Genomic DNA, 55,578 nt, shown 5'->3' on the forward strand with positions numbered 1-55,578 from the left:
AGGAGCCTTGGGCGACGGAAGGGTGAGGGGAGTGAGGCTTGGGACTTGCATTCCAACTCCCCCTCATCCGACGCTGCCGTGCCACCTTCTCCCCTAGGGGAGAAGGATAGGGTTACGCCGCGACCAGTTCCTCGGCGTTCGCATCCGCCAAGCTGGTCCCATCCAGAATCCGCGCAGTCTCGTCCCGCACCCGCATCATTGCGAACCGGATCGCGCAGTCGGCCTCACTCTTGCAGTCGAGGCACGGCCGGTACGCGGTCCGGCTCACGCACGGCACCAGCGCCAGCGGCCCCTCGATGATCCGGATGATCTCGCCGAGCGAAATCAGATGGCTCGGCCGCGAGAGGCGATAGCCGCCCATCTTGCCGCGATGGCTGTGCAACAGGCCGGACTCGCGCAGGTCGGCGAGGATCAGCTCGAGGAATTTGCGTGGCACGTTCGCCTCGGCGGCGATCCGCGTCATCGGGATGGGAGGGCCACCGACGGGGGCGCCGCCAAGGAAGATCATCGCGCGGAGCGCGTAGCGGGAGCGCTGCGTCAACATAATGCAGGTTGCTATGCACGCGCTTTGTGGCGAGCGGAAGGCGGTTTGGCACGCTGTGTGCTAACCCGTTGGAGATTTATCCGGGAGGGTGCTGCCATCGCGCCAGTCTTTTCATTTGGCCGGGCTTTTCAGATCGATGCGGCCACCCTATATCGGTGATGCCGTCGGGGGAATCTTCTCTTGGCGGCTATGGCGATAAACCGTGGCGTGTCATAGACACAGCGGACCCGGGGGCAGTACCCGGCGACTCCACCACCGCCCTCTTCGCAAGAGGGGGACGATGACGGGGTCGAACTAGGATCGACGTGTGTTCAACGACGCTATGTTTCGCTCGGAATGGGACCACCGCAACGGCCCATACACAAGTGCCAACGATAACGAAGCACTCGCAATTGCCGCATAACTGACGGTCTAACGACCTAAGTTATACGGACGAAAGCGCGGTACGGGCCACACCGGGCAACAGAAGTGGACACCGGCGGTACGGGGGGCACCGAGCAACAGAAGCTCCCCACTAACCTGACATTTGGCTCCGATCACGCGGCCCCAATCACGCGGCAAGGCGCTCGACCAGCCGCAGCACCGGCGGGCTGAAGCCGAGCGGACCGACCAGAACGTTGGTTACGACCAGCACGCCGCCGCCCCAGTAATAGGCCGGATGTATCTTCCCGCGCAGGCGCAGGTCGAAGATCATTCCTGCGATGACGAACACCGCCATCGACGCGAACACCGCGAGCGGCGCGAATTTTCCCAGTAGCGGCATCGGCAGGATCCGCCCGAGCGCGGGGGACATGACCAGGATCGTCCCGCACAGCATCAGCCGCTTGTGCCACGCCGCCTGCTTGCGAAGCGCAATCGCCCAAGCGGTCAGGATGCCGAACCCGATCACCCCCAGGACGTCGAGCACGAGGAAAATGCCCGGTGGAAAGAACGGCGGTACGCGGTGCTGCTGGATCGCTGCGACTGTGGTGACGATGCCCAGTACGACCATCGACGCTGCGATAACGGCGCCGAGCACGCCGAGTTGTCGATGCCAAGTGATCGATCCCCGAACGACCAGCCAGTTCTGCACGACGTAGAGAATGATCCACGCCAGGAAGGCGGCGGCATGCAGATGAACTTGCAAGGGCAGTTCGAGAAAAGTCCAATTCATCCGCGCGGCATTCAGTGTGAACCCGAAGATCACCGTGACGGCGATCGCTATCGCCATGCCGAGGAAGAAGCGACGCTCGCTCGCGACGACATTCCGTTGCGCAGGCCGTACACCATTTAACGATGCCATTGGACCGCCCCCGCGAGTCGATGCTCAAGCGATGGACGATGGCCCTAATACTGATAACGGGCAATACTCATGACGAATGAGGACTGCCTAGACTAGTAGATGTAAGATTCTGAATACTCTTCCGGTCCGTTAACTACTCAAAGCTGCAAAAAGCTTGCTGAGTTGTGCGCCGGTATAGGGCTTCTGCACGAACCGCGCGGCCTTGGGCAACGCGTCGGTCGTACCGTTGTCGGCACCCGACGTGACCAGGATCGCGATATCGGGGCGTTGCGCGTGCACGGCATTGGCGAGGTCGATGCCGTTCAGGTCTCCGGGCATGCGGACATCGGTGAAGAGTGCAGCGATATCTGGCCGCTCTTCGAGCTTTACCAAGGCGTCGGCCGCGTTGCTGGCTTCGACGACTTCGTAGCCGGCATCCTCCAGCGCGAGGTTGGAATGGACCCGGACGAGGGCATCGTCATCGACGACGAGAATAACGGACTTCGCAATGGCATTCATACCGGTTCGAACATCCGGCATGCCGCTCCGTTCCAATATAAGTCATGTTCTCAAGGCATAACGGGGCAAAGCGAGCCTGACATGAGAAAGGGGCCCGGTTTCCCGAGCCCCTCCATCACTGCCGTTAGGCCGTAAAGGCTTAGTCGCGATCGCCGGTCAGGAACGCCGGCGCGAACTCGGGGGCCTTGTCGCCCTCGGTGCGTGCAGCACGCTCGCCACCACCGTTGCCACCGCCGTCACGACGCGGGCCACGGCCACCGCCGTTGCCGCCTGCGTCACGGCCGCCATCGCCGTCGCGACGCGGGCCACGCGAGCCGCGGTCACCGCCGCCGCCTTCGCCGCGTGGACCACGACCGCCGCCGCCGTTGCCGGCATCACGACCGCCATCGCCATCACGACGCGGACCGCGCGGACCACGATCGCCGCCTTCGCGCGGCTCACGTGCGGGACGCGTGTCCTCCAGCTCTTCGCCGGTCGTCTGGTCGACGACACGCATCGACAGGCGCACCTTGCCGCGCGGATCGATCTCGAGAACCTTGACCTTGACCTCCTGGCCTTCGGTCAGGGCGTCAGACACCTTCTCGACGCGCTCGTTCTTGATTTCGGACACGTGGACGAGACCGTCCTTGCCACCCATGAAGTTCACGAACGCCCCGAAATCGACCAGGTTGACGACCTTGCCGTCATAGACCTTGCCGACTTCGGCTTCCTCGACGAGGCCCTTGATCCACTTGATCGCGGCTTCGATCTGCGCGGGGTCGGACGACGACACCTTGATCACGCCCTCGTCGTCGATGTCGACCTTGGCGCCGGTCTGCGCGACGATCTCGCGGATCACCTTGCCGCCGGTGCCGATGACTTCGCGGATCTTCGACTTGTCGATCTGGAAGCTCTCGATGCGCGGTGCATGCGCCGACAATTCCTCACGGGTGTGGTCGAGCGCCTTGGCCATCTCGCCCAGGATGTGCGCGCGGCCTTCCTTGGCCTGCGCCAGCGCCTTGCCCATGATCTCCTCGGTGATGCCGGCGATCTTGATGTCCATCTGCATCGTGGTGATGCCCTCGGACGTGCCCGCAACCTTGAAGTCCATGTCGCCGAGATGATCCTCGTCGCCGAGGATGTCGCTGAGAACCGCAAAGTTCTTGCCCTCGAGGATCAGGCCCATCGCGATGCCCGACACCGGACGCTTCAGCGGAACGCCCGCGTCCATCATGCTCAGCGAACCGCCGCAGACCGTCGCCATCGACGACGAGCCATTGCTCTCGGTGATGTCCGACAGAACGCGGATCGTGTACGGGAACTCTTCCTTGGTCGGCAGCACGGGGTGCAGCGCGCGCCATGCGAGCTTGCCGTGACCGACTTCGCGACGACCCGGCGCACCGAAGCGACCGACTTCACCGACCGAGTATGGCGGGAAGTTGTAGTGCAGCATGAAGTTTTCGTAGCTGAGGCCGTTGAGGCCGTCGATCATCTGCTCCGCATCGCGCGTACCGAGCGTGGTGGTGCAGATCGACTGCGTCTCGCCGCGCGTGAACAGGGCCGAGCCATGCGTACGCGGGAGGAAGTGGACCATCGCCTCGATCGGACGGATCTGCGTGGTGGTGCGGCCGTCGATGCGGGTGCCGTCCTTGAGGATGGCGCCGCGGACGATTTCCGCCTCCAGCTTCTTCATCAGCTTGCCGGCTGCCATCTGGTCCTGCGGCGACGCGTCCGCAAATGCGGTCTTGCCCTTCGCGCGGGCCGCATTCAGCAGGTCCGAACGCTTGGACTTGTCGGTCACCTTGTAGGCGGCCGCGATGTCCTTGCCGATCAGCTTCTTCAGCTTGTCCTTGGCGGTCGACAGGTCGGCCTGCTCGGCCATTTCCCAAGGATCCTTGGCAGCCATCTCGGCCAGATCGATGATCAGGTTCGCGGCTTCGCGGCAGGCCTTGTGGGCGAACTGCACGGCACCGAGCATGATCTCTTCCGAAAGCTCCTTGGCTTCCGATTCGACCATCATCACGGCCTGGCCGGTGGCGGCGACGACGAGGTCGAGATCGCCAGCCTTGGCTTCTTCCAGCGTCGGGTTGAGGATGTACGCGCCATCGACGTAACCGACGCGGGCTGCGCCGATCGGGCCCATGAACGGCACGCCCGAGATCGTCAGCGCAGCGGAGGCCGCGACCATCGCGAGGACGTCCGGCTCGTTCTCGCCGTCATACGACAGAACCTGGCAGATCACGTTGATCTCGTTGTAGAAACCCTCTGGGAAGAGGGGACGGATCGGGCGATCGATGAGACGGCTGGTCAGCGTCTCCTTTTCGGTCGCGCCGCGCTCACGCTTGAAGAAGCCGCCGGGAATGCGGCCGCTCGCGGAGAACTTCTCCTGGTAATGGACGGTGAGCGGGAAGAAATCCTGCCCTTCCTTGACGGTCCGAGCCGCCGTCACGGCGCACAGAACGACGGTCTCGCCGAGGGTGGCGAGGACTGCGCCGTTGGCCTGGCGCGCAACGCGGCCGGTCTCGAGCGTCAGCGTCTTGCCGCCCCACTGGGCGCTTACGGTCTTGGTATCGAACATTCTTTTTCCTTCACTCCAAACGCCAGATGCGTTTGGGGCCTATGTGCGGGCTTAGCCGGCCCGCGGCGGTGTGGAGCGAGTTGTCGCTCCTTGCCATTGCGCCGAATTGCGCTCTGGCGTTTGCCTCCGCGCGAAATGCGCGGAATCAAAACCCTATATACGAAAACGGCCCCCCGAGGGGAGCCGTTCGTGTTACTTGCGGAGACCGAGCTTCGCGATCAGATCCAGATAGCGCTGGCCGTCCTTGTGACGGAGATAATCCAGCAGCGTCCGGCGCTTGTTGACCATCATGAGAAGACCACGACGCGAGTGGTTGTCCTTCTTGTGGCCCTTGAAATGCTCGGTCAGGTTCTTGATGCGCTCGGTCAGGATCGCGACCTGGACTTCCGGCGAACCGGTGTCACCCTCGGCGCGCGAATGCTCCTTGACGAGCTCGGTCTTGCGTTCAGCGGTAATCGTCATGAATTCATGTCCTCGACATCACAGATTGAAACCGCGAACGACCCGGACGTCTCCGTCCTCGACCTCGACCAGCGCGACCGGGACAGCGTCCAGTTCGGCAAAGTATTGGCCATCGTCTGCGGCGATCCCGGCCAAGATACGCCCCTGTCGGAGCGCCCCTGCCTGGTCGGGGGTGAGGGAGAGAGCCGGGATGTCGTCCAGCGCCACCCTCAAGGGCAGAAGTACATCTTCAAGCGCGGAGGCCTTAGCGAGTTCGTCCAGTTTGTCCAGCGATATCGCGGCGGTGAGGTCGAACGGACCGGCCTTGGTCCGGCGCAACATGGTGACGTGGCCGACGGTGCCGAGGGCTAGGGCGATGTCGCGCGCGAGACTTCGGATGTAGGTGCCCTTCGACACATGCGCGGTAAGGGTGACCTCCTCCAGGGGGGAGTGGAGCAGGGGCTCGTCCTGCAATTCCTCCCCGGCACGGGGAGGGGGACCGCCGTCCACTTGGACGGGGGTGGAGGGGGGCGCGCCACCCGCGGAACGCTCGCGGAAGCCCCCCTCCACCAGCTGCGCTGGTCCCCCTCCCCGTACCGGGGAGGATAACGAATGGATCGTTACATCCCGGCTCGCGAGCACTACCTCACGCCCAGCCCGCGCCAAATCATAAGCCCGCTCTCCATCCACCTTCAGCGCGGAATACGCCGGCGGCACCTGCGAAATCGGCCCGGTGAACTGCGCGAGAATCGCCTCAACCGCCGCCAAGGTTGGCCGAACATCAGAAGTTGCGATGCTCACGCCTTCAGCATCCAGCGTATCCGTCTGAATCCCGAACATCACCGTAAAATCATAAATCTTGTCGCTATCGAGCATCCGCCCGGCAAGCTTCGTCGCCTCCCCAACGGCGATCGGCAGAACCCCGGTAGCGAGCGGATCGAGCGTCCCCCCATGCCCCACCTTGAACTTCCCATACCCGCCGCTGCGCAAGGCACGCTTCACCGCCGACACCCCCTGCGTCGACCCAAGCCCCAACGGCTTGTCGAGAATGATCCAGCCATGCATGCGAATAAGTCCTAGAATATTGGCCCCCCGTTCGTCCTGAGCGAAGTCGAAGGACATGGAGGCAAAGGTGCTTCGACTTCGCTCAGCACGAACGGGCAGGGGAGTAAGGTTCAGCCCAAAGCCTCGCAAAAATGCCGCCGACACAGCGCGACATACCGGTCGTTCCCGCCAATCTCGGTCTGCTGCCCCTCGGCAATCCCGCGCCCATCTCCATCGACCCGCAGGTTCATCGTCGCCTTGCGCCCACACATGCACACCGACTTGATCTCCACCAAAGAGTCCGCCAGCGCCAGCAACCGCGCCGACCCAGGAAACAGCGCCCCCTGGAAATCGGTCCGCAACCCGTACGCCAGCACAGGTATCCCGACGACGTCACAGATATGCGCAAGCTGATCCACCTGCGCAGACGTCAGAAACTGCGCCTCGTCCACCAGCACGCACGAAATCGCGTCCTCGCCGTGCTGCCGAACCACGCAGGCCCCGATATCCGTCCCCGCATCGAACGCGATCGCCGGCGCCTCCAGCCCGATCCGCGACGTGATAGTCCCGGCTGCGAACCGGTCGTCGATCGCCGCTGTGAACAGCATCGTCCGCATCCCCCGCTCGCGGTAGTTGAAGTCCGCCTGCAACAGGTTCGTCGACTTCCCCGCGTTCATCGAGGCGTAGTAGAAATACAGCTTGGCCATCAGATCAGCGTCTCGACAGGTAGGGGCGATTGCGCGGCATAGGTCGCGATCCCGCGATCGAACGTAACGAAGCCGTCCGCCACGGAACGCGCAGAAATGAGGTGGATCATGTCAGCCCAATCTGCCCCTGATCGGTAGCGCGTGACAGCCCAGGACAGGCCATCGCGATCCGCGGTATGGATAGTTCCCAACTGGAGCAGCGCTTCGATCGCATCGGCCACCATCGCACGACCGAGCGCGGCGCGCTTCGATAGCACCCACCCAAGTTCGAGCCATACGGTAAGGCTCACCCAGACCGGCGCGCCAAGTATTTCAGATGCCATTGCCGACTGATGCTTCTCGTCTGCCAGGATGAAACGCGCGAGAATATTGGTATCGACGGCCTTCACGCGGAAAGACCGTCCTCGTCGAAATCGGGCGACCAACTCAGTTGCTCGATAGGAATGGCCGGCCCCTCGTACCGAACGCGGGCACGCAGATCGGCCATTACCTCGGCGACGCTCTTTCCGGTCGTCCTACCCGTCGGTCGCAGCACGATGTCACCACCCGCTTGCAGGACATCGAACTGCTGGCCAGGGTTCAAGCCGAGCGAGTCGCGCACATCTTTGGGGATGACGACTTGGCCTTTTTCCGACATTTTCGTCTGAGCATTCATCGCGGTAAGATGTGTCTTACCGGGCTCAAAGTCAATCTTCAGCCAGATCCCGCGCAACATGGGGATCGCGCAACAACTGGTCGATATGCGTGCCCTCGTCGAAGCTCTCGTCCGCGAGGAATTTCAGCTTGGCGGCATACCGCATCTGCACCCGGTTCGCGACTTCACGCTGGAGGTAGGCGGTGTTGGTGCGAAGCGCCTTCAGCACCTTTTCCTCGTCCTTGCCGAGCAACGGCTTCACGAAGACAGTGGCATGGCGGAGGTCGGGGGACATGCGGACTTCGGTGATCGTCACGAGGTGCTTTTCGAGCACCGGATCGTGGACGTCGCCGCGCGCGAGGATGTCGGACAGCGCATGACGCGCCTGTTCGCCGACTCGCAACGAGCGGACGGCTTTTGCTTCTGGGGTATCGGTCTTCATAATCTTTAACTCCCCTCCCGCCTGCGGGAGGGGCCGGGGGTGGGCTCCCGGCCTCGGCGTCTTGCACCGTGGATGGCGGGTGCCCACCCCCCGACCCCCTCCCGCATGCGGGAGGGGGAGTTGTCAGATCAAAGCGTACGTTCGCGCATCTCGACTTCGAACGTCTCAAGGACGTCGCCGGCCTTGATGTCGACGAAGTTCGACGTGAACGTCACGCCGCACTCGAGCCCCGCACGGACCTCGGCGACATCATCCTTGAAGCGACGCAGCGATGCGATTTCGCCCTGGTAGATGATGACGTCGTTGCGCGTGATGCGTGCCTTGAGCGCCTTGCGGATGTTGCCCTCGGTGACGAGCAGACCTGCCGCCTTGCCGTGCTTGCCCGCCGAGAAGACCTCGCGGATATCGGCACGACCGACGACCGTCTCGAACGCTTCCGGCCCAAGCTCGCCTGCCATCCCCGCCCGGATCTCGTCGATCAGGTCGTAGATCACGTCATAGTACTTGAACGCGACCTTCTGGCGCTCGGCGATCTCGCGTGCCTTGGCGTTCGGACGAACGTTGAAGCCGATGATCGGAGCCCCCGATGCGGCCGCCAGGGTGACGTCCGACTCGGTGATGCCACCAACGCCCGAGCTCAGCACGCGTGCCTTGATCAGGTCGGTGGAGATCTTGTTGATCGCCCCGACGATCGCCTCGACCGTGCCCTGCGTATCCGCCTTCACGACCAGCGGGTATTCGATCGCCTGCTTTTCCTTCAGCGCCGAGAACATGCTCTCGAGGCTTGCAGGAACCGATGCGGTCCGCTTGTCGGTCTTCACGCTGCGACGATATTCCGCGACTTCACGGGCTCGTGCCTCGTTCTCGACGACCTGGAACGGATCGCCCGCCTGCGGAACACCCGACAGACCGAGGACCTCGACCGGCATCGCCGGACCCGCTTCCTTGATCTGCTTGCCCTTGTCGTCGACCAGCGCACGGACCTTGCCGCTCTCGCCACCGACCACGAAGATGTCGCCGACCCGCAACGTACCGCGGTTAACGAGGATCGTCGCGACCGGGCCACGACCCTTGTCGAGCTTGGCCTCGATCACCGTACCCTCGGCGGCGCGATCCGGATTGGCGCGCAGTTCGAGCAGTTCGGCCTGGAGCTGGATCTTCTCGATCAACGCATCGAGACCGATCTTCTTGGTCGCGGAGACTTCAACGTCCTGGACGTCGCCGCCCATGTCCTCGACCACGATCTCCTCGCTCAGCAGGCGCTCGCGCACCTTCTGGGCATTGGCGCCTTCCTTGTCGATCTTGTTGATCGCGACGATCATCGGCACGCCCGCCGCCTTGGTGTGGGCGATCGCCTCCACCGTCTGCGGCATCAGGCCGTCGTCCGCCGCCACCACGAGAATGACGATATCGGTGACGTCCGCGCCACGCGCACGCATCTGCGTGAACGCCTCATGGCCCGGGGTGTCGAGGAAGGTGATCTTCGACTTGTCCTTCAGCGTGACCTGATACGCGCCGATATGCTGGGTGATGCCACCCGCTTCGCCGCGCACCACGTCGGTGCCGCGCAGGGCATCGAGCAGCGACGTCTTGCCGTGATCGACGTGACCCATGATCGTGACGACCGGGGCACGTGGCTTCAGCGTCTCCTCAGCATCGTCGATCGTGTCGTTGGCCAGATCCTGGTCAACATCGCTAACGCGCGTCAGGTTGTGGCCGAACTCGGTGACGAGCAACTCGGCGGTATCCTGGTCGATCGTCTGCGTCATCGTGACGGGCATGCCCATCTTGAACAGCGCCTTGACGAGGTCGGCACCCTTCTCGGCCATGCGGTTGGCGAGTTCCTGCACCGTGATCGCCTCTGGGACGACGACGTCACGGATCTGCTTGGCCTGCGCCTCGCGCGGACCACCGGTGCCACGACGCTCCTTTTCGCGCGCACGCTTCAGTGCGGCGAGCGAGCGAGCGCGTGCACCATCACCATCGCCGAGCGCGCGGTTGACGGTGAGCTTGCCCGAAGTGCGACGATCGTCACCCTTGCGGTCACGCTGCTGCGGACGCGCTGGCACGGCGTCGCGACGGACGCCACCGGCCGGAGCATTGACGCCGGTCGCGCCGGGGCGCGCCGCGGTCGTTCCGGCATTCGCAGCCGTGGTCGGCGCTGCGGCAGCGGGTGCCGCGACAGGCTTTGGCGGCGGCGGAGGACGCTCGGGACGCGCCACCGGCGAGAACCGGCGCGGTGCCGGGAACGCCGGATCGCGGGTCAGTTCGATAACGGGCGGCGGTGCCGGCGGAGCGACAGGGGCCGGCGCAGGCTTGGGAGCCGGCGCAGGAGCAGCCGCCACCGGAGCGGGCTTAGGTGCGGGCGCAGGTGCTGCTGCAACCGGTGCCGGGGCAGGCGCCGCAGCAACGGGGGCTTCGACCGGAGCCGGCGCAGGCGCTGGCGTCGGTGCCGCGACCGGAGCGGGAGCCGCTTCGACCACAGGTGCCGGCGCAGGCGCGGGGGCCTCGACGGGCTTCGGCGCCTTGGCCTCAGCCTCGGCACGCACACGATCGGCGACGCGATTACGCTCGTCTTCGATCGCCTTGGCGCGCTCGGCCTCCTGGCGACGACGCCCTTCTTCCAGCGTGTTCATCCGCTGCTCTTCGGCCTCGCGGAGCAGCTTGGCCTGGCGCTCCTGCGGCGACAGATTGCTCTGCTGCTGACGCACGGGGGCGGGCGCAGGCTGCGGTGCGCGCGCCTGCGGTGCCGGGGCTGCGGGGGCAGCCGCCGGGGCGGGCGCGGCAACCGGTGCGGCATCCGCGACCTGCACGTCGGGCTCGCCCGGACGGCGCAGGACGCGCGCGCGCTTGGTTTCCACGATCACCGTATTCGATCGGCCGTGGCTGAAGCTCTGCTTCACCTGGCCGGTCTCGACCGTGCGCTTCACACCCAAAGGTGCGCGCATGCCAAGTTTCGGCTTCTCGTTGTCCGTGTCGCTCACTCAAATTCCTCAGTCATGTCCACGGCCGGGCGTGTTCCGGTCGATCCGGACGCCTGTTGTATCGGTGGCGCCCCATTTTGTGGTGACGCCGATGCGCCCTGCGAGGCCGTTTCGCAAGACACGGAAGAAGGTTCGGGGCCGATAAAATGCAGCCAACGGTCGAGCGCTTCGCTCACCCGCTTTGCTGCAGCGCGGTCGGTCAGGCCAATGTGTACCACATTTTCCCGCCCCAGCGCCAACGCCAATATGGTGCGCGATACCGGGAGTGCCAACCCCCGCAAACCCGAGCCCTCGACATCGTTGCCGATGCGCCACGCCTGATCGAGCTTGCGGTTGCCATCCTCGGCCGCATCGGACGCATGATACAGCGCCTTCAGCTTGCCCTGGCGCGCGTTCTGCTCGATCCGGTCGGAGCCGATCAGCACCGTGCCGGAGCGCGATTCGAGCCCGAGCCGGTCGAGCGCGTTACGCTCGAGCGCGGCTTCGATCTTGGCCGGAAGCTCGGGATCGATGGTGAACTCGCCGGTCTTGAACGCGCGTGAGAGAGCGCCCTTGAGCTTGCCCTTCTTGATCGCGGCTTCGAGTTCGACTCGCGTGACACCGATCCACGCGCCGCGGCCGGGAGCCTTGGCACGCACGTCGGGAAGGATCTGGCCATCGGGCGACAGCGCGAGTCGTACGAGGTGGGGCCTGACGTCGCGCTCGCCCGAAAGAATGCACTTGCGAACGGGCATGGCGTCATCCCCCTCCCGCAAGCGGGAGGGGCTAGGGGTGGGCTCGCGCTCACCCCCATTGCCGCCCTTGGCTTTAGCCTTGGACGCGTGAGATTTGGCCGAAGCGTCGCCTTTGGCCGAAGCCGGGCGCCCACCCCTCGGTCCCCTCCCGCTTGCGGGAGGGGAGGAAGGCAGGGTTTCGGTAGCGCCTAGCGCCTCATCGGGAGGGTTCCGCATGTGCGTCCTCCTGCGCTTGAGTCGTGGGGGGAGTCTTCGGAGCGTCGCGGTCGACCAGCAACTGGCCGCCCGCGCCGTAATTCTCGGTCGAGACCTCTTCGATCACGATCTGCACCGCAGCCGGGTTCTTTCCCAGCCGCTGCACGAGCGACTGGGTGACGTCGGCGACGATGCCGGACTTCTGGTCCTTGGTGGCGGACCCCGAGATGCGGATGCTGACGAAGGGCATCAGGCCTTGTCGTCCTCGTTCTTCGAGTCGGTGTCTGCAGCTTCGTCATCAGCCGTAACGTCCTCGACAACAGCGTCGTCAGCCGAAGCTTCTTCTACCGGCGTCTCGTCCGCCTCGACGTCGTCAGCCGAAGCCTCGGGAGCCTCGTCCTCGAACCAGTGCGCGCGCGCGGCCATGATGATCTCGTTGCCCTGCTCATCGCTCAATCCATACTCGGCGAGAATCCCGCCCTTGGGCTCGGGCCGCTTCGGCGCGTCCTCGTTGCGACGGCGTGGCTCGACGCGCTTCTTCTCGACCAGCTCGTCGGTCGCGAGATCGGCGAGGTCATCGAGCGTCTTGATGCCTGCCTTGCCGAGCGTGACCAGCATCGCCTCGTTGAGATACGGCATGCCGGCCAGCGCATCCTCGACGCCGAGCGCGGTACGCTCCTCGCGGCTCGCGGCGTCGCGACGCTCGAGCGCCTCGGTCGCACGGTTCTGCAACTCGCCCGCCAGGTCCTCGTCGAAGCCCTCTATGCCGGCGATCTCCTCGACCTCGACATAGGCGACCTCTTCGAGGTTCGTGAACCCTTCGGCGACCAGCAGCTGTGCCAGCGTCTCGTCAACGTCGAGCTCCTTCTCGAACATCGCCGAGCGCTCGACGAAGTCCTTCTGGCGCTTCTCGGACGCATCGGCCTCGGTGAGGATGTCGATCGCCTTGCCGGTCAGCTGCGACGCGAGCCGCACGTTCTGGCCACGACGGCCGATCGCCAGCGAAAGCTGGTCGTCGGGAACGACCACCTCGATGCGCTCTTCTTCCTCGTCGATCACGACGCGCGACACCGAAGCCGGCTGCAATGCGTTGACGACGAAGGTCGCGATGTCGGGCGACCAGGGGATGATATCGATCTTCTCGCCCTGCATTTCCTGCACGACGGCCTGAACGCGGCTACCCTTCATGCCGACGCATGCGCCGACCGGATCGATGGAGGAGTCATGCGAGATGACGCCGATCTTCGCGCGCGAACCCGGATCGCGGGCCGCGGCCTTGATCTCGATGATGCCGTCGTAAATCTCGGGCACTTCCTGCGCGAACAGCTTCTTCATGAAGTCGGGATGCGCGCGGGACAGGAAGATCTGCGGCCCACGGTTCTCGCGGCGGACGTTGAGGATCAGCGAGCGGATGCGGTCGTTGACGCGCACCACTTCGCGCGGGATCTGCGCGTCGCGACGGATCACGCCCTCGGCACGGCCCAGGTCGACGACGACATGGCCGAACTCGACGCGCTTGACGACGCCGGTGATGATCTCGCCTGCGCGGTCCTTATACTCTTCGAACTGACGCTCGCGCTCGGCGTCGCGGACCTTCTGGAAGATGACCTGCTTGGCAGCCTGCGCGGCGATGCGGCCGAACTCGATCGGGGGCAGCGGATCGACGATGAAGTCGCCCAGCGCCGCGTCCTTCTGGAGCTTCTGCGCGCCCTTGACGTCGACCTGCTTGAAATAATCGTCGACCGCCTCGACAACTTCGACGACGCGCCACAAGCGCAGATCGCCGGTGTTCGGATCGAGCTTCGCGCGGATGTCGTTCTCGGCGCCGTAGCGCGAGCGGGCGGCGCGCTGGATCGCGTCCTCCATCGCCTCGATCACGATCGCCTTGTCGATCATCTTCTCCGACGCGACCGAATTCGCGATCGCGATCAGTTCCGCGCGGTTTGCGGTGACTGCCGTGGCCATCAATGCTGTCCTTCTTCGGTGTCGGCCTCGTGAGCATCGGGCTCATCGGTGGGCGTATCTTGATAGAAAACCTCGTCCGCGCCTTCGGTGGAAAGCGGCGCGGTCGCGGCGATGAGACGGTCGGTCATGACGAGCTTGGCGTCGGCGACCTGCGAAAAGTCGATCGTCATGAGCTTGTGCTTGTTGACGTCGACGGTGATCTTCGTCCCCTCGACGCCCATGAGATTGCCCGAGATCTGCTTGCGATCCTCGAACGGCTCGACGAGGCGGATACGTGCCTCCTGGCCTTCCCAGTCTGCGAAGTCCTGGAGCCGGGTCAGCGGGCGATCGATACCGGGGCTCGATACTTCGAGACGGTACGCGTCCTCGCCGACCGGGTCCTTGCCCTCGGCCTCGAGCGCATCGAACTTGTCGGAGATGCGGCGCGACAGCTCGGCGCAATCGTCGATCAGCAGCTGGCGGGTGTCGGGGCGCTCGGCCATCACCTGCAACGTCGGATCGGACTTGCCGCCCTGCATGCGCACGCGCACGAGGCTGAGGCCGAGCGCGGTCGCCTCGGGTTCGATCAGGTCGGTCAGCAGGGCGATATTCGCCATCGAAATTCCAAACAGGGCCAAAGCACAGGTGATTGCCGCCGCGGAGCAAGCCCCGCAGCCTCTTCATCTGGCGATGTAGAGAAGTGGTGCCTCTATACGCGGGGTGGCGCCCGTCCGCAAGCGGGAGCAACCTTCGTTTAGTACGCTGCGTTAGCGCAGGGATTTCCGGGAGAAGATCATGATTCGCAAAACGCTGTTCGCCACTGGGTTGCTGACAACCACGCTGTTCGCCTCGACCGCCTGTTCCGCGCAACCGGCAGCGGCGGGCAAGCCGTTTAAGGAAACGGTGGTCGCCGATTTTGATTCGCCCTGGGCGATGACGTTCCTGCCCGACAAGCGCATGCTGGTGACGGAAAAGAAGGGCCAGATGCTGCTCGTCTCCGCGGACGGCAAATCGCGCCAGACGGTCGCGACGCTCACCGTCGATTCGGCCGGGCAGGGCGGCCTGATGGACGTCGTCCTCGCGCCCGACTTCGCGACCAGCCAGCGCGTCTATTTCAGCTATTCGAGCGCAGGCGAGGGCGGCAAGGGCGTCGTCCTCGCGCGCGGTCGCCTGCGTCCGAACGGAGGTGGCGGCGACCGTCTCGGCGAGATCGAGGCGCTGTTCAGCGCGCGTCCGTTCGTCGAGGGCAACGGCCATTATTCCGGTCGGATCGCCTTCTCGCCCGACGGCAAATATCTGTTCTTCACTAACGGCGAGCGCCAGAAATTCACGCCTGCGCAAGACCCGAAGATGACGCTCGGCAAGGTGCTACGCCTCACGCTCGACGGCAAGCCCGCCCCCGGCAACCCGCTCGTCGCAAAGGGGTTCGCACCCGAGATCTGGAGCTATGGTCACCGCAACCTGCTCGGCATAGCGTTCGATGCGCAGGGCAATCTCTGGGAGCAGGAGATGGGTCCGAAGGGCGGCGACGAGGTCAACCTGATCAAGCCCGGCCTCAACTATGGTTGGCCCAACGCCTCGAACGGTAGCAATTACGACGGCACCGACATTCCCGATCACAAGCCCGACGACGGCTATGAGCCGCCCAAGGTGTTCTGGAACCCGGTGATCTCCCCCGGCGGCCTCATGATCTATTCGGGCAGCATGTTCCCGCAGTGGAAGGGCGACGCGTTCATCGGTGGATTGTCCTCGAAGTCCCTCGTCCGCGTAGACCTGAACGGCACCAACGCCGCCAAGGGCGACCAATGGGACATGGGGGCAAGAATCCGCGAAGTCGAACAAGGCCCCGACGGCGCGATCTGGGTCCTCGAAGACGGCGGCGACTCACAAGGCCGCCTGATTAAACTGACCGCGAAGTAACCAAATTTCCCCTCCCGCTTGCGGGAGGGGTTAGGGGAGGGCACGACGTACGTACTGGCGTCCGGTCTGTGAGGCACGCCCCTCCCCCGACCCCTCCCGCAAGCGGAAGGGGAGCAGAAGCGGCTAGTCCCGCACGATCAGATAATTCATCCGCGCCGCGGCAATCGGCTTTTCCCGCTCGTCCTGCCACGCCGTCGCCTCGACATTGGCCACCCGGTTCCCCAACCGCGTCACCACGCCAGCCGCCCGTGTAGGCTTATCCCGCCCACCGCGCATAAAATCGACCGTGACGTTGACCGGCTTGATCCGGGCTTCGGAGCCAGTGGCACCTTCAGCCTCCAGCGCATGCTGCAAAGCCGCAATCGCCGCCATCTCCAGCAACCCCGAAATCGCACCCCCATGCAAAAACCCAGGCCGCCCCAGCACGTCATCCGCAAACGGCATCAGCAGCACCGGTGGCGCGCCGTCCTCCGCCTCGACCGACACACGAAGGATCTCCGCATAGGGCGGCAACCCGATCGTCATGCCTCGGTCCTCCTGTTGAGGCCCATGCCGGCGACATCGCCCACCACCATGAACGTCCCCGCGACATGCGCGAGCGGATCGTTCGGGTCGCCATCATGCGCCTGCCCCCGCACGAACGCGATCGACCGCGTGATCCGGTAGCATTCGCCGCGCCCGATCACCGTCTTCCCCGGCGTCGCCGGACGCAGGTAATCGACGCGCAGGTCGAGCGTCGCATGCGGCACGAACGCATTGCGCTTGATCCAGATCGCCAGACTCGTCGCCATGTCCATCATCGTGATGATCGGCCCCGACGCGATCACGCCGCTTGCCGGATCGCCGATCAGTCGTTCGTCATAGGGCAGCGCAAGCTCCGCCCAGTCGTCGCCATGCGCGTGATAGCGCATCCCCAGCGCGGCGCCGTGCCCGCCGAACCCGCGCGTCGCAAACCATTGTGGATCAAAACCAGCCATTGCCCGCCTCTACACGCCGGGTGGCCGCGCGCAACGTTGCGCGCGGGCGCAGGCGCGGTTAGCGTTCGCGCAAAGATCGAGAGGATCGCCAGAATGAACGACCGGGTCACCATCACCGTCACGGACGGCATCGCCGACGTCCGCCTCGCGCGCGCCGACAAGATGAACGCGATCGACCCCGCGATGTTCGAGGGCATCGCCGCCGCGATCGACCGACTCAAGGGGATGGCCGAAGTCCGCTGCGTCGTCCTCTCGGGCGAGGGCAAGGCGTTCTGCGCCGGCCTTGACATGGCCTCGATGGCGAACGGCGGCTCCGGGTTGGTGCTAGGCGACCGGACCGAAGAGGGTGCCAACCTCGTCCAGCAGGTCGCGTGGGGGTGGCGCACCTTGCCGATGCCCGTGATCGCCGCAGTCCACGGCGTCGCGTTCGGCGGCGGCTTCCAGATCATGTCCGGCGCCGACATCCGCATCGCTCACCCGCAAGCCCGCTTTGCGATCCGTGAGGCGTATTGGGGCTTGGTCCCCGACATGGCCGGCATCGCCCTCTGGCGCACGCTCGCCCGCGACGACGTACTGCGCGAACTCACCTACACCGCCCGCGAGTTCGACGGCGCCGAGGCGTTGCGGCACGGCTTCGTCACGCGCCTGTCCGAAGACCCGCTAGGCGAGGCGATGATGCTCGCGCGCGAGATCGCCGCGAGGAACCCTCACGCGATCCGCGGGTCGAAGGCGCTCTACAACCTCGCGGCGGATGCGGACGCGGCGGCAGTGCTGCACGCGGAAACCGAAGAGCAGCTCAAGGTCATCCGCACGCCGAACCAAGTCGAACAGGTGCGGGCCAACATGGAAAAGCGGGCTGCAGTGTTCGAGGACTGAGCCCTTCCGTCATCCTGACTTTCGTCAGGATGACGGAAGGGGGCGACGTTCCGCCCCACTTCTACCACCCCGGCGCAGGCCGGGGTCCAATTGGAAAGGTCGATGTAACGGGGCGCCGTCCTCAGTCAGCACCGTCCCCCAATTGGGCCCCGGCCTCCGCCGGGGTGGTGCAACAAACGGGGCGGCGCGTTGAGGCGGAACGAGCCTCCTACTTCACCTTGTCATACGGCGTGAAATCTCGAAACCGGCAATAGCCCGACGGAATCGACATACCGACCGACACCGTCCGGAACCGATCGTTCCGGCACAATTGCCCACCATAAACATCGACGATCAGCGTATCGAAGGGCCGCAGCGAAGGACACTCGCCAACCGGCCCCGTCTTCCAGATCCGCTTTCCCGACTGCCGATACAGGATCGTCTGCGAATCGACGATCTCAGGCCCGTTCAACTGCTGAAGGTCGATGCACCGAACCGGCGTCCCAGCAACCCGGCCCTCCAGCGGATCGGACTTGCCCGCGCCGAGCATTCCCACCGTCATCAGCGCCACCGCCGCCAGGACCGCCCCGCGCATCATGGCTTCCGATACGGGACGAAGTCGCCGAAGCTGCAACTCCCGGTCGGAAAGCGCGATGCCTGGTCGAACGTCTGCGCAATGTCGCCGCGGCACAGCTGCCCGCTTGGCGTCCGCGTCACGAGGATATCGCCGCGCGCGATCCCCTCGCACCCGCCGACGGTATCGCTGCGATACACGAGCCCGCTATTCACCCGGTACAGGATCGTCGCGCCGTAGCCCGAACTCTGCTTCTGCGGGAACTGGCTGATGCACGACTCGGGCTTGCCCGGCACGAGCCCAGCGAGTTCCTTAGCCAGCTTCTCCTGCACGCCCGCCTCGCGCACCTGCGCACGCTCGACCTCCGCCTGGGTCTGCGTACACGCGCCTAAAGTCATGGCGGGCAACAAGAGCGCCGGCAGCATCAAGAGTGGCAGGGTCCGCATACGCATCGCAACGCTCCTCAAAATCCCATCGTCCTCATACGCGCTTCACCCGCGAAACGCATCCTTGGCCGCACGATAGCCCGCAAACTGCTCAAGCGACGTCGCCCGCAGGAAAGGATTGGTCGCCCGCTCCCGCCCGATCGTTGTCGGCACGGTAGGCTCGCCCTTCGCGCGCGCCGCATCGACGTCGGCCATCCGCGCGACGATGTCCGCATTGTCCGGCTCGGCAACCAGCGCATAGCGCCCGTTGCTCTGCGTATATTCATGCCCGCAGAACACCTCGGTATCGTCCGGCAGCGTCGCATAACGCTGCATGTTCGCGAACATGTCCGCGGGCGTCCCCTCGAACAGCCGCCCACACCCCATCGCGAACAGCGTGTCCCCAGTGAAGATCGCCGCGTCGTCGGCAAAGTGGAACGCAATATGCCCCTGTGTATGCCCCGGCACCGTCATCACGGTCGCCTCGTGCGCACCAAGGCGCACGACATCGCCTTCGCCGACCTGCTCGTCGAGAGTCGGGATCTTGTCCGCCTCCGCCGCCGGGCCGACTATCGTCGCGCCATAGGCCTTCATCTCGGCATTCCCACCAGTATGATCGGGGTGCCAGTGCGTCGTCCACACCCGGTCGATCCGCCAGTCGCGCTTCTTGGCGGCGGCGATCACCGGCCCCGCCTCGCCCGGATCGACCACCACCGTCTCACCAGAGACGGTGTCGTGGATCAGCCAGGCGTAGTTGTCAGCCAGCACCGGAACGCGGACGATATCAAGCATCAGCGTGTCACCACTTGCCGGTGTTGGGCATCGACGCCCACGGTTCGGCGGGATCGAGCGCGCCATCGGCCTGCAACAACTCGATCGAGATATTGTCCGGCGTCCGCACGAACGCCATGTGGCCGTCGCGCGGCGGCCGGTTGATCGTCACGCCCGAGTCCATCAGCCGCTGGCAGGTGTCGTAGATATTGTCGACGCGGTAGGCGAGGTGCCCAAAGTTTCGACCCTCACCATACTCCTCGGGGTCCCAATTGTGCGTCAGCTCGACTTCTGCGCCCTCGTCGCCGGGGACCGACAGGAAGATCAGCGTGAACCGACCCTTCTCGTTCTCCATCCGGCGGACCTCCTTCAGCCCCAGCGTCTCGAAGAACGCGATCGTCTTCGCCGGGTCGGTCACGCGGATCATCGTGTGGAGATATTTCATGCTTGCTCCGAGGGTTGTTCGGACCAGCAGATAGGGACGGGGGCGGTGGCGTGAAAGGGTTCGAGCCACCGCTCGCGTCCTATTCCTCCGACCGGATCAGCACCGCCTCGCCGATGAAGAAGAACAGCAGGAACGGCGCCCAGGCGGCGAGGAACGGCGGGTAGGCGCCGAGATTGCCCATCGCGAGCGCGAAATTGTCCGCGACGAAGAACGCGAAACCAAGCCCCATGCCGATCACCGCACGCACGAACAGCTTGCCCGATCGCGCGATCCCGAACGCTGCGACCGCGCCCAGCAGCGGCATCAGCACCGACGACAGCGGCCCCGACAGCTTGTGCCACAACGACCCTTCGAGCGCCTTGGTCGGCCGCCCCGCATCGGACAGGTCGGCGATCGCCGCCTTCAACGCGCCGAACGACAGCCCGTCCGCATCGACGCTTGCCAGCGTGAACTGGTCCGGCCGCACGTCCTTCGCGATCACTACCGCGCCCAAGGGGCGGACGGTGCCGCTCTTCACGTCGAACCGGGTCGCAGGGCTTACCTCCCAGCCGCTCGCGACGCGCCTGCCGTGATCCGCGCGCAGGATCGCGACGAGATTGCCGCCGGTGCGATCGTACAGCGTGATCCCACCAAGCCGCGTCGCGTCACCGCGCCCACGGATCTGTGCGACCTCGATCAGGTCGTCGCCGTCGCGCACCCACACGTTCGCGCGGTCGCCGCGATCGATCGGCAGCTTGCCGTAATTCACCTTTTGCCACTGGTTCAGCGTCGCCGTCGCCCGCGCCACCACGCGGTCGTTGAACACGAAGCTGATCACCGCGACACCCAGGCTCGCGACCAGCAACGGTGCGAGCACCTGGTGGGCGGACAGGCCGGAGCCCTTCAGCGCGACGATCTCGCTGTTCTGGTTCATCGTGATCAGCGTCAGGATGGTGCCGAGCAGGACCGAGAACGGCAGGAACCGCGAGACGATCTGCGGCGCACGCAGCGACACGTACTGCCAGATCTGCGCATCGCCATTGCCGGGAAAGGCAAGGATGTCGCCGGAGTTGCTCAGCAGGTCGAGCGCCTGGAGCACCAGCACGAGCGCGGCGAGCACCGCGAACGTCCGCACCAGGAACATCCGTCCCATGTAGATCGCGACCGTCCGCGACGGGAAGAAGCTGACGATGTTCATGCGGCCTTGCTCTTACGGAAGCCCGGGATACGCTTGGTGATCGCCTTGAACGTCTTCGAAAAGACGCGTTCCAGCGCACCGATCGGCTGCCCGCCGGGGACATAGGCGATCGTGTAGTACATCCACAGGATCAGCCCGGCGAAGATCGTGAACGGCACCCACAGCGCGATGATAGGATCGATCCGCCCGAGTTCGCCGACGTCCGCGGCATATTGGTTCACCTTGTGATAGGTGACGATCATCACGATCGACAGAAACACGCCGAGCGCGGACGAGGATCGTTTGGGCGGCACCCCCAGCGCGAGCGCGAGCAGCGGCAACAGGAACATCGTCGCGACTTCGGCGAGGCGGAAGTGGAATTCGGACCGGCTGCCATCGCGCTGCTCCAGCGTCGCGCCGCGCTGGCCCTGCTTGGCGAGTTCGGGCAGCGTATATTCGAGATTACGCCCGCCGCGACTGCGGAAGCTTTCGAACTTGGGCAGGTTGATCGGCAGATCGTGGCTGCTGAAGGTCAACACGCGCGGTGTCTTGAACTCGGGCCGGTTGTGGATCAGCGTGCCGTTCGCAAGGCGGAAGATAATGACGTTGGGATCGTCGGTCGCGAGGAACTTGCCCTTCTCCGCGGTCACCCCCAGCCAGTCGCCATTCTGGCTCGACGCATGAACGAAGATCCCGGACAGCTCGCGGCCCTTGTCCTTGCTCTCCTCGATCCGCAGCGTCATTCGGTCGCCGAGATTGGTGAACTCGCCGACCTTGATCGATGCGCCGAGTGCACCCGTGCGCAGCTCGAACCGCAGGCCTTCGTAATAATAGCGCGCGATCGGCTGGACATAGCCGACGATCGCGAGGTTCAGCAGCGCCAGCGCGATCGTGTACATATACGGCACGCGCAGCAGCCGATTGTAGCTCATCCCGACGCCGCGCAGCACGTCGAGCTCGGACGAGGTCGACAGCCGGCGGAACGCGAGCAGGATGCCGAGCATCAGGCCGATCGGTATGCCCAAGCCCAGATATTCGGGCAGCAGATTGGCGAGCATCCGCCACACGACGCTGATCGGCCCGCCTTGCGTCGCGACGAAATTGAACAGCCCGAGCATGCGATCGAGCACGAACAGCATGACGGCGATCAGCAGCGTCGAAAAGAGCGGCACCGCGATCAGCCGGGCCATGTAGCGGTCGATGGATTTCATGCGCGGGTTGGGCTCGGTATGCTGGGTCGCGCGGGTATAGGGGCGCACACGCTAGGCGTCATCCTCAATCGCAACACGTCAGTGAACGATCATTCCGCGGCGATCGGGTGGCTCGTCGCGCGGCGCTCCGCGGCCATCGCCGTCACGACCGCGCGCTCCAGTCCGTTGAGCGTGAAGGGTTTACGCAACACCTCGTGTCCGCCGAACTGCGCGACGTTCACTTCGCCGGCAAACCCGGTGACGAACAGCACCGCGACGTGCGGATACAGCGGGGAGAGCGCGGCGATCATCTCCGGCCCGGTCTGGCGCGGCATCAGCACGTCGGAAATGATCAGCCCGATCCCGGGGTTCGCCGCCAGCAGCGCGGGCGCCGCAAGCGGATCGTCGCACGCGATCGGGTGATGCCCGATCTCCTCCAGCGCGCCGGTCGTCGCAGCCAGCACACGCGGATCGTCCTCGACCACCAGAATCTGCAACGTCTCGGGCATCGTCGGTGCGATCGGCTCGACCATCGCGATCGGGACGGTCGGCAGGGGCGTTGCGACCAGCTCGGCGGCGCGCGGGAAATACAGCGTGACGGTCGTCCCTTCGCCCGGTGCGGAGACGATGCCGACTTCGCCGTGCAACTGCTGGACCAGCGCGAAGATCTGGCTGAGCCCGAGCCCGGTGCCCTTGCCGACCTCCTTGGTGGTGAAGAACGGCTCGAACACGCGCTCGGCCACATCAGGCGCCATCCCGCAGCCATCGTCGCCGACCATGATCGTGACGTAATCGCCCGCCGCGCACCGCCCGACCTGCTCTGCCGCTAGCGTCGTCGTGCCGGTCGCGACGGTCAGCGTGCCGCGCCCGTTCATCGCGTCGCGCGCGTTGACCGCCAGGTTCAGCACTGCATTCTCCAGCTGGACGCTGTCGGCGCGGACGCACCCGCCTGCCGCGTCGTCGCGGACGATGACGGTGATCGCGTCGCCCAAGGTACGGTCAAGCAGGTCCGACATCCCGGCGACCAGCGCGGCCGCGTCGATCGTCTCGGCCTTCAGCGAATCCTCGCGACTGAAGGCGAGCAGCCGGCGGGTCAGCGCCGCAGCGCGGTTCGCACCCTCGGTCGCGCTGTCGATATGCCGACGGACGCTGGCCGGATCGCTGGCGAGGTTGCGCCGCGCCAGTTCGAGACCGCCCAGCACCACCGCCAGCATGTTGTTGAAGTCGTGTGCGATCCCGCCGGTCAGTTGGCCGACCGCCTCCATCTTCTGGATCTGGCGCAGCTTGGCCTCCTGCACGCGCAGCTCCGCAGTCGCGGCGGCGACCGCGGCAGTCAGATCTTCAGCACGCTCGCGTTCCAGCTCCGCATCCGCCCGCGCGACAGCACGGTCGCCGACTGCGCGGATCGTGAACCAGCCGAGCAGTATCGCGCCAAGGACGATCAGCACGCCGAATATGGCGAGCACGCCCGCGACCCAGCTCGATCGCTCGACCGACCCCATCGCCGCCGCCGTCCGCTCGTCGAGCAGCGCGCGCTCGCCGGCAATCAGCGTGTCCAGCGTCGTATTGATCTCGATGAGCGTGGGTGCTTTCCGCCCCTGATAATAGCGCGCGATCGCCTGGCCATTCTTGCCGTAGCGCGTGTTGAGCGCGGTCAGCGACAGCTCCCGACCGCGCGCGTCATACGCGGCCCGAAGGCGATCGACTCGCGGCTGTTGCTTAGGATTGTCGTTGGTGATCTGGTCGAGCCGGTCGATCTGCGTCCCCGCCAGCAGCCATTCGTCGAAATAGAGCTGCCCCAGCTGCTTGTCGCCGCTGATGACATAGCGCCCGAGCGACGCCTCGGACCGCGCGATCGTCCCCGACAGCGTGCGGGCAAGGATCATCACGTCATAGCTGTGCGCCTGCAACGCCAGCGCCCGATCCCGCTGGCGATTGGCGTGGCCGAGCGTCACGATCAGCGCTACCAGCACCACGGCACCGAGCAGGCCCATCACGACCAGCATGGCTATGCGCCACCTCGTCCCGCCCCTTTGGGCCGCAGTCTCGACCTCGTCTTGCGTCACGGCCGGCATCCTAACGTGTCGTTGCCCACGCGCAATGACTTGGAATGCCGGTACGGCTCCAGCGTTTCACCCGTGTTTCTATCCTCCCCTGCAAGGGGAGGAAACGAGCGTCAGCCGATCACGCCGACGGCACGGCCAGCTGTCTCGAACATCCCGAGGATCGTCGTGATCTGCTCGTCGGTATGCTCCGCGCACAGCGAGCAGCGCAGCAGGAACGTCCCCGCGGGCGTCGCGGGCGGGCGCGCCATGTTGACGTAGAGACCACCCTCGAGCAGCGACTGCCAGATCGCGATCGCCTGTTCCTGGTCGGTCAGGATCACGGCGATGATCGCCGAATCGGACGTCTCGGTGCCGAGCTTGAAGCCCATTGCCTTCAGCCCGCCGTGCAGCCGGCGCGCGTTCTTCCAGAGCTGCGCGCGCTTGTCGTGCGCGGTCATCAGCTTGCGGATCGAGGTCGCGGCGGTCGCTACCACCGACGGCGGCAGCGATGCGGTGAAGATGTACGGGCGGCAGGCGAACCGCACCATCTCGAACTTCGGATGGTTCGACACGACGAACCCGCCGACCGTGCCGACCGACTTCGAGAAGGTGCCGACGACGAAATCGACCTCGTCGGTCAGCCCCATTTCCTCGTACACGCCGCGGCCATTGGGGCCGAAGAACCCCATCGAATGCGCCTCGTCGACCAGCACCATGCAGCCATGCTTCTTGGCGACCGCTACCATCTCCTTCAGCGGCGCGATGTCGCCAAGCATCGAATAGACGCCTTCGAGCACGACCAGCTTGCCCGCTTCCTTCGGCAGGCGACCGAGCCGCTTGTCGAGATCGGTGACGTCATTGTGGCGGAAGCGGACGATCTCGGCATTGCCCTGCTTGCAGCCGTCGTAGATCGACGCGTGGCTGTCGGCGTCGAGGATGACGTATTCGCCCTTGCCGGCGAGCGTCGAGATGATCCCGAGATTGGCCATGTACCCGGTCGAGAACACGATCGCGCCGGTCATGTCGTAGAATTCGCGGAGCGCCTGTTCGACGTCGATATGATCGTGGAACGTGCCGTTGAGCATCCGGCTGCCGTTGGTGCCCGACCCGAACGCGTCGAGCGCGTCCTTGCCCGCCTGGATGACGTCGGGGTCGAACGTCATACCCATGTAATTATACGTGCCGAGCAGGATCGTGTCCTTACCGCGGATTACCGCCTGGGTCGGGCCCTTCACCTCGTCCATCACGATCGCGAACGGATTGCGCACGCCACTGGCGATCAGCGCCTCGCGTTCGGCGATCAGCGCGTCGAATTTCGACATGAGATCGCGTTCGGGAGCGACCTCGGGAGCGTCGACGGGGAGGGCGTGGGCAGTGGTGGCGGCTTCGGTCATCGTCATTCGGCCTTGAAAATTTCCGTTCGTCCTGAGTAGCGGCTGAGCGAAGCCGAAGACGCGTATCGAAGGGCAGGTGGTTCGATACGGGCCTTCGCCACGCTCAGTCCCTACTCACCACGAACGGGATATTTTGAATTAGTCCTGCTTCAACTTCGCGACCGCGTCGACCAGCTGGCCGACCGTCTCGATCTCGGCCTGCATGTTCATCGTGATGATGATGTCGAACTCGTCCTCGATCGCGGCAACGAAATCCATGACGGTCAGGCTGTCCCACTCCAGGTCGCCCTGGAACGTCGTCGCATCGGTCAGCGGCGCGTTCTTCTTGTTGAACGGCTCGATCTGCGCGGTGACGGTGTCGTAGATCTGCTGGCGGTCGCTCATCGTAATCCTTCCGGGTGTCGGCGCAGTCCTGACAGGGAATTGCGGCGGCTTTTCGGCGCTATAGCAGCCCGGCGGCGCGATACCACGCCGCGGTTTGCGCGAGCGCCTGCGGTGTCGGGACCGAGGGTGTCCACAGCGCGGCCGGCGGCGGCTTGTGCGAGACCCAGTCGGGGTGGCAGAAATAGCTGACCCGGTCGCGCGTGAGCTTGGCCTTGCCGCGGCGGACGAGCCGGTCGGCGGCGGACGCCAGTTTCAGGAGCGCGCGCGGTGTCGAGAAGACCCTGACCGGCTTGCCCACGGCCACGCCGATCGCGCGTGCGAAGTCGCGGTTGTCCCAGCCGTTGGACACACCGTCGTCGGGCTCCATGATCGATGGCGCATCGTTACCCTCGGCGAGCGCGAGCAACAGCGCGGTCAGGTCCTCGACGTAGAGCAGCGAGACGCGCGTGCCGGCCGGGGGCATCGGGATGTAGCCGGACCGTGCCGCCTTGAAGACGTCCAGCAGCTCGTGGTCGCGCGGACCAAAGATCGCGGGCGGGCGGACGATCGTCCAGTCCAGCCCAGACGTCTGCACGCGCGTTTCCGCCTCGGCCTTCGACCAGCCATAGTTCGACAGCGTCGGCTCGCGTGCAGCAAGCGAGGAGACGTGGACGAAGCGGCGGATGCCCGCGGCCCGCGTTGCCTGGAGGATGCCCTCTGTACCGGCGACGTTACCCTCGGCAAAGTCCGTACGGTTGGCCGCGTTGACGACACCGGCGACGTGGATCACCACATCCGCCCCTTCGACCAAGGTCGCCAGGCTCTTCGGGCGATCGAGCGCGCCCTCGACCCAGGTCACGCCGATGCGCTTGGCCTGCGGTTTCCGGGCAAGCGCACGGACGGTGTGCCCGGTCTCCAGCGCATGGTCGATCAGGTGGCTGCCGACGAACCCGGTGCCGCCGGTGATGGCCAGGATCATGACGCCGCTCCCGAGGTAGCATAAGAAGTATGTTCACCCGCGAAGGCGGGTGAACATATTGGGCACCCGCCTTCGCGGGTGAACAAGGTGCGGCCCATCATACGAGCGCCAGGTGATTGCGATGCACCAGCGCAGACCGAGGCGCGTAACCGAGGATCGCCGCATGATCGTCGCTGTGACGGCCGAGCAGGCGCGCGGTATCCGCCGCATCATATTCCGCAAGCCCCCGTGCGACAGTCCCGCCCGGCCCCTCGATCGTCACCAGATCACCCCGCGCGAAACCCCCGTCGATCCGCGTCGCGCCAGTCGCCAGCAAACTCCGCCCCTGACCAAGCGCAGCCGCAGCCCCCGCATCGACATGGATCGCACCCTTCGCGGTCAGCCCGCCCGCCAACCAAGCCTTCCGCGCAGACGCAGTCCGCTCGGCGGTGAAGATCGTGTGCCGGGCAGGGGTGGACAGCGGGTGCTCGATCCGGCCCGACGCGATCGCCAAAGGAATACCCGCACCCGTCGCGATCCGCGCCGCGGCGATCTTCGAGGCCATCCCACCCGATCCCATTCCCGAGCCCGACCCGTCGTCCGCCATCCCCGCCACCGAATCGATCCGGCCAACGCTGGCGATATGAGTCGCGGACGGATCGGTATGCGGATTGGCGGTGTAGAGCCCGTCGACGTCGGACAGCAGGATCACGCCCTGCGCTCCAGCAGCTTGCGCGACGCGGGCTGCGAGGCGGTCATTGTCGCCGAACCGGATTTCCTCGGTCGCAACGCTGTCGTTCTCGTTGATGACTGGCACGACTTTGAGGGACAGCAGCCGGTTGAGCGTCGCGGCGGCGTTGAGATAGCGTCGCCGGTCTTCGAGATCGTCCAGCGTGACGAGTATCTGGGCCGCGTTAAGCCCTTGCGCGGCGAGCAGTTCGGCCCAGACCTGGCTAAGCGCGATCTGGCCCGTGGCCGCCGCGGCCTGCGCGTCCTCGAGACTGGCCCGACCGCCCTTGGCAAGACCAAGCCGGCGTGCGCCCAAGGCAATCGCCCCAGACGACACGATCGCGACCTGTTGGCCTTCACCAGTCCGAGCGGCAATGTCGGCGACGAGACCTGTCAGCCACTCCCGCCGAACGCTTCCGTCAGGATCGACCAACAACGCCGACCCGATCTTTACGATCAGCCGCGCACACGAAGACGGTGGAAACATCACGCATTCCCCTCCCGCTTGCGGGAGGGGTTAGGGGAGGGGCGGGCGTAACTTGTCGACAAGAAAGCCCTCCCCCGACCCCTCCCGCAAGCGGGAGGGGAGAAATCTGGAACCAACCCTCTCCCCGCAGGGGAGAGGGCTAAGCAAGACGTCAGAGCGGCGACCATGCGACCGGCACTTCGCCTTCTTCCAGTTCCTTCGCCGCGCCCGGAGCAGGCCCGATCGCCTCGATCAGCTGGTCCAGCACCGCCTCGATGCCAGCGCCGCTCGCCCCCGAAATCGCCATCACCTCGGCACCGCTGGCTTCCGCCAGTTCCGCCGACAGCGCCGCGATCAGCTCAGGATCGAGCATGTCGATCTTGTTCAGCGCGACGATCACCTTCTTGTCGGTGAGCCCCTCGCCGTAATTCTCCAGCTCGTCGCGGACGATCCGGTACGATTCGGCCACGTCGCGGTCGTTCGCATCGACCAGATGCAGCAGCACCCGGCACCGCTCGATATGCCCGAGGAAACGGTCGCCGATCCCCGCACCTTCGGCCGCACCCTGGATCAGTCCTGGAATATCCGCGACCACGAACTCGCGCTGCTTGTGGCGCACCACGCCCAGCTGCGGCCGCGTCGTCGTGAAGGCGTATTCGCCGACCTTGGCCTGCGCGTTCGTCACCTGGTTGATGAAGGTCGACTTGCCCGCATTCGGCAACCCGACGAGGCCGGCATCGGCGAGCAGCTTCAGCCGCAGCCAGACCCACGCCTCGCCGAACGGCCAGCCGGTGCCGTGCTGGCGCGGGGTACGGTTGGTCGACGTCTTGTAGCTCGCGTTACCGCGCCCGCCGTCGCCGCCGCGGAACAGCACTTCGCGCTGGCCGACCTCGGTGAAGTCGATCAGTACCTCTTCCTTGTCCTCCGACAGCACCTGCGTGCCGAGCGGAACGCGGATGACGAGGTCCTTGCCGCCCGCGCCGGTGCGGTTCGAGCCCGATCCGCCCGAGCCGCGGGGCGCGCGGAAATGCTGCGTGTAGCGGAAGTCGATCAGCGTGTTCAGGCCGGCGATGCATTCGAACACGATGTCGCCGCCCTTGCCGCCATTGCCGCCATCGGGGCCGCCATATTCGATATATTTTTCGCGGCGGAAGCTGACGGCACCGGGGCCGCCCTCACCCGAACGTACGTAGATCTTGGCTTGGTCTAGAAAATGCATCGCCGCCCCATAGCGAAATTGGCGAAAATCTCCACCCTCTGCGATTCGCCTCGTGATTCGAGCCCCGAACCGATGCGCTCAGCAGCGGGCAGGGGCGGCGGCGTCCTTGCTGGCGAGCAGTGCGTCGAGCGCGAGTTCGCGGGCTTTGCCGACCGGCAGCCCGAGTGCGCGGGCCATCGGCGCCCCCATCAGCGCATCGCCGAGCGCCATCAGCACCAGCGTCAGCGTCTGTTCCTGGATCGGCTGGTCGCCGGGCATGTCGCCCTCCGCCAGTTCGTCGACGAGGTCGTGAATAGCGGTGAGGATCGGATCGAGCGCATTGGTATTGCCCGACAGGATCATCCAGCTCGCCAGCGCGCCCGCGCCGCCCTTGCCGAACGCGTCGAAGGTCATCTCCACGACCTCGCGCGGGTCGAGCTCGCCCGCCCGCACGCGCAGCACCGCTGCACCTATAGTGCCGACGATGTCCGCCGCCATCCGCGTGATCAGCGCGGTATGCAGCGCCTCCGCCGACCCGAAATGATGGAGCAAATTGGCGTGCGTCCGCCCGACGCGGCCTGCCACGGCTTTGAGCGTGACCGCGCTGGGGCCGCTCTCCACGAGCAGGGCTCGCGCAGCCTCGACGGCGGCTTCACGCGATTCGGTGGGGGAGAGTCGCTTGCGCGGAGTTGACGTCACAGACCGGGAAACCTATTTACATCAATGTAAGTAACGAGTGTTCATTCCTGTTTGGAGGTTTCCGTGGCGAAAGCAACCACGCCTGCCGATCTGACGATCACCCCGCGCGACCGCCGCTTCGGCCGCGGCGCCACGATTCGCCGCTGGTGGCTGAACGATGATCCGATCGCGACGGCGTTCTACAACGCGCTGTCGGTGACGTTTCCGAAGGGCGAGGGCTATTTCGTCGACAGCGTCCGGAAGTTTCGCGAGGGCACGCCGCCGAAACTCCACGCCGAGATCAACGCCTTCATCAAGCAGGAGGTGATCCACACCCGCGAGCACGTCGCGTTCAACCGCCACGTCACCGACCAGGGCTATGACGTCGCGCCGCTGATCGTCGATGTCGATGCGGCACTGGCGCTGACCAAGGGGCGGCCAGAGATCGCGAGCCTCGCCGCCACCACCGCGCTCGAGCATTTCACCGCGATGCTGGCGCAAGAACTGATCGCCAACCCGAAGCACCTCGCCGGCGGTGACCAGCAGGCGGCGGCGCTCTGGCTGTGGCATGCCGCCGAGGAAATCGAGCACAAGGGCGTCGCCTACGACACATGGCTCCACGCAACGCGGGACTGGCCGCGCTTCACGCGCTGGCGGGTGAAGTCGCTGGTGATGCTGATCACGACGTGGCGCTTCTTCACCGGGCGGGCGCGGGGCATGGCGGAACTGCTGCGGCAGGACGGGCTGACCGGGCCGAGGGTGTGGGCGCGGATGGCGTGGTACGCGTTCGGCAACCCGGGGATGGCGCGCAAGATCGCTGGCGTCTGGGCCGCGTATTTCCTGCCGGGGTTCCATCCATGGAAGCACGACGATCGCGCGCTGATCGGCTTGGCGGAGAGCGAGTATGAGGCGGCGGTGCTGCCGGTTGCGAAGCGGGTGGCGGCGGTCGCCTGAGCCCTGGGCTCGAGGCCTCTCCCTCCTTTCCCAGTTCTCCCGCAAAGGCCGGAGCCCAGGATACCAAGCACCACCGCCCGTGATTCCTGGACCCCCGCCTTCGCGGGGGAACAGCTATTGCTGAGGGGCTACCCACATAAACTGAAGCACCACCCCGGCGAAGGCCGGGGCCCAATTGGGGGACGTTGCTAACGGAGGTCAGCGCTCCGTTACTGCGACCTTTCCAATTGGGCCCCGGCCTTCGCCGGGGTGGTGCCGATCCATAATGGTCGCGCGTCTCACGCCGCCAAAGGCATCGGCGCGCATCGATCGTCATCCAGATCCAGCTCGAACATCACCGCAGGCGCCTCGCCACCCCGCCCACGCGACGTCCGCGGTTCAACCCGCCCAGTCGGCCGAAACCCGAGCTTCGCCAGCACGCGCCCAGACGCCGGGTTGTCCACGAAATGAAACGCATCCAGCCGCCGCAAGCCCAGCGCATGCCGCGCCATCGCCACCACGGCCTCTCCCGCCTCGGTCGCATAGCCACGACCCCAGGCCTCCGGCGCTAGCCAATAGCCAAGTTCATGCCCCGCATCCGCCGCGCGGATACCGATCCCGCCGACGAGTCGCGGCGCGCCCGCTTCCATCGTCTCGATCAGGAAATGTGGATCATGCGGCCCGCGCGGCTGCGAGAGAAACGCCTCGGCATCCCCCAGCGCATACGGCCAGGGCGCCCGCGCCAGCTTGGCGACCACCGACTCATGGCCGATCGCCCGCGCCAATGCAGGCGCATCTTCCGGCCAGCCCGGCCGCAACGTCAGTCTCTTGGTGCGCGCGAACACGGCTCTCTCCTTCACGCATCGCGCCTGGCGTCCTGGCATGTCCGGATGACACGGCAGCGACAGGCGAGGGGGAGGGAGCAATAAAAAAGGGAGCCGGGGTGACCCGTCTCCCTTGTTCAGGTTCGCTTTCGCGACCCGGGTCACCCTGGTGGGCAACCCGGATGGTTACCCGATGTTATTCGGCTGCTGCTGCCATGTCGCCAGCATCTTGGCCGACGTCGTTCGCTGCCAGCTCGACCGAGCAGAACTTGCGACCAAGTTTGCCCTGGCTGAACACGACGCGGCCATCGACCAGCGCGAACAGCGTATGGTCCGTACCAATCCCGACGTTCGTGCCCGGGTAGAACTTCGTCCCGCGCTGACGCACGAGAATGTTGCCGGCGACGCACGCCTGGCCACCGAACTTCTTGACGCCGAGGCGACGACCGGCCGAATCGCGACCGTTGCGCGAAGAGCCGCCTGCTTTCTTATGTGCCATCTGAAGCTACTCCTTATGCCTGAGCGGCCGGGGCGGTGTCGCCCTCGTTGCGCGCCGAGTTCGCCTGGGCAGTCTGGCCGCCGACCGACACGATCTTCAGGATCGTGTGCTGCTGGCGATGGCCGTTCTTACGACGATAGTTATGACGGCGACGCTTCTTGAAGACGATGACCTTGTCCGCCTTCGCCTGCGCGATGATCTCTGCAGCGACGACGAAGCCCTCGACGGACCGCAGCTCGGAGCCTTCGCCCGCCAGCAGAACGTCACCCAGCGTCACCGACGCACCTGCATCGCCCTCGATCTTCTCGATGACGATCTTATCTCCGGCGGCGACGCGATACTGCTTGCCGCCCGTGCGCACGACTGCGAACATGGCCCTTGTCACTTTCCAAATACGTGTATCCCACGAACGCAGGGTCCGCCGGAAGAAGCCGGGCAGCTAAGCGAGGGGGGGAGGGTTGTCAACCGCGAAGGGGCGGGAAGGGTGGTTTACCGCGAGGTGCTGCCTACAGGCGAGGCGGAGAATAGCTTCCCCGCGAAGGCGGGGACCCAGTCTGGGCTCCCGCTTTCGCGGGAGAACAAGCTTTTTACAGACTAAGCGATTCGCCCTTAGTGCCGATGAACCTGCCGCAGCGCGTACCGACCATCCGCATAGTCACTGAACAGCCCGTCGATCGCTGGATGGTCGACCGGCTCGTCGCTGTCGTCCGGCACCAGATTCTGCTGGCTGACATACGCGACGTAGCTCGACTCCATGTTCTCCGCGAGCAGATGGTAGAAAGGCTGGTCCTTGCGCGGACGGATGTCCTCGGGGATCGCCGCATACCATTCGTCGCTGTTCGCAAACACCGGGTCGACGTCGAAGATCACGCCGCGGAAATCGAACAGCCGGTGCCGCACGACGTCGCCGATCGAGAAATTCGCGTGCGAAACCGGCGGTGCGACCACCTCGGCGGGCACGATCGGGCGGGTGATGTCGTGAGCGATACTGTCGTGTCGGGGCATATCCGCCAATTTAGGGTTTGTTTTGCGCCGCACAAGGAAAACGCGTCGAGCGGCGCTGGGAGCGCTCAAAACCCTCTTGCATCGCTGGGGCCGTTTCATTAGAGGCCGCGCTTCGACCGATCGGAGGCGCTGTTCGCAGAGCTTCGGATGACCTGCGGAGAGGTGGCAGAGTGGTCGAACGTACCGCACTCGAAATGCGGCGTACCCGCGAGGGTACCGTGGGTTCGAATCCCACCCTCTCCGCCATTTATTCCCTACAGCATCGAATATCCGCCGTCAGGCGCACCGCCATTGCGCGGTCGTGTGTGCATACGGCGATGGCAATGCCCTTCGTCGCGGCCTAGACGATAGGCGGTGCGACCGCCGCCGCGTCGCCAGGAAAGATACCGCGCGTAGCCTATGACCGACCAGACTTTGGCAGACCTTGGCTGGACTGCGCATTTCGCGGACCAGCTGACCGAGGACGAGCGACTCCAATGCCACCCTGTCCGCGTGATGGCGGTGCACCGTGGCAAGATCGCGGTGTCCGGCGCCAAATCGGACGGTTTCGTCTCGCCCTATATCGCCGGTGCGCAGCCCGAGGACGATCACCCGACAGTCGGCGACTGGCTGCTGATCGACGATCGCACGCAGGAGGCGACGCGCGTCCTCCGCCGCCTGAACCTGTTCAAGCGACGCTCACCGGCCGATCCGCGGAAAGATCAGATGATCGCCGCCAATGTCGACACCGTCTTCATCGTCGCATCGTGCAACCAGGATTTCAGCATCGCCCGGCTCGAGCGCTATCTCGTGCTGGCGCGCGAGGTGGGGGTGCCCCCGGTCGTCGTCCTCACCAAGGCCGACCTGACCGACACGCCCGAGGAGTTCGCCGCCGCCGCGTGCGCGATCGAACCGGGATTGCTCGTCGAAACCGTCGACGGGCGCGACCGGGCCGACGTCAAGCGGTTGGCGGCATGGTGCGGGCCCGGCAAGACCGTCGCGTTCCTCGGCTCGTCCGGCGTCGGCAAATCCACGCTCGTCAACGCGTTGCGGGGATCGGACACCATCGGAACGCAGGCGGTGCGGGTCAAGGACGGTACCGGCCGCCACACGACCACGGTGCGCGAGATGCACCGGCTCGACCAGGGCGGCTGGCTGCTCGACCTTCCCGGTATGCGCGAACTGCAATTGTCGGAGGCCGCGACCGGGCTGGCCGAGGTGTTCGACGATATCGCGCTGCTCGCGCAGGAGTGTCGGTTCGCTGATTGTTCGCACGGGGTGGAGCCGGGGTGCGCGATCCAGGCGGCGATCGCGGCGGGGACGCTGGCGCCGGACCGCTTCGAACGCTGGCGCAAGCTCAACGCGGAGGAAAATGGTGCGGCGTCACGGCTGACGAAGCGCCGGACCCGGTAACGCGCGCGCCGCGCTTCGACGTTTCCAAGCGATCGGCCGCGGTAGAGCATCCGGGCGCAGCGTCTTGACTGTATTGCCGAGGCGGCCGCGACAGCAGTTCAAGATCTGCTAGAGTATAGATCGCTGCGGTGAACTATGCCGGACAAGCAAACGCCCGGACCGTTGCCGATCCGGGCGCCTGCGTGACGATCGCTCGTCAGCCCCCATTTTTTTGCTCTCGCATCTCGTCTTGCGACGGAGCGGAAAAGCAGTCCCCGAACCACGGCCGTTGCCTGTGTCTCAGCGAGTTTGTTGCTAGTTATGTCCGTGGATTTTGTCACGGTCTTTGCGCGGGGCGGCTCACGATTGAACTGCGCCTGTGGCGATTACGCAACAGACCAATCTAGACACTTCCGGATCGGGACTAACCGGGCCCTGTACGAGGAGGCGCCGCATGCCGAGCACACCGCCACGCACCGGCCTCAGAACCGGCCCGACAGTTGCCTCGCAACGGGCCGCGTCCTAGAGCCGCTACACTCTATCCCTAACGATCGAACCTGGCCGCCCATGATCCTGTCCCGCTACGAACGGATGATAGCCCGCCGCTATCTGCTGCCGGGCAAGGGCGAGGCGTTCATCTTCCTCGTCGCCTCGATCAGCCTGGTTGCGGTGATGCTCGGCGTCGCCGCGCTGGTGATCGTGATGAGCGTGATGAACGGCTTCCGCGCGGAACTGTTCGACAAGATCGTCGGGCTCAACGGCCATGCGGTCGTGCAGGGCGTCGGCAACCGGCTCCCCGACTGGCGCGAGATCGTCGCACAGGCGCAGAAGACGCCGGGCGTCACCAGCGCGCTGCCGCTGATCGAACAGCCGCTCGCCGCCACCTATAACGGTCGCGCCGAGGCGGTGCTGGTACGCGGCATGCGCGTCGACGACATCCGCCGCAATTCGACGATCAGCAACAAGGTCGTGATGGGGTCGCTCCAGTCGATCACGCAAGGGTCCGGCCGCATCGCGATCGGCTCGCGGCTCGCCGAATCGCTCGGTGCGCAGGTCGGCTCCGAGATTTCGCTGTTCAGCCCGCAAGGCCAGACGACGCCGTTCGGCACCGTCCCGCGGATCGTCAGCTATACGGTCGGCGCGATCTTCGAGATCGGCGTCTATGATTACGACAAGGCGTACATCATCATGCCGATCGAGGATGCGCAGACGCTGCTCCTGATGGGCGACGCGGCCGGCATGGTCGAGCTGAAGACGGTGGACGCGGACCGCGTCGGCGAGATCCTCAAGCCGCTCGCGGACAAGATCGGCGGCAACGCGGTGATCGCCGACTGGCGGACGATGAACGCGCAGCTGTTCGAGGCACTCGCGGTCGAGCGCGTCGCAATGTTCACCGTGCTGTCGATCATCATCCTGGTTGCGGTGTTCAACATCCTGTCGTCGCTGATCATGCTGGTCCGCGCCAAGACGCGCGACATCGCGATCCTGCGGACGATGGGCGCGACGCGTGGCTCGATGATGCGGATCTTCATCGTCGTCGGCACCACGATCGGTGCGCTCGGCACGGTCGCGGGGCTCGTGCTCGGCTTCATCTTCCTGTTCTACCGGCAGGGCGTGGTGAACTTCGTCCAGCTCCTCACCGGCCAGAATTTGTGGGATCCCTCGATCCGCTACCTCACCGAGCTCCCGTCGAAGACCGACCCCGTCGAGATCGTCGTCATCGCGCTGATGGCGCTCGTCTTCAGCTTCCTCGCAACGCTCTATCCGGCCTGGAAAGCGGCGAGTACCGACCCCGTGCAGGTGCTGCGTTATGAATGAAGGCCTCAAAATCGATCGCCAGATCGAGAAGTTCGACGATTATGTCCTCCAGACCAGCGGGCTGACCAAGAGCTTCACGCAGGGCGGCGCGACCATCGACGTGCTGCGTGGTGTCGACCTCGCGATCGCACCGGGCGAGATCGTCGCACTGCTCGGGCCGTCGGGCTCGGGCAAGTCGACGCTGTTGCAGGCCGTGGGCCTGCTCGAGGGCGGATTCCAGGGATCGATCAGGATCGCCGGCACCGAGGCGGCCAAGCTCAACGCGCATGAGCGGACCGTGGTGCGCCGCGACAGCCTCGGCTTCGTCTACCAGTTCCATCACCTGCTGCCGGACTTCAACGCCACCGAGAACGTCGTCCTCCCGCAACTCGTCCACGGCGCGACGCGGGTCGAGGCGGACAGGCGCGCTGCGGAGTTGTTGACCCAGCTCGGTCTCGGCCACCGCCTGACGCACCGCCCAAGCCAGCTCTCCGGCGGCGAGCAGCAGCGCGTCGCGGTCGCCCGCGCGCTCGCCAACAAGCCCGCGCTGGTTCTGGCGGACGAGCCGACCGGCAACCTCGACGAACACACCGCCGACATCGTCTTCGCCGAGTTCATCCGCCTGGTCCGCGAACAGGGCACGGCGGCGGTGGTCGCGACGCACAACGAGCGGCTCGCGGCCCGCATGGACCGCGTATTGCGGCTGCACGAGGGACGGCTGGCGTGACCTGGGGCGAGACGCCGACGCTCACCGGGCGTCACGTCACGCTCCGCCCGCTGGTCGACGACGACATCGACGCGCTCGTCGCGGCCGCGTCGGCGGACAATTTGTGGGACACGTTCTACGCCAACGTCGCGATGATGAAGGCGCCCGACCGCTGGCTCGCCGCGGCGTTGCGCGAACAGGACTTCGGCCGTGCGCGGCTGTTTGCGGTGGTGGCTGGCGGGACCGTCGTCGGCACCACGCGCTTCATGCGGATGAACGAGGGCAACAAGCGGCTCGAGATCGGCGGCACCTTCTACGCCAAGTCCGTACAGCGCACCGGCGTCAACACCGAAGCCAAGCTGATGCTGCTGACCCACGCGTTCAACGCCCTCGGCTGCGAATGCGTCCAGATCCGCACCGATTCGCTCAACAAGCGGTCGCAAGCCGCGATTGAACGCCTCGGCGCCAAGTGCGACGGCGTGTTGCGCGGGCACCAAGTGATGGCCGACGGCCGCTTGCGCGACACCGTCGTCTACAGCATCCTCCGCCACGAATGGCCCGGCGTGCGTCAGAACCTGGCGTATCTGCTCGCGCGAAACGAGGACCGCCCATGACCGCGATCACCGACTTCACCGTAAAAAACGCCGACGGCACAGCGACTTCGCTCGAACTTTACCGCGGCAAGGTGCTGTTGATCGTCAACACCGCCTCGAAATGCGGCTTCACCCCCCAATATTACGGCCTCGAAGCACTCCATCGCGATTATGCCGATCGGGGTTTCGAAGTGCTCGCGTTCCCGTGCAACCAGTTCGGCGGGCAAGAGCCGGGCGACGCAGCGGAGATCGCCAATTTCTGCACGCTGACCTACGACGTGACGTTTCCGGTGTTCGCGAAGATCGACGTCAACGGGGCAGGGGCCGACCCGCTGTTCGAGCGCCTGAAGTCGGATGCGCCGGGGGTGCTCGGGTCGAAGGCGATCAAGTGGAACTTCACCAAGTTCCTCGTCGGTCGCGATGGGGCGGTGGTGGACCGCTACGCCCCGACGACCAAGCCCGAGGACATCCGCAAGGATATCGAGAAGCTGCTCTAACCCACAGGGGCACCACCCCACACCACCACCCCGGCGAAGGCCGGGGCCCAATTGGGGGACGGCGGTGAAGACCGCTGCGCTCCGTTACTGCAACCTCACCAATTGGGCCCCGGCCTTCGCCGGGGTGGCACTTTCTCGCGAGGAGAGGCCAAGCATCCCAACGTAGCGTGTTCCCCCGCGAAGGCGGGGGCCCAGACTGGACTCCCGCCTTCGCGGGAGAACAAGCAGTTCGCGGGGAAAGTCAGGCGGTCACCGAAAACGCCGGTGCGCCCTTCTTGTGCGCGAGGGCCGAAGCAACCGAAGTCACCCCGCCAAACAGGAAGCTGATCCCCAAAACATACCCCGGCAACGTCAACGCCGACCAAGGCAGCGTCGCCAGCACGATCACCGCCAGCAGTATGTTCACCACGCCCAGCGCGATCATCAACCCCTTGCCCCGCCGAAATCGCGCCCCAAGCCCGATCTCCAGCGCCCCACGCAAACCCAGCCAAACCGCAATCAGCAACGTCAGCGAGATAGCCCCCGTCGCAGGCTCGAACGCCATGATCAGCCCGATCACCAGCGACACCAGCCCGAACCCGATCGCATAGCCGCGCCCCTCATGCCCCTTGCCGGCAAACCCCGACACGATCGACACGATCCCGGCCGCAATGAAGAACGCCCCGATTACCAATGTCGCGGCATAAGTCGCGGAAAACGGCGACGCGAACGCGATGATCCCGAGCACCACCGACAACACGCCGTAAGCCAGCATCCACCCCCAACCAGCGCCCGCACGCGGCGCACCCGCAGCCGTGGTTTCGGTATCGGCAAAACGCCCGCGTGGATCGGTCATAAATAAAGCTCCCAGAAGTCCACGCCGCAACGGCTCGTCGTGTCCGCGGTTCCGATCGGACTCATCCCGGCTGGTCGAATCACGCCACAGCGCCTACCTCCTGTCGATGCATTCCGGTTACGTCCCCCTCCGCGTTTTCTCCTGCTACACCATGCTCGACGGCGCCATCGATCCAAAAGCGATCGCCAAGCAGGCGCGCGCGCTGGGCTTCCCCGCCGCCGCGCTGACCGATCGCAACGGGCTCTACGCCGCGATGGCCTATTCGGACGCCGCCAAGAAGGACGGCGTCCAGCCGATCATCGGAGTCATGCTCGGCGTCGGTCGCCCCGACATGCCCGACGGCGTCGCCACGCAGTTCGACTGGCTCGCGCTCTACGCGCAGAACATGACGGGCTACGACAATCTCTGCGCGCTCGTCTCGATGGCGCATCTCGACCGCCCGATCGAGATGCCCGCGCACGTCGATTTCGCCGCGCTAGAACGCCACACCGACGGCCTGATAGCCTTGACCGCAGGCGGCGAGGGCGGTCTCGCCCGGCTGTTCGCGGAAGGCCAGCCAGATCGCGCCCGCGCCTATCTCGACCGTCTCCAAGGCCTGTTCGGCGACCGCCTCTACATCGAACTCTCGCGCCGCAACGACGCAATCGAGACGGCGGCCGAAACCGACCTCATAGACATCGCCTACGAGCGCAACCTGCCGCTGGTCGCGACCAACCCGTGCTGCTTCACCGAAAGCGCGTTCGGCGACGCGCACGACGCCATGCTTTGCATCGCGCACTCGACCTATGTCGAGACCGAGGACCGCATCCGCAGTTGCCCAGAAGCCTGGATGAAGCCCGCGCCGGTGATGCACGAGATGTTCGCCGACCTGCCCGAGGCGATCGCCAACACGCTGGTCGTCGCACAGCGCTGCGCGGTGATGGCGCCGTACCGGAAACCGATCCTCCCCAGCCTCGCCGGCGATATCGAGGGCGAGGCCAAGCTCCTTCGTGACGACGCCGAAGCCGGGCTCGAAGCGCGTCTCGCCCGCATCACCGAACTCCACGGCGAGGGCGAGGACGGCTGGCGCGACGTCTACCGCAAGCGGCTCGCGTTCGAGGTCGACGTGATCGTCCAGATGGGCTTCCCCGGCTATTTCCTGATCGTCGCGGACTTCATCAAATGGGCAAAGGACCACGACATTCCCGTCGGTCCGGGTCGTGGTTCGGGCGCAGGCTCGGTCGTCGCCTGGTCGCTGACGATCACGGATTTGGACCCGATCAAGCTCGGCCTGCTGTTTGAGCGCTTCCTGAACCCGGAACGCGTGTCGATGCCCGATTTCGACATCGATTTCTGCGAAACCCGCCGCGTCGAGGTGATCCGCTACGTCCAGGAGAAATACGGCCGCGATCAGGTCGCGCAGATCATCACCTTCGGGAAGCTGAAGGCGCGCGCGGTGCTTAAGGACACCGGCCGCGTGCTGCAGATGAGTTACGGCCAGATCGATCGTCTCGCCAAGCTGGTCCCGAACCACCCGACCGACCCCTGGACGCTGGAACGCGCGCTGAACGGCGTCGGCGAACTCGCTAAGGAATACGCCAACGACAACGGCGTCCGGAAGCTGCTCGATCTGGCGATGAAGCTGGAAGGCCTGCCGCGTCACTCGTCGACGCACGCCGCCGGCGTGGTGATCGGTGATCGGCCCTTGGCGCAGCTCGTCCCGCTGTATCGCGACCCGCGTTCCGACATGCCCGTCACGCAGTTCGACATGAAATATGTCGAGGGCGCGGGCCTCGTGAAGTTCGATTTTCTCGGGCTCAAGACGCTGTCGGTGCTCCAGAAGGCGGTGCAACTGCTCGCCAAGCGCGGCGTGACGGTCGATCTCGAGGCGCTCGAATGGGACGATGCGGGTGTCTACGCGCTCCTGCAAAAGGGCGACACGGTCGGCGTGTTCCAGCTCGAGTCGGAGGGCATGCGCCGCACGCTGTCCGCGGTGCGCCCGTCCAATTTCGGCGACATCATCGCGCTCGTGTCGCTCTACCGACCGGGCCCGATGGACAACATCCCGTCGTTCGGCCGCCGCAAGAACGGCACCGAGGCGATCGACTATCCGCACCCGCTGCTCGAACCGATCCTTTCCGAGACCTACGGGATCTTCGTCTACCAGGAGCAGGTCATGCAGGCCGCGCAGGTCCTTGCCGGCTTCTCGCTCGGCGGCGCCGATCTGCTGCGTCGCGCGATGGGCAAGAAGGTGAAGGCCGAGATGGACGCGCAGCGCGCGGGGTTCGTCGAGGGGTGTCTCGCCGTCAACGGCATCAAGAAGGCCGAGGCGAACGCGCTGTTCGACTTGATCGACAAGTTCGCCGGCTACGGCTTCAACAAGAGCCACGCCGCCGCGTATGCGCTGCTCGCCTACCAGACCGCGTGGCTCAAGGCGCACCACCCGCACGAATTCTTTGCGGCCTCGATGTGCTACGACCTGCACCAGACCGACAAGCTGGCGATCTTCACCGACGACATGCGCCGTCTCGGGATCGCCGCATTGCCGCCCTGCATCAACGCAAGCCAGGCCGAGTTCGATGTCGAGGTCTTGGCGGATGCTGACGCCCAACCAGCAGAATGTTCACCCGCGAAGGCGGGTGCCCAGTCTGGGTCCCCGCCTTCGCGGGGAAACAATCTGGCGGTTCGTTATGCGCTAGGCGCCCTCAAGAGCGTCGGCGAAGGCGCGATGGAAAAACTGATCGTCGAGCGCGTCCAGAACGGCCCGTTCGCCGGCCTCGACGATCTCGCCAAGCGAGTCGACCCGCGCCTGCTCAACAAGCGCCAGCTCGAGACGCTCGCCGCCGCGGGCGCGTTCGACGGCCTCGACCAGAACCGCGCCGGCATCCACGCCACCGCCGAGACGATCCTCGCGATCGCCGCGCGCACGCACGAACAGAAGACCAGCGGGCAGGGCGGCCTGTTCGGTGACGCCGAACCCGCCGGCGACGCGATCAAGCTCCCGCCGTCGGTCCGCTGGACGCTCAGCCAGCGCATGGATCAGGAGAAGGAGGCGTTCGGCTTCTATTTCTCCGCGCACCCGGTCGATCGCCACCGCCACATCGCGGTCAGCCACGGCGCCCGCGCCTACACCGCGCTGTCCGAGCTCAACATCCCCGACGACGGCAGCCGCGCCGGCGCGACGATGGCGGTGCTGGTCGAGGACGCGCGCTACCGCACGTCCGCACGCGGCAAGCGCTTCATGATGGCGCAATGCTCCGACGCCAGCGGCCAGTTCATGGCGACCTGCTTCGACGACCAGGTCTCGAAGGATCTGGAGGAGGCGGCAAAGGCCGGCGGCTGCGGCCTCATCACCGTCGAGCTCGATCGCAAGCCCGGCGAGGACACGCCGCGCGTCAGCATCAAGCGCATCCAGCCGTTCGAAGGCCTCGCCAACCTCGCGCGCTTCCAGGTGGTCGTGACGATCTCTGACATGACCGCGTTCGCCGCCCTCGCGTCGCTGTTGGCCGAGCATCGCGGCGCGCGCGGCGAGGTTCGCGTGCGTGCGCCAATGCCCGATGGCGAAGTCTGCATCCTGCTCGGCCGCGACTTCCTCCTCGACGGAGAGCTTGTCGAGCACATCGAGTCGTTGCACGGTGTCGCCAAGGTGGAGATGAAGACCTCGGAAACGAGGCTCGCTCTGGTCGGATAACGAGCTTGGGAGAGCGAGAATGCTTGGTGGAATGCAGGATTTCGAGCTTCGTGTTCCCCGCCTGATAGACCACGCCGCGCGCGAACACGGGGCTAGGGAGCTAGTCAGCTACTGGGCCGACGGTCGCGAGACCCGCACCAACTGGGCGGGCGTATCCCGCGACGCCCGTAAACTCGCGCAGGCGCTCGAAAAATTAGGCGTAGCCCCCGGCGACCGGGTTGCGACGCTGGCGATGAACCACGCGCACCACCTCGTCGCCTGGTACGGCGCGATTGGCATGGGCGGCGTGATCCACACGATCAATCCGCGCCTGTTCGACGAGCAGCTCGTCTACATCGCCAACCACGCGGAAGACCGCGTGATGCTCTACGACAAGGCGTTCCAGCCGCTCGTCGATCGCCTGCGCGCGCAATGGACCAGAATCAGCCGCTACATCTGCTTCGACGACCTAGGACCCGACGGTTTCCAGGCGATGCTCGACGCCGAGGACGGCGATTACGAGTGGGTAGAAGGCCCCGAGCGCGAGCCATGCATGCTCTGCTACACCAGCGGCACCACCGGCAATCCGAAGGGTGTGCTCTACACGCACCGCTCGACGATGATCCACGCGATGGCCGAGGTCGCGCCTTGGGTGTTCGATCTCTCCCCCAACGCGGTCGTGCTCCCGGTCGTGCCGATGTTCCACGCCGCCGCCTGGGGGCTGCCGTTCGCCTGCGCGCTGTCGGGCGCGAAAGTCGTCTATTCCGCGGTGAACGATCCCGCCGTGCTGTGCCGGCTGATGAACGACGAGAAGGTCACGCATTCCGCCGGCGTGCCGACCGTCTGGCTGGCCATGTTCGGCCACATGGACGCGTCAGGCGACGCGCCGCGCCACCTGAAGCAGGTGACGATCGGCGGCTCGGCAGCCCCCCGGGCGATGATCGAGCGGATCATGGGCATGGGTGCCACCGTGAAACACCTCTGGGGGATGACCGAAACCTCGCCAATCGGCACCGCCGGCTTCAACCCGGCGCACTGGGATGACATGACGCGCGACGAAAAGCTCGACCTCGTCGGCAAACAGGGCAGCGTCCCCTTCGGCATCGAACTCCGCATCATCGACGACGAGGGCACGGTGCTAGCTCGCGACGGCAAGGTGGCCGGCAGGTTGCAGGTCCGCGGCCCCTGGGTGGTCCAACGCTATTTTGGCGCAGACCAAGACGCGGTGGACAAAGATGGCTGGTTCGATACCGGCGACGTCGCGATGCTGCATTCGGACGGCACGATGCAGATCACCGACCGCTCGAAGGACGTCATCAAGTCCGGCGGTGAATGGATCAGTTCGGTCGACCTGGAGAACGCGGCCGTCGGCTGTCCGGGCGTCGCGGAGGCGGCGGCAATCGGCATCCACCATCCGAAATGGGACGAGCGCCCGCTGCTGCTGGTGGTTCGCAAGCCTGGCAACGACGTCACCGAACAGACGATCCTCGATCACCTGGCCAAGCACGTCGCTAAATGGTGGCTCCCCGACGCGATCGTCTTCGTCGAAGACCTGCCGCACACCGCAACGGGCAAGCTGCTCAAAACCGTGCTCCGCGAACGCTTCAAGGATTTCGCGCTAGCCGCTGCCTGATCAATCGGCTTAGGCCGACTATGGCCGGATAAGGCCGACGCCTCGTGCAATACTATGCCGCGCGGGGCGTCCGCTTGGCTTTCCTGATCCGCGGCTCGACGATCATGTCCGCCGCCGCCTTGATCTCTTGGCGAAGCTCGTCGCGCTTCTCGTGGATCGAGGCGATCACTGGCCCCATCGCCACGCCGAGATCGACCAGCACTGCCTCCGCCAACTGCAATGAACTCTCCAACGTCTCCGGCACGGCATCGGTCACACCCGCACGGTACAGTTCGGCCGCATGCGCCGTATCGCGCGCGCGCGCGACGATCGGCAGGTCCGGCGCCAAAGCCCGTACCCGCCGCGCTAGGCGTACCGTCAGCACTGGGTCGTCCATCGTTAGGATCAACGCCTTGGCGGTATGCAGCTTCAATCGTTCGACCAGTTCGGGGCGGGCGACGTCGCCAAACAATACTGGGTGGCCCAGCATGCGGGCCTCTTCCACCGAATCGATATCCGCCTCGACCGCGACGTATTTCTGTCCGTGGACGGCCAGCATGTCGGCGACCATGCGGCCGACCCGGCCGAAGCCGATGACGACCGTGCCGGGGCCGTCATCATCGATCTCGATATCGCCAGCATCGGCCGTCGAGCGGCTTTCGAGCTGGCGCGAGACCGTGCGGCCGAGCTTGGCCAGCAACGGCGTGATCGTCAGGCCGATCGCCGTAACGGTCTGCCAGAAGGACGCCGTCGAAGGGAGGATCAGCTGCGCCTGCGCGGCCGTTGCAAGCACGATCAGCGTGGTCTCGGAGGGGCTACCCATCAGCAAGCCCGTCTCGGCCGCGACCCCGCGCCGCGAATTGGCGACGCGCAGGAACAGGAACGTGACGATCGCCTTGGTCGCCACCACGCCCGACACCGCGAGTAGGAGCGACGGCCAGTTCTGCGCGATCAGCCGGAGGTCGAGGCTCATGCCCACCGTGATCAGGAACACACCTAGCGCGAGCCCCTTGAACGGCGCGGTGATGACCTCGACCTCGCTGTGATATTCGGTCTCGGCGATCAGCAACCCCGCCAGCAGCGCGCCAACGATAGGCGACAGTCCGGCGGCCGTTGTCGCGACGCTCGCTACGATCACCACCAGCAGCGACGCGGCAAGGAAGAGTTCAGGGCTCTTGGTGCGCGCGGCCTGCCCGAACAGCCGGGGCAGGACGACCCGCCCGCCGATATACATCGCGACGACGGTCAAACCACCGCGCAATGCCACGCCGGCGATGTTCGACCAGCCGTCTGCGCTCGCAGTCGGTGCCAGCGCACCAAGCACGAAGATGATCGGGACGAGCGCCAGATCCTCGAACAGCAGCATCGCGAACGCTCCCCGACCGACCGCACCCGTCGTGCCGACGAGCGGTAGGACTAAAGCTGTCGAGGACAGCGCGAGCGCGAACCCGAGCCCTATCGCGCCTGCCCATTCCTGGCCGATGAAGTGCAGCGCCGTGCCAATGATCAGCGCCGAGCCGATCAGTTCGGCGGCGCCGGTGCCGAACACCAGTCGCTTCATCGACCATAACCGCTTGAACGAGAGTTCGAGGCCGATCGAGAACAACAGCAGGATGATACCGAACTCGGCGAACGGCTCGATCGACTCTGGGTTCGAGATGGTTAGGTAATACAGCCACGGCATAGAGCCGGTGAGCGAGCCCAAGCCGGCGGGGCCGACCAGCAGGCCGACCAGGATGAAACCGATGACCGGGCTAACCCGGAACCGCGCGAACGCGGGAATGACGAGGCCCGCCGCGCCCAGAATGACGAGCGTGTCGCTGAAACCTTGATTGTCGAGCCGTAATGCCATGCTACGCTTAGACCAGCCTTGCGGCGGGGCGGCTAGGCTGTTTGTGTCGTAGAGGGGCGAAACGCCATGCACGTGCGAACACCGAAACGGGCATGGACGCTATGGATCGTCGGGATCGCGCTGGCCTGCGCGCCGATCCCGCTGATCATGTACCACAGCCATCTCTATTATGCGGAGGGCGGCACAAGCGTCGACGGACCGGCGATGCTCTTGATGTCTGTGATTATGACTAGCTCAGGTTGGGGCGCCATCTGGCTGCTGATCCTTGCGCCCTACCTTGTCGGCTATCGCGGGGCGGGAGCGCTGACGCTTGGCGTCGGTGCCACTTTCTCGTCGATCCTGTTGTCGACGATCGCATTCGGTCTGACGGGGCTTTTCCTATGGCTTGCGTGCGCCCAGGTCGAATTCTGGAAGCTGTCCCGCATACCGTTCACTGCGCATCTGATCGGCTGTGCCGTGTATTTCCAGTATCTCCGCGCCGCGGTGGTCAACCGGAGCTTACGCGTCGGATCGCGGTGAATGAGACCGGGCGGCGTCGCACCGCCCGGCCATCAGTTCAGGCCCAGTTGGCCATTTCCGTCTCGAGGTTGGACCGCACCTGCTCGAAGAACTGCTCGGTCGTCATCCAGGGCTGGTCGGGGCCGATCAGGATCGCGAGATCCTTGGTCATGTGCCCGTTCTCGACCGTCTGGACGCAGACACGCTCGAGCGTCTCGGCGAACTTGGTGACGTCGGGCGTATCGTCGAACTTGCCGCGATACTTCAGGCCACCGGTCCACGCGAAGATCGACGCGATCGGGTTGGTCGAGGTCGCCTTGCCCTGCTCGTGCATGCGGAAGTGCCGCGTGACGGTGCCGTGCGCGGCTTCGGCCTCGACGGTCTTGCCGTCCGGGGTCAGCAGGATCGAGGTCATCAGGCCGAGCGACCCGAACCCTTGCGCGACCTGATCCGACTGGACGTCGCCGTCATAGTTCTTGCAGGCCCAGACGAACTCGCCGTTCCACTTCAGCGCCGATGCGACCATGTCGTCGATCAGGCGATGCTCGTAGACGATGCCCGCTTCCTTGAACTTGTCCTTGAACTCGGCCTCGAACACCTCGGCGAAGAGGTCCTTGAAGCGGCCGTCATAGGCCTTGAGGATCGTGTTCTTGGTCGACAGATACACCGGCCACTTCAGGTTGAGGCCGTAATGCATCGATGCGCGGGCGAAATCGCGGATCGAATCGTCGAGGTTGTACATCGCCATCGCGACGCCCGCCGACGGGAACTGGAATACCTCGCGGTCGATGACCGTGCCGTCGTCGCCTTCGAAGACGAGACGCAGCTTGCCCGGGCCCGGGACCAGATAATCGGTCGCGCGGTACTGATCGCCGAATGCGTGACGGCCGACGACGATCGGGTGCGTCCAGCCCGGGATCAGGCGGGGTACGTTCTTGATCACGATCGGCTCGCGGAAGATGGTGCCGCCGAGGATGTTGCGGATCGTGCCGTTCGGCGACTTCCACATCTTCTTCAGACCGAACTCGGTCACGCGCTGCTCGTCGGGAGTGATCGTCGCGCACTTTACCGCGACGCCGTGCTTCTGCGTGGCGAGCGCGCTGTCGATCGTGACCTGGTCGTCGGTCGCGTCGCGATGCTCGACGCCGAGGTCGTAGTAATCGAGCTGGATGTCGAGATACGGCTTGATCAGGCGCTCGCGGATCCATTCCCAGATGATCCGGGTCATCTCGTCGCCATCGATCTCCACGATCGGATTCTTTACCTTGATCTTCGCCATATCCGGGTCCTTCGGGGGAGGGGTTTGGGGAGCGTCTAGGGGAGCATGCCGCCACGATCAACCATTGGACAACCACTGGTCCTACAAGGAAAAGCCGGTTCATCGTTGTATCGCGCGTCCTGCACGGATAGACCCGCAGGTTATGGCATCGCTCGACAAGCCGCCCGTCACGACCTCCACGGTCAAATGGCGATTTCCCGCAGTCCATCCGGAGGGCCACAAATACGTCGCGATCTCGGCCGGCATCACGCTGCTGCTGACGATTGTCAGCCACGTGCTGTTCTGGCCGATGGTCGGCGTCGTGATCTGGGTCGCGACGTTCTTCCGCGATCCGATCCGCACCACCCCACAAGGCGAAGGCCTGATCGTCGCCCCCGCAGACGGGCTGATCACGATGATCCAGCGCGTGCCGATCCCGCGCGAGCTCGCCGGCGAGAACGGTCTCGGTGATGCACCGCTGGTCCGCGTGTCGATCTTCATGTCGGTGTTCGACGTGCATATCAATCGCACGCCTGTCGCGGGGACGGTTCGACAGGTGGTCTACATTTCGGGCAAGTTTCTCAACGCCGACCTCGACAAGGCGAGCGACGAGAACGAGCGCCAGCATTTCGTCGTTGAAGATCGCAACGGCATGCGGATCGGCTTCACGCAGATTGCCGGCCTGGTCGCGCGCCGCATCCTCGGCTTCGTGAAGGCCGGCGACATGGTCGCGGTCGGCCAGCGCATCGGCCTGATCCGGTTCGGTAGCCGAGTCGACGTGTACCTGCCCGATCACGTCGTGCCGCAGGTGTGTCTGGGCCAGCGTAGCATCGCGGGCGAGACCGTGCTTGGTCGCGTCGGTGGCGTTCCGGTCGGTGGTATCGCCCAGTGATGGACCGCGACGGTTCGACCGATTCGATCGAGGAGCGGGGCCGGGGGCGGTTCGGTCGCACACGTCGTGCACCGCGCGGACTTCCCCTGCGCGCCGTCGCTCCCAACGCCGTTACCGCGCTAGCCCTGTGTTCAGGCCTGAGTGGCGTGCGGTTCGCGATCGGTGGACAATGGGAAAGCGCCGTCGCGATGATCATGGTCGCGGGCGTGCTCGACGGCCTGGATGGTCGGATCGCCCGGATGCTGCACGGCGAAAGTCGGTTCGGCGCGGAACTCGATTCGCTCTCCGACGCGATCTCGTTCGGCGTTGCGCCGGCGCTGATCGTCTATCTCTGGTCGCTGACGGCGTTGCCGCGCGTCGGCTGGATCTGCTCGCTTATCCTCGCCGTGTTCTGCGCACTGCGTCTCGCGCGCTTCAACGCCAAGATCGACGAGAGCCACCAACCGCACAAGTCCGCGGGTTTCCTAACCGGCGTTCCAGCTCCAGCCGGCGCGGGACTCGCGCTGATGCCGATGTTCTTCTGGTTCTGGACCGACGAGCCCAGGTTCGCGTCGCCGTATTTCGTGGCGCCTTGGGTCGCATTCGTCGCGTTGCTGATGGTGTCGAGTATCGCCACCTATTCGTGGAGTTCGGTCAAACTCCGCAGCAACATCCGGTTCGAGGCGATTGCCCTCGTCGTACTGCTCGGTGCCGCAATCGTAAGCGCGCCATGGCATACGCTCAGCATTATTTGCATACTGTACCTGCTTTCGATGCCGTTCAGCATCGCGAGTTACGCCAAGATCAGGCGGCAGCGTTCCAGCGGCGGGCGGGCACCGGAGCCGACGTCGAAGCCCAGCGCCTGACCGCAATCCGGCGCTCCGCAACGGCCAGCGTGCGGAGCGGATGGAACGCGGGTTCGACGTTGCCCATCGCGAGACGGACGATACGGTCCCACTGCGGCGCGATCGACGAGACGATCATCATGCCCGCGACCGCGAATGCACCAGCAAAAACCATGAAGCTCAGAACCAACATCACGTCCGCCTTCCTATGAGTTGCGAACAAATTCCTATTATCCGCAAACACTTGGTCAGAAACATCGTTCCACTCGTCGCATTTCGAATCCCGTCCTGCCGGGGTGATTCCGCGCCGAGTCGAACATCTGTTCCCCTCTGAGCCCTTTATGTTCTCATTGCGTTCCATGAGTCAAGCGGGCCATGTGCGATTGCTTTTCGAATAGAGCCACGCTAAGGGCCGCGCCTCTAACCCCGCATGGGAGGCATCATAGCCCGGTGCGTCACGGTCATTCGGCCACGACGTCATCCGCTTCCCAGAGGCACAACCGGAAGGATATATCCCTATGGCGGCTCCAGTCGTCTCCATGCAGCAGCTCATCGAAACGGGCGCGCATTTCGGCCACCAGACTCATCGGTGGAACCCCAAGATGAAGCCTTACATCTTCGGTGATCGTAACGGCGTCCACATCCTCGACCTTTCGCAGACCGTGCCGCTGTTCGCGCGCGCGCTCGAATTCGTCTCGTCGGCGGTTGCCGGTGGTGGCAAGGTCCTGTTCGTCGGCACCAAGCGCCAGGCACAGGATCCCGTCGCAGACGCAGCGCGTCGCTCGGGCCAGCACTTCGTCAACCATCGCTGGTTGGGCGGCATGCTCACCAACTGGAAGACCATCTCGGGTTCGATCAAGCGTCTCAAGACGCTCGAGGAAATGCTGTCGGGCGACACCGTCGGCCTGACCAAGAAGGAAGTCCTTCAGCTCACCCGCGAGAAGGACAAGCTCGAGCTTTCGCTCGGCGGCATCCGCGACATGGGCGGCATTCCCGACGTGATGTTCGTGATCGACGCGAACAAGGAAGAGCTGGCGATCAAGGAAGCGAACACGCTGGGTATTCCCGTCGTCGCGATCCTCGATTCGAACGTGTCGCCGGACGGCATCGCCTTCCCGGTTCCCGCGAACGACGACGCAGCCCGCGCCATCCGCCTGTACTGCGAGGCGATCGCGATCGCAGCGACGCGCGGCGGCCAGGAGCAGCAGCGCCGTACCGGTGCCGACATCGGCGCGATGGTCGAGCCGCCGAAGGAAGAGGCACTGAGCGCAGACCCCGTCGTCGAGGCATCGGCCGACACGACCGAGACTGCGGCGAATGCCGATATCGCTGCCGAGCTGGCAGCCGAGGGTGAGCGCCAGATCGACGCATAAGCGTCGTCGCCGAACCGTCATGCGGGCGGGGTAGGGCGAAAGCTCTGCCTCGCCCGCAACCATATTCAGACCTAAAAAGGATTAGAGACATGGCCGATATCACGGCAGCGATGGTCAAGGATCTGCGCGAGAAGAGCGGCGCGGGCATGATGGATTGCAAGAAGGCGCTGAGCGAGAACGGCGGCGACATGGAGCAGGCAATGGATTGGCTGCGCACCAAGGGGCTCGCAGCCGCCGCCAAGAAGTCCAGCCGTACCGCGGCCGAGGGTCTGGTCGGCGTCGCCGTGTCGGGCACCAAGGGCGCAGCGGTCGAAGTTAATTCGGAGACCGATTTCGTCGCGAAGAACGACCGGTTCCAGTCGTTCGTCCGTGACGTCACGCAGATCGCGCTTGCAACGGGTGGCGACATCGAGGCGCTGAAGTCGCAGGCGATGCCATCAGGCAAGACCGTCGAGGAAGTCCTGACGAACAACGTCGCGACGATCGGCGAGAACCAGTCGCTGCGCCGCTCGCGCACGCTGGAAGTCAGCAAGGGTGCGGTCGTTCCGTACATCCACAATGCAGCGGCTCCCGGCCTCGGCAAGATCGGCGTGCTCGTCGCGCTTGAGTCGGAGGCTTCGGACGAGGTTCTCCAGGCACTTGGCAAGCAGCTCGCGATGCATATCGCAGCCGCGTTCCCGAAGGCGCTCAACGAAGCCGACCTCGACGAGTCCGAGATCGAGCGCGAGCGCGCGATCGCGACCGAGAAGGCCGCCGAGTCTGGCAAGCCTGCCGACATCATCGCCAAGATGGTCGAGGGCGGCATCGCCAAGTACCGCAAGGAGCACGCCCTGGTCAGCCAGCTGTTCGTGATGGACGGCAAGACCAAGATCTCCGACGTCGTTGCCAAGGCCGGCAAGGATGCGGGCGCCGAGATCAAGCTGGTGGACTATGTCCGCTTCCAGCTCGGCGAAGGCATCGAGAAGGAGCAGTCCGACTTCGCAGCCGAAGTTGCTGCTGCTTCGGGCGTGCCCCAGGCGTAAGCTATCCTTTTCCCTCGCCCCTCCGGGGAGAGGGAAGGGGCCCGCTCGGCTCTTGTCGAGTGGGAAGGGTGAGGGGAGTGGCGGGGTCTCGAACCTCACGCCCCCTCATCCGGCCCTGCCGGGCCACCTTCTCCCCGAGGGGAGAAGGATACGCGGTAGCCTCCGGGCCGCCTCGTCATCCCAGCGCAGGCGGGGATCCATAAACTCCGGACCCGGTGATCTACCGAGGCGCCAGCCCATATGGGTTCCCGCCTCCGCGGGAATGACAGTGATTCTCCGATACGCGCTCTTCCGCAAACGAGAATTTTCCGTCTCATCTCCACCCAGTTTCGATGCACGCGCCGCACAGCGCTTCACATCGCGGCCCTCGCCGCCTAAGGTCCGCGCCGCCCCGCCAATCACAATTCGAGATTTATGACGCCTCCGCGCTACAACCGTATCCTGCTGAAACTGTCGGGCGAAGTCCTGATGGGACCATCGGGTCTTTCGATCGATCCGACCGTCACCGCGCGCGTCGCGCAGGAGATCGCGGACATCAAGGCCAAGGGCTATGAGATCTGCATCGTCGTCGGTGGTGGCAACATCTTCCGCGGCATGGCGGGGGCTGCACGCGGCATGGACCGTGCGACAGGCGATTACATGGGCATGCTCGCGACCGTGATGAACGCGCTCGCCGTGCAGAACGCGCTCGAGCAGATCGGTGTCGACACGCGCGTCCAGTCGGCGATCCCGATGGCGTCGGTCTGCGAGCCGTTCATCCGCCGCCGTGCCGAGCGTCACCTGGAAAAGGGTCGCGTCGTGATCTTCGCGGCGGGCGTCGGCAGCCCCTATTTCACCACCGATTCGGGCGCCGCGCTGCGTGCTGCCGAGATGAAGTGCGATGCGCTGTTCAAGGGCACATCGGTCGACGGCGTCTACAACGCCGACCCGAAGACGCACCCGGACGCAGTGCGCTACGAAACGGTCACGTACAGCCGCGTGCTGTCCGACGACCTCAAGGTCATGGACGCGAGCGCGATCGCGCTGTGCCGCGACAACAACATCCCGATCGTCGTCTTCAACATCCGCGAACCCGGCAATCTCGCCGCGGTGTTGGCGGGTGATGGCGTGTCGACGATCGTCCAGAACGAGCAGGAGCTTTAAGATGGCTGCATACGACAAGACCGACCTCGAACGCCGCATGGCGGGTGCGGTCGAAGCGCTGAAGAGCGATCTCGCCGGCCTGCGCACCGGTCGCGCGTCGACCGCGCTGCTAGATCCGGTGATGGTGACGGTGTACGGCTCGTCGATGCCGCTCAACCAGGTCGCGACCGTGTCGGCGCCCGAGCCGCGCATGCTTTCGGTGCAGGTCTGGGACAAGTCGAACGTCGGCCCGACCGACAAGGCGATCCGCTCGGCCGGCCTCGGGCTTAACCCTATCGTCGACGGCCAGACGCTGCGCCTGCCGATCCCCGATCTGACCGAGGAGCGCCGCAAGGAACTCGCCAAGCTGGCCGGCCAGTATGCCGAGAAGGCCCGCATCGCGGTCCGCAACGTCCGCCGCGACGGGATGGATTCACTCAAGGTCGACGAGAAGAAGGGCGTGTTCGGCGAGGACGAGCGCAAGCGTCACGAGACCGAAGTGCAGAAGTTGACCGACAGCATCATCGCCGAACTCGATGCGACCGCGACCGCCAAGGAAAAGGAAATCCTGGGCAAGTGAGATTGCAGGCCTCCTCGGCCGCGCCGCTCGCTGCTGTTCCTGTGGGCGCCGTTCCTGCGGGCGGCGCGGTGCCGCGTCATGTCGCGATCATCATGGACGGCAATGGCCGCTGGGCGAAGAAGCGGTTCCTGCCGCGCTTCGCCGGGCACAAGGCTGGCGTCGAGGCCGTGCGCAAGGTGACGCGCGCGGCGCGGGCGATGGGGATCGAGGCGCTGACGTTGTACGCGTTCTCGTCGGAGAACTGGCGGCGTCCGGCCGAGGAGGTCAGCGACCTGATGGGGCTGCTGCGGCATTTCATCCGCAGCGACCTCGACGAACTCGCGCGCGAGAATGTTCGGCTGCGCGTGATCGGCGACTATCACAGCTTTTCGCCCGATCTTGTGGCGATGGTCGATGACGCCATCGCGCGGACGGCGGGGAATAGCGGGCCGATCCTGGCGATCGCGCTCAATTACGGCGCACACGCCGAGCTGGTGACCGCCGCGCGGCGACTGGCGGAGCGGGCGCGTGATGGCGGGCTGGACCCGGCGGATATCGACGTGGCGACGATCGAGGCCGAGCTCGACACGCATGACCTGCCGCCGCTGGACCTGATGATCCGGACGTCGGGGGAGCAGCGTCTTTCGAACTTCCTGTTGTGGCAGGCGGCGTATGCGGAGCTCCTGTTCGTTGACACGCTGTGGCCCGACTTCGACGCAGCGGCGCTCGCCGATGCGGTCGCGGCGTTCGGTCAGCGTCAGCGCCGTTACGGTGGTCTGTGAGCCTTACCGACCCTGAAAAGGCGCCAGATCAGGCGTTGCGCACGCCGTCCAATCTCCAGCTCCGGATGATCGCCAGCGTCGGCATGATCGCGGTGGCGAGCCTTGCGCTGACGCTCGGCGGGATCGCGTTCTGGGTGCTGGGCGTGGTCGCCGCGCTGTTCATGATGGCGGAATGGTCGATGCTCCAGGGCGTCGACGCGAAGACCAAGCGGATGACGCAGTTCGCGCTGTCGGTGCCGCTCGCGTTGATGGCGCCCGCATCGCTGATTCTGGTTATCCATGATTTCTTCACGTTGGGGCTGCTTGTGGGGGCGGCGTTCTTCGTCGTCATCACGACGCGCAAACCCAAGCTGGCGCTGGGGATCATCTACTGTGGTCTTCCCGTGTTCGCGCTGATGATCATCCGGCGGCAGGACGAGGGAATCCTCTTTACGTTGTGGGCGCTGTCGCTGGTGTGGGCGTGCGATATCGGCGCGTTCTTCACCGGGCGGACCTTGGGCGGGCCGAAGCTGGCGCCGGTGATTAGTCCGAACAAGACATGGTCGGGGCTGATCGGCGGTGTCGTGCTTGCGAGCGCGGTCGCGGCGGTGCTGCACATGCAATACGGTCTGCCGATGCGGATGACGCTGGCGACGCCGGTACTCGCCGTGCTCGCGCAGATGGGCGATCTCTACGAGAGCTGGTTGAAGAGAGTGGCAGGCGTGAAGGACAGCGGGAATATCCTGCCCGGACATGGCGGCGTGATGGATCGCCTCGACGGGCTGGTCCCGGTCGCGCCGGTCGCGGCGCTCCTCGTTATCTTGCCACATTTCTACGCATGAAGAGCGTCACGATTTTGGGGGCGACCGGCTCGGTCGGCACCTCGACGCTCGACCTGATTGAGCGTGAGCCCGATCGGTTTCGCGTCGTCGCGCTGACCGCGAAT

Annotated in this window: 58 protein-coding genes, 1 tRNA gene and 1 other RNA gene (1 of these 60 cut by a window edge); 22 read left to right on the plus strand and 38 right to left on the minus strand. The window is 65.3% G+C overall.

The window, feature by feature from the left end:
- Positions 1-112: 112 nt before the first annotated feature.
- Positions 113-544, minus strand: a complete 432-nt coding sequence (locus tag C8J39_RS15985; RefSeq protein WP_056065892.1) for an Rrf2 family transcriptional regulator — start codon at positions 542-544, stop codon at positions 113-115.
- Positions 545-665: 121 nt separating this feature from the next.
- Between C8J39_RS15985 and ssrA the strand changes: the two genes are divergently transcribed.
- Positions 666-1,021: a transfer-messenger RNA gene (gene ssrA / locus C8J39_RS15990) on the plus strand.
- Between the two features lie 73 nt (positions 1,022-1,094).
- On the opposite strand, the gene C8J39_RS15995 is transcribed toward ssrA, so the two are convergent.
- From C8J39_RS15995 to rimP, 14 genes are all read right to left on the minus strand, one after another.
- Positions 1,095-1,826: a hypothetical protein gene (locus C8J39_RS15995; RefSeq protein ID WP_120301358.1), complete on the minus strand. Its 732-nt coding sequence runs from the start codon at positions 1,824-1,826 to the stop codon at positions 1,095-1,097.
- 129 nt (positions 1,827-1,955) lie between these two features.
- Positions 1,956-2,345 (minus strand): response regulator, encoded by a 390-nt coding sequence (locus tag C8J39_RS16000; RefSeq protein ID WP_207896985.1) that lies wholly within the window; start codon positions 2,343-2,345, stop codon positions 1,956-1,958.
- Positions 2,346-2,463: 118 nt separating this feature from the next.
- Positions 2,464-4,881: a polyribonucleotide nucleotidyltransferase gene (pnp, locus tag C8J39_RS16005; protein ID WP_120301360.1), complete on the minus strand. Its 2,418-nt coding sequence runs from the start codon at positions 4,879-4,881 to the stop codon at positions 2,464-2,466.
- A gap of 192 nt (positions 4,882-5,073) precedes the next feature.
- Positions 5,074-5,343 (minus strand): 30S ribosomal protein S15, encoded by a 270-nt coding sequence (rpsO, locus tag C8J39_RS16010; protein WP_055881152.1) that lies wholly within the window; start codon positions 5,341-5,343, stop codon positions 5,074-5,076.
- Between the two features lie 18 nt (positions 5,344-5,361).
- Positions 5,362-6,387 carry a tRNA pseudouridine(55) synthase TruB gene (gene truB, locus C8J39_RS16015; protein ID WP_120301416.1) on the minus strand — a complete coding sequence of 342 codons (1,026 nt, stop codon included), beginning with the start codon at positions 6,385-6,387 and terminating at the stop codon, positions 5,362-5,364.
- A gap of 110 nt (positions 6,388-6,497) precedes the next feature.
- On the minus strand, positions 6,498-7,073 hold the full coding sequence (locus C8J39_RS16020; protein WP_120301361.1) for a thymidine kinase: 576 nt from the start codon (positions 7,071-7,073) through the stop codon (positions 6,498-6,500).
- The gene (locus C8J39_RS16025; RefSeq protein WP_165895256.1) at positions 7,073-7,462 is read right to left on the minus strand and encodes a type II toxin-antitoxin system VapC family toxin; all 390 of its coding nucleotides are present in this window, start codon (positions 7,460-7,462) and stop codon (positions 7,073-7,075) included. The genes C8J39_RS16020 and C8J39_RS16025 overlap by 1 nt, the downstream gene beginning before the upstream one ends.
- On the minus strand, positions 7,459-7,788 hold the full coding sequence (locus C8J39_RS16030) for an AbrB/MazE/SpoVT family DNA-binding domain-containing protein (protein ID WP_243650181.1): 330 nt from the start codon (positions 7,786-7,788) through the stop codon (positions 7,459-7,461). The genes C8J39_RS16025 and C8J39_RS16030 overlap by 4 nt, the downstream gene beginning before the upstream one ends.
- The gene (rbfA, locus tag C8J39_RS16035) at positions 7,760-8,149 is read right to left on the minus strand and encodes a 30S ribosome-binding factor RbfA (RefSeq protein WP_107954753.1); all 390 of its coding nucleotides are present in this window, start codon (positions 8,147-8,149) and stop codon (positions 7,760-7,762) included. Before rbfA ends, C8J39_RS16030 begins: the two co-directional genes overlap by 29 nt.
- A 128-nt stretch (positions 8,150-8,277) precedes the next feature.
- A complete protein-coding gene (gene infB, locus C8J39_RS16040) occupies positions 8,278-11,133 on the minus strand; it encodes a translation initiation factor IF-2 (protein WP_120301363.1) in 2,856 nt (951 codons plus the stop codon).
- The gene (locus C8J39_RS16045) at positions 11,130-11,867 is read right to left on the minus strand and encodes a DUF448 domain-containing protein (RefSeq protein ID WP_120301364.1); all 738 of its coding nucleotides are present in this window, start codon (positions 11,865-11,867) and stop codon (positions 11,130-11,132) included. The genes infB and C8J39_RS16045 overlap by 4 nt, the downstream gene beginning before the upstream one ends.
- A gap of 196 nt (positions 11,868-12,063) precedes the next feature.
- Positions 12,064-12,312: a 4-oxalocrotonate tautomerase family protein gene (locus C8J39_RS16050; protein ID WP_120301365.1), complete on the minus strand. Its 249-nt coding sequence runs from the start codon at positions 12,310-12,312 to the stop codon at positions 12,064-12,066.
- The gene (gene nusA / locus C8J39_RS16055; protein WP_243650179.1) at positions 12,312-14,027 is read right to left on the minus strand and encodes a transcription termination factor NusA; all 1,716 of its coding nucleotides are present in this window, start codon (positions 14,025-14,027) and stop codon (positions 12,312-12,314) included. The genes C8J39_RS16050 and nusA overlap by 1 nt, the downstream gene beginning before the upstream one ends.
- Positions 14,027-14,623, minus strand: coding sequence for a ribosome maturation protein RimP (gene rimP / locus C8J39_RS16060; RefSeq protein WP_120301366.1), 597 nt, complete (start codon positions 14,621-14,623; stop codon positions 14,027-14,029). Before rimP ends, nusA begins: the two co-directional genes overlap by 1 nt.
- Before the next feature lie 178 nt (positions 14,624-14,801).
- Between rimP and C8J39_RS16065 the strand changes: the two genes are divergently transcribed.
- The gene (locus C8J39_RS16065) at positions 14,802-15,926 is read left to right on the plus strand and encodes a PQQ-dependent sugar dehydrogenase (protein WP_120301367.1); all 1,125 of its coding nucleotides are present in this window, start codon (positions 14,802-14,804) and stop codon (positions 15,924-15,926) included.
- Positions 15,927-16,049: 123 nt separating this feature from the next.
- Here C8J39_RS16065 and C8J39_RS16070 read toward each other — a convergent pair whose 3' ends face one another.
- Positions 16,050-16,451, minus strand: a complete 402-nt coding sequence (locus C8J39_RS16070; protein ID WP_056051559.1) for a PaaI family thioesterase — start codon at positions 16,449-16,451, stop codon at positions 16,050-16,052.
- The gene (locus tag C8J39_RS16075; RefSeq protein ID WP_120301368.1) at positions 16,448-16,903 is read right to left on the minus strand and encodes a PaaI family thioesterase; all 456 of its coding nucleotides are present in this window, start codon (positions 16,901-16,903) and stop codon (positions 16,448-16,450) included. Before C8J39_RS16075 ends, C8J39_RS16070 begins: the two co-directional genes overlap by 4 nt.
- A gap of 93 nt (positions 16,904-16,996) precedes the next feature.
- On the opposite strand from C8J39_RS16075, the gene C8J39_RS16080 reads away from it, so the two are divergent.
- On the plus strand, positions 16,997-17,779 hold the full coding sequence (locus C8J39_RS16080) for a crotonase/enoyl-CoA hydratase family protein (protein WP_120301369.1): 783 nt from the start codon (positions 16,997-16,999) through the stop codon (positions 17,777-17,779).
- A 208-nt stretch (positions 17,780-17,987) separates the two neighbouring features.
- Here the strand turns inward: C8J39_RS16080 and C8J39_RS16085 are convergent, their stop codons facing one another.
- From C8J39_RS16085 to C8J39_RS16145, 13 genes are all read right to left on the minus strand, one after another.
- Entirely contained in the window at positions 17,988-18,356 is a 369-nt protein-coding gene (locus C8J39_RS16085) for a hypothetical protein (protein WP_259457568.1), read from the minus strand.
- A complete protein-coding gene (locus C8J39_RS16090) occupies positions 18,353-18,784 on the minus strand; it encodes a hypothetical protein (RefSeq protein ID WP_243650177.1) in 432 nt (143 codons plus the stop codon). Before C8J39_RS16090 ends, C8J39_RS16085 begins: the two co-directional genes overlap by 4 nt.
- Positions 18,785-18,823: 39 nt before the next feature.
- Entirely contained in the window at positions 18,824-19,549 is a 726-nt protein-coding gene (gloB, locus tag C8J39_RS16095) for a hydroxyacylglutathione hydrolase (protein ID WP_120301370.1), read from the minus strand.
- A 7-nt stretch (positions 19,550-19,556) separates the two neighbouring features.
- Positions 19,557-19,973, minus strand: a complete 417-nt coding sequence (locus tag C8J39_RS16100) for a VOC family protein (protein ID WP_093398802.1) — start codon at positions 19,971-19,973, stop codon at positions 19,557-19,559.
- Between the two features lie 79 nt (positions 19,974-20,052).
- On the minus strand, positions 20,053-21,150 hold the full coding sequence (gene lptG, locus C8J39_RS16105; RefSeq protein ID WP_120301371.1) for an LPS export ABC transporter permease LptG: 1,098 nt from the start codon (positions 21,148-21,150) through the stop codon (positions 20,053-20,055).
- Complete coding sequence (gene lptF / locus C8J39_RS16110) at positions 21,147-22,340, minus strand: LPS export ABC transporter permease LptF (RefSeq protein ID WP_175518216.1); 1,194 nt, start codon at positions 22,338-22,340, stop codon at positions 21,147-21,149. The genes lptG and lptF overlap by 4 nt, the downstream gene beginning before the upstream one ends.
- A gap of 89 nt (positions 22,341-22,429) precedes the next feature.
- Positions 22,430-24,325 carry an ATP-binding protein gene (locus C8J39_RS16115; protein ID WP_243650200.1) on the minus strand — a complete coding sequence of 632 codons (1,896 nt, stop codon included), beginning with the start codon at positions 24,323-24,325 and terminating at the stop codon, positions 22,430-22,432.
- 170 nt (positions 24,326-24,495) lie between these two features.
- A complete protein-coding gene (spt, locus tag C8J39_RS16120) occupies positions 24,496-25,758 on the minus strand; it encodes a serine palmitoyltransferase (protein ID WP_056066129.1) in 1,263 nt (420 codons plus the stop codon).
- Between the two features lie 138 nt (positions 25,759-25,896).
- Entirely contained in the window at positions 25,897-26,142 is a 246-nt protein-coding gene (locus tag C8J39_RS16125; RefSeq protein WP_056065939.1) for an acyl carrier protein, read from the minus strand.
- Positions 26,143-26,200: 58 nt separating this feature from the next.
- Positions 26,201-27,100, minus strand: coding sequence for an NAD(P)-dependent oxidoreductase (locus C8J39_RS16130; RefSeq protein ID WP_120301373.1), 900 nt, complete (start codon positions 27,098-27,100; stop codon positions 26,201-26,203).
- A gap of 97 nt (positions 27,101-27,197) precedes the next feature.
- Entirely contained in the window at positions 27,198-28,295 is a 1,098-nt protein-coding gene (gene proB, locus C8J39_RS16135; protein ID WP_120301374.1) for a glutamate 5-kinase, read from the minus strand.
- A 151-nt stretch (positions 28,296-28,446) separates the two neighbouring features.
- On the minus strand, positions 28,447-29,493 hold the full coding sequence (obgE, locus tag C8J39_RS16140; protein WP_056055836.1) for a GTPase ObgE: 1,047 nt from the start codon (positions 29,491-29,493) through the stop codon (positions 28,447-28,449).
- 78 nt (positions 29,494-29,571) lie between these two features.
- Entirely contained in the window at positions 29,572-30,171 is a 600-nt protein-coding gene (locus C8J39_RS16145; protein WP_056055838.1) for a TetR/AcrR family transcriptional regulator, read from the minus strand.
- A 63-nt stretch (positions 30,172-30,234) separates the two neighbouring features.
- On the opposite strand from C8J39_RS16145, the gene C8J39_RS16150 reads away from it, so the two are divergent.
- A complete protein-coding gene (locus C8J39_RS16150) occupies positions 30,235-31,104 on the plus strand; it encodes a metal-dependent hydrolase (RefSeq protein ID WP_120301375.1) in 870 nt (289 codons plus the stop codon).
- Positions 31,105-31,382: 278 nt separating this feature from the next.
- Here C8J39_RS16150 and C8J39_RS16155 read toward each other — a convergent pair whose 3' ends face one another.
- The 4 genes from C8J39_RS16155 to hspQ form a co-directional block, all read right to left on the minus strand.
- Positions 31,383-31,928 (minus strand): GNAT family N-acetyltransferase, encoded by a 546-nt coding sequence (locus tag C8J39_RS16155; RefSeq protein WP_243650176.1) that lies wholly within the window; start codon positions 31,926-31,928, stop codon positions 31,383-31,385.
- Positions 31,929-32,103: 175 nt separating this feature from the next.
- The gene (gene rpmA, locus C8J39_RS16160) at positions 32,104-32,406 is read right to left on the minus strand and encodes a 50S ribosomal protein L27 (RefSeq protein ID WP_060527420.1); all 303 of its coding nucleotides are present in this window, start codon (positions 32,404-32,406) and stop codon (positions 32,104-32,106) included.
- Positions 32,407-32,419: 13 nt separating this feature from the next.
- The gene (gene rplU, locus C8J39_RS16165) at positions 32,420-32,779 is read right to left on the minus strand and encodes a 50S ribosomal protein L21 (RefSeq protein WP_120301376.1); all 360 of its coding nucleotides are present in this window, start codon (positions 32,777-32,779) and stop codon (positions 32,420-32,422) included.
- Positions 32,780-33,015: 236 nt separating this feature from the next.
- Positions 33,016-33,411 carry a heat shock protein HspQ gene (hspQ, locus tag C8J39_RS16170; RefSeq protein WP_056489554.1) on the minus strand — a complete coding sequence of 132 codons (396 nt, stop codon included), beginning with the start codon at positions 33,409-33,411 and terminating at the stop codon, positions 33,016-33,018.
- Positions 33,412-33,567: 156 nt separating this feature from the next.
- On the opposite strand from hspQ, the gene C8J39_RS16175 reads away from it, so the two are divergent.
- From C8J39_RS16175 to C8J39_RS16200, 6 genes are all read left to right on the plus strand, one after another.
- Positions 33,568-33,657 (plus strand) — tRNA-Ser (locus C8J39_RS16175).
- A gap of 153 nt (positions 33,658-33,810) precedes the next feature.
- Positions 33,811-34,803, plus strand: a complete 993-nt coding sequence (rsgA, locus tag C8J39_RS16180; RefSeq protein WP_120301377.1) for a ribosome small subunit-dependent GTPase A — start codon at positions 33,811-33,813, stop codon at positions 34,801-34,803.
- A 546-nt stretch (positions 34,804-35,349) separates the two neighbouring features.
- Positions 35,350-36,600, plus strand: coding sequence for a lipoprotein-releasing ABC transporter permease subunit (locus tag C8J39_RS16185; protein ID WP_056489550.1), 1,251 nt, complete (start codon positions 35,350-35,352; stop codon positions 36,598-36,600).
- Positions 36,593-37,306: an ABC transporter ATP-binding protein gene (locus C8J39_RS16190; RefSeq protein WP_093399625.1), complete on the plus strand. Its 714-nt coding sequence runs from the start codon at positions 36,593-36,595 to the stop codon at positions 37,304-37,306. The genes C8J39_RS16185 and C8J39_RS16190 overlap by 8 nt, the downstream gene beginning before the upstream one ends.
- The gene (locus C8J39_RS16195; RefSeq protein WP_120301378.1) at positions 37,303-37,899 is read left to right on the plus strand and encodes a GNAT family N-acetyltransferase; all 597 of its coding nucleotides are present in this window, start codon (positions 37,303-37,305) and stop codon (positions 37,897-37,899) included. The genes C8J39_RS16190 and C8J39_RS16195 overlap by 4 nt, the downstream gene beginning before the upstream one ends.
- On the plus strand, positions 37,896-38,375 hold the full coding sequence (locus C8J39_RS16200) for a glutathione peroxidase (RefSeq protein ID WP_120301379.1): 480 nt from the start codon (positions 37,896-37,898) through the stop codon (positions 38,373-38,375). Before C8J39_RS16195 ends, C8J39_RS16200 begins: the two co-directional genes overlap by 4 nt.
- Before the next feature lie 241 nt (positions 38,376-38,616).
- On the opposite strand, the gene C8J39_RS16205 is transcribed toward C8J39_RS16200, so the two are convergent.
- The gene (locus tag C8J39_RS16205; RefSeq protein WP_120301380.1) at positions 38,617-39,210 is read right to left on the minus strand and encodes an HdeD family acid-resistance protein; all 594 of its coding nucleotides are present in this window, start codon (positions 39,208-39,210) and stop codon (positions 38,617-38,619) included.
- 106 nt (positions 39,211-39,316) lie between these two features.
- Here C8J39_RS16205 and dnaE point away from each other — a divergent pair, with 106 nt between their 5' ends.
- Complete coding sequence (gene dnaE, locus C8J39_RS16210; protein WP_120301381.1) at positions 39,317-42,880, plus strand: DNA polymerase III subunit alpha; 3,564 nt, start codon at positions 39,317-39,319, stop codon at positions 42,878-42,880.
- A gap of 19 nt (positions 42,881-42,899) precedes the next feature.
- Positions 42,900-44,492 (plus strand): long-chain fatty acid--CoA ligase, encoded by a 1,593-nt coding sequence (locus C8J39_RS16215; RefSeq protein WP_120301382.1) that lies wholly within the window; start codon positions 42,900-42,902, stop codon positions 44,490-44,492.
- 52 nt (positions 44,493-44,544) lie between these two features.
- On the opposite strand, the gene C8J39_RS16220 is transcribed toward C8J39_RS16215, so the two are convergent.
- Entirely contained in the window at positions 44,545-46,323 is a 1,779-nt protein-coding gene (locus C8J39_RS16220; protein ID WP_120301383.1) for a cation:proton antiporter, read from the minus strand.
- Positions 46,324-46,395: 72 nt separating this feature from the next.
- On the opposite strand from C8J39_RS16220, the gene C8J39_RS16225 reads away from it, so the two are divergent.
- Positions 46,396-46,842: a hypothetical protein gene (locus C8J39_RS16225; RefSeq protein ID WP_132833626.1), complete on the plus strand. Its 447-nt coding sequence runs from the start codon at positions 46,396-46,398 to the stop codon at positions 46,840-46,842.
- 37 nt (positions 46,843-46,879) lie between these two features.
- Here C8J39_RS16225 and C8J39_RS16230 read toward each other — a convergent pair whose 3' ends face one another.
- Positions 46,880-48,100 carry an NADP-dependent isocitrate dehydrogenase gene (locus C8J39_RS16230; RefSeq protein ID WP_056055940.1) on the minus strand — a complete coding sequence of 407 codons (1,221 nt, stop codon included), beginning with the start codon at positions 48,098-48,100 and terminating at the stop codon, positions 46,880-46,882.
- Between the two features lie 142 nt (positions 48,101-48,242).
- Here C8J39_RS16230 and C8J39_RS16235 point away from each other — a divergent pair, with 142 nt between their 5' ends.
- The gene (locus C8J39_RS16235) at positions 48,243-48,971 is read left to right on the plus strand and encodes a phosphatidylserine decarboxylase (protein ID WP_120301385.1); all 729 of its coding nucleotides are present in this window, start codon (positions 48,243-48,245) and stop codon (positions 48,969-48,971) included.
- Positions 48,971-49,816, plus strand: coding sequence for a phosphatidylcholine/phosphatidylserine synthase (locus C8J39_RS16240; protein WP_120301386.1), 846 nt, complete (start codon positions 48,971-48,973; stop codon positions 49,814-49,816). The genes C8J39_RS16235 and C8J39_RS16240 overlap by 1 nt, the downstream gene beginning before the upstream one ends.
- On the opposite strand, the gene C8J39_RS16245 is transcribed toward C8J39_RS16240, so the two are convergent.
- Positions 49,755-49,988 (minus strand): hypothetical protein, encoded by a 234-nt coding sequence (locus tag C8J39_RS16245; RefSeq protein ID WP_259457569.1) that lies wholly within the window; start codon positions 49,986-49,988, stop codon positions 49,755-49,757. The genes C8J39_RS16240 and C8J39_RS16245 overlap by 62 nt on opposite strands.
- Before the next feature lie 325 nt (positions 49,989-50,313).
- On the opposite strand from C8J39_RS16245, the gene rpsB reads away from it, so the two are divergent.
- From rpsB to C8J39_RS16280, 7 genes are all read left to right on the plus strand, one after another.
- A complete protein-coding gene (gene rpsB, locus C8J39_RS16250) occupies positions 50,314-51,168 on the plus strand; it encodes a 30S ribosomal protein S2 (RefSeq protein WP_120301388.1) in 855 nt (284 codons plus the stop codon).
- 89 nt (positions 51,169-51,257) lie between these two features.
- Positions 51,258-52,190: a translation elongation factor Ts gene (tsf, locus tag C8J39_RS16255; RefSeq protein WP_120301389.1), complete on the plus strand. Its 933-nt coding sequence runs from the start codon at positions 51,258-51,260 to the stop codon at positions 52,188-52,190.
- A 414-nt stretch (positions 52,191-52,604) separates the two neighbouring features.
- Positions 52,605-53,333 carry a UMP kinase gene (gene pyrH / locus C8J39_RS16260; protein WP_056066004.1) on the plus strand — a complete coding sequence of 243 codons (729 nt, stop codon included), beginning with the start codon at positions 52,605-52,607 and terminating at the stop codon, positions 53,331-53,333.
- Position 53,334: 1 nt separating this feature from the next.
- The gene (gene frr / locus C8J39_RS16265) at positions 53,335-53,892 is read left to right on the plus strand and encodes a ribosome recycling factor (protein ID WP_056055952.1); all 558 of its coding nucleotides are present in this window, start codon (positions 53,335-53,337) and stop codon (positions 53,890-53,892) included.
- Between the two features lie 2 nt (positions 53,893-53,894).
- Positions 53,895-54,653 carry an isoprenyl transferase gene (locus C8J39_RS16270; protein WP_120301390.1) on the plus strand — a complete coding sequence of 253 codons (759 nt, stop codon included), beginning with the start codon at positions 53,895-53,897 and terminating at the stop codon, positions 54,651-54,653.
- Positions 54,654-54,718: 65 nt separating this feature from the next.
- A complete protein-coding gene (locus C8J39_RS16275) occupies positions 54,719-55,474 on the plus strand; it encodes a phosphatidate cytidylyltransferase (RefSeq protein ID WP_120301421.1) in 756 nt (251 codons plus the stop codon).
- Positions 55,471-55,578 carry the start of a 1-deoxy-D-xylulose-5-phosphate reductoisomerase gene (locus C8J39_RS16280; protein WP_120301391.1) on the plus strand. 1,050 nt of this gene lie beyond the right edge of the window, so only the first 108 of its 1,158 coding nucleotides appear in the window; its start codon is at positions 55,471-55,473; its stop codon lies beyond the right edge, outside the window. Before C8J39_RS16275 ends, C8J39_RS16280 begins: the two co-directional genes overlap by 4 nt.

Source organism: Sphingomonas sp. PP-CC-1A-547 (genome assembly GCF_003610375.1).
Classification (GTDB): domain Bacteria; phylum Pseudomonadota; class Alphaproteobacteria; order Sphingomonadales; family Sphingomonadaceae; genus Sphingomonas.

What these genes read in the sequence shown, in the direction of transcription:
- C8J39_RS15985 (WP_056065892.1), bottom strand. Translation starts at nt 544, where the DNA reads ATGTTGACGCAGCGCTCCCGCTACGCGCTCCGCGCGATGATCTTCCTT.
- C8J39_RS15995 (WP_120301358.1), bottom strand. Translation starts at nt 1,826, where the DNA reads ATGGCATCGTTAAATGGTGTACGGCCTGCGCAACGGAATGTCGTCGCG.
- C8J39_RS16000 (WP_207896985.1), bottom strand. Translation starts at nt 2,345, where the DNA reads ATGCCGGATGTTCGAACCGGTATGAATGCCATTGCGAAGTCCGTTATT.
- pnp (WP_120301360.1), bottom strand. Translation starts at nt 4,881, where the DNA reads ATGTTCGATACCAAGACCGTAAGCGCCCAGTGGGGCGGCAAGACGCTG.
- rpsO (WP_055881152.1), bottom strand. Translation starts at nt 5,343, where the DNA reads ATGACGATTACCGCTGAACGCAAGACCGAGCTCGTCAAGGAGCATTCG.
- truB (WP_120301416.1), bottom strand. Translation starts at nt 6,387, where the DNA reads ATGCATGGCTGGATCATTCTCGACAAGCCGTTGGGGCTTGGGTCGACG.
- C8J39_RS16020 (WP_120301361.1), bottom strand. Translation starts at nt 7,073, where the DNA reads ATGGCCAAGCTGTATTTCTACTACGCCTCGATGAACGCGGGGAAGTCG.
- C8J39_RS16030 (WP_243650181.1), bottom strand. Translation starts at nt 7,788, where the DNA reads ATGTTGCGCGGGATCTGGCTGAAGATTGACTTTGAGCCCGGTAAGACA.
- rbfA (WP_107954753.1), bottom strand. Translation starts at nt 8,149, where the DNA reads ATGAAGACCGATACCCCAGAAGCAAAAGCCGTCCGCTCGTTGCGAGTC.
- C8J39_RS16045 (WP_120301364.1), bottom strand. Translation starts at nt 11,867, where the DNA reads ATGCCCGTTCGCAAGTGCATTCTTTCGGGCGAGCGCGACGTCAGGCCC.
- C8J39_RS16050 (WP_120301365.1), bottom strand. Translation starts at nt 12,312, where the DNA reads ATGCCCTTCGTCAGCATCCGCATCTCGGGGTCCGCCACCAAGGACCAG.
- nusA (WP_243650179.1), bottom strand. Translation starts at nt 14,027, where the DNA reads ATGGCCACGGCAGTCACCGCAAACCGCGCGGAACTGATCGCGATCGCG.
- rimP (WP_120301366.1), bottom strand. Translation starts at nt 14,623, where the DNA reads ATGGCGAATATCGCCCTGCTGACCGACCTGATCGAACCCGAGGCGACC.
- C8J39_RS16065 (WP_120301367.1), top strand. Translation starts at nt 14,802, where the DNA reads ATGATTCGCAAAACGCTGTTCGCCACTGGGTTGCTGACAACCACGCTG.
- C8J39_RS16070 (WP_056051559.1), bottom strand. Translation starts at nt 16,451, where the DNA reads ATGACGATCGGGTTGCCGCCCTATGCGGAGATCCTTCGTGTGTCGGTC.
- C8J39_RS16075 (WP_120301368.1), bottom strand. Translation starts at nt 16,903, where the DNA reads ATGGCTGGTTTTGATCCACAATGGTTTGCGACGCGCGGGTTCGGCGGG.
- C8J39_RS16080 (WP_120301369.1), top strand. Translation starts at nt 16,997, where the DNA reads ATGAACGACCGGGTCACCATCACCGTCACGGACGGCATCGCCGACGTC.
- C8J39_RS16085 (WP_259457568.1), bottom strand. Translation starts at nt 18,356, where the DNA reads ATGATGCGCGGGGCGGTCCTGGCGGCGGTGGCGCTGATGACGGTGGGA.
- C8J39_RS16090 (WP_243650177.1), bottom strand. Translation starts at nt 18,784, where the DNA reads ATGCGTATGCGGACCCTGCCACTCTTGATGCTGCCGGCGCTCTTGTTG.
- gloB (WP_120301370.1), bottom strand. Translation starts at nt 19,549, where the DNA reads ATGCTTGATATCGTCCGCGTTCCGGTGCTGGCTGACAACTACGCCTGG.
- C8J39_RS16100 (WP_093398802.1), bottom strand. Translation starts at nt 19,973, where the DNA reads ATGAAATATCTCCACACGATGATCCGCGTGACCGACCCGGCGAAGACG.
- lptG (WP_120301371.1), bottom strand. Translation starts at nt 21,150, where the DNA reads ATGAACATCGTCAGCTTCTTCCCGTCGCGGACGGTCGCGATCTACATG.
- lptF (WP_175518216.1), bottom strand. Translation starts at nt 22,340, where the DNA reads ATGAAATCCATCGACCGCTACATGGCCCGGCTGATCGCGGTGCCGCTC.
- C8J39_RS16115 (WP_243650200.1), bottom strand. Translation starts at nt 24,325, where the DNA reads ATGCTGGTCGTGATGGGCCTGCTCGGTGCCGTGGTGCTGGTAGCGCTG.
- spt (WP_056066129.1), bottom strand. Translation starts at nt 25,758, where the DNA reads ATGACCGAAGCCGCCACCACTGCCCACGCCCTCCCCGTCGACGCTCCC.
- C8J39_RS16125 (WP_056065939.1), bottom strand. Translation starts at nt 26,142, where the DNA reads ATGAGCGACCGCCAGCAGATCTACGACACCGTCACCGCGCAGATCGAG.
- C8J39_RS16130 (WP_120301373.1), bottom strand. Translation starts at nt 27,100, where the DNA reads ATGATCCTGGCCATCACCGGCGGCACCGGGTTCGTCGGCAGCCACCTG.
- proB (WP_120301374.1), bottom strand. Translation starts at nt 28,295, where the DNA reads ATGTTTCCACCGTCTTCGTGTGCGCGGCTGATCGTAAAGATCGGGTCG.
- obgE (WP_056055836.1), bottom strand. Translation starts at nt 29,493, where the DNA reads ATGCATTTTCTAGACCAAGCCAAGATCTACGTACGTTCGGGTGAGGGC.
- rpmA (WP_060527420.1), bottom strand. Translation starts at nt 32,406, where the DNA reads ATGGCACATAAGAAAGCAGGCGGCTCTTCGCGCAACGGTCGCGATTCG.
- rplU (WP_120301376.1), bottom strand. Translation starts at nt 32,779, where the DNA reads ATGTTCGCAGTCGTGCGCACGGGCGGCAAGCAGTATCGCGTCGCCGCC.
- hspQ (WP_056489554.1), bottom strand. Translation starts at nt 33,411, where the DNA reads ATGCCCCGACACGACAGTATCGCTCACGACATCACCCGCCCGATCGTG.
- rsgA (WP_120301377.1), top strand. Translation starts at nt 33,811, where the DNA reads ATGACCGACCAGACTTTGGCAGACCTTGGCTGGACTGCGCATTTCGCG.
- C8J39_RS16185 (WP_056489550.1), top strand. Translation starts at nt 35,350, where the DNA reads ATGATCCTGTCCCGCTACGAACGGATGATAGCCCGCCGCTATCTGCTG.
- C8J39_RS16190 (WP_093399625.1), top strand. Translation starts at nt 36,593, where the DNA reads ATGAATGAAGGCCTCAAAATCGATCGCCAGATCGAGAAGTTCGACGAT.
- C8J39_RS16200 (WP_120301379.1), top strand. Translation starts at nt 37,896, where the DNA reads ATGACCGCGATCACCGACTTCACCGTAAAAAACGCCGACGGCACAGCG.
- C8J39_RS16205 (WP_120301380.1), bottom strand. Translation starts at nt 39,210, where the DNA reads ATGACCGATCCACGCGGGCGTTTTGCCGATACCGAAACCACGGCTGCG.
- dnaE (WP_120301381.1), top strand. Translation starts at nt 39,317, where the DNA reads ATGCATTCCGGTTACGTCCCCCTCCGCGTTTTCTCCTGCTACACCATG.
- C8J39_RS16215 (WP_120301382.1), top strand. Translation starts at nt 42,900, where the DNA reads ATGCTTGGTGGAATGCAGGATTTCGAGCTTCGTGTTCCCCGCCTGATA.
- C8J39_RS16220 (WP_120301383.1), bottom strand. Translation starts at nt 46,323, where the DNA reads ATGGCATTACGGCTCGACAATCAAGGTTTCAGCGACACGCTCGTCATT.
- C8J39_RS16230 (WP_056055940.1), bottom strand. Translation starts at nt 48,100, where the DNA reads ATGGCGAAGATCAAGGTAAAGAATCCGATCGTGGAGATCGATGGCGAC.
- C8J39_RS16235 (WP_120301385.1), top strand. Translation starts at nt 48,243, where the DNA reads ATGGCATCGCTCGACAAGCCGCCCGTCACGACCTCCACGGTCAAATGG.
- C8J39_RS16240 (WP_120301386.1), top strand. Translation starts at nt 48,971, where the DNA reads ATGGACCGCGACGGTTCGACCGATTCGATCGAGGAGCGGGGCCGGGGG.
- C8J39_RS16245 (WP_259457569.1), bottom strand. Translation starts at nt 49,988, where the DNA reads ATGTTGGTTCTGAGCTTCATGGTTTTTGCTGGTGCATTCGCGGTCGCG.
- rpsB (WP_120301388.1), top strand. Translation starts at nt 50,314, where the DNA reads ATGGCGGCTCCAGTCGTCTCCATGCAGCAGCTCATCGAAACGGGCGCG.
- tsf (WP_120301389.1), top strand. Translation starts at nt 51,258, where the DNA reads ATGGCCGATATCACGGCAGCGATGGTCAAGGATCTGCGCGAGAAGAGC.
- pyrH (WP_056066004.1), top strand. Translation starts at nt 52,605, where the DNA reads ATGACGCCTCCGCGCTACAACCGTATCCTGCTGAAACTGTCGGGCGAA.
- frr (WP_056055952.1), top strand. Translation starts at nt 53,335, where the DNA reads ATGGCTGCATACGACAAGACCGACCTCGAACGCCGCATGGCGGGTGCG.
- C8J39_RS16275 (WP_120301421.1), top strand. Translation starts at nt 54,719, where the DNA reads ATGATCGCCAGCGTCGGCATGATCGCGGTGGCGAGCCTTGCGCTGACG.